Raw genomic sequence first — 56,432 nt, forward strand, 5'->3', positions numbered from 1 at the left:
CTTCCACGCCGAGTTGTTCGGCGATGATTTTTTTGACACGTGCTTCGATATCGCTCATGGTTCCCTCTGAGGGTTGTAAAAAGATCCGTGATTTTAGCCGCCTCAGGGAAACATTCCCGAAGCATTCGCCGTACGGACCAAACGACTTTAACTTGCAGGCTTCTTACATGTACATGCCGCCATTGACATGCAACTCCTGGCCAGTCACATACGCAGCCTGCGGCGAGGCCAGGTAAGCGACGGCATGAGCGATGTCAGCAGGGCGGCCCAGATGCCCTAAGGGGATCTGGGACAGCAGTGCTTTTTGCTGCTCTTCAGGCAGCGAAGCCGTCATGTCGGTGTCGATGAAACCAGGGGCCACGCAGTTGACCGTGATGCCACGGCTGCCCAGCTCACGGGCCAGTGCACGGGTCATGCCCGCCACACCCGCCTTGGCGGCCGCATAGTTGGCCTGACCCGGATTGCCGGAAGCGCCCACAACACTGGTGATGCTGATGATGCGGCCATAACGCTGCTTCATCATCTGACGCATGACACCACGGCTCATGCGAAAGACCGACTTCAGATTGGTGTCCAGCACCGCATCCCAGTCAGCATCTTTCAAGCGCATGGCCAACATGTCACGGGTGATGCCCGCGTTGTTGACCAGGATCTGCAGGCCGCCGTGCTCCTTGACGATGCGATCGATCAGGGCCTCGACGGCCTCGCCATCATTCACATCCAGCCGAGCACCTTGACCACCGTGGGCTGCCAGGGTTTCGCCAATGCGGGCTGCGCCGTCATCGGTGGTGGCCGTGCCAATCACCTTCAAGCCACGCTGGGCCAACTCCAGGGCAATGGCGGCACCAATACCGCGCGAAGCCCCCGTCACCAGGGCCACTTGGCCCACAAAATTCACTTCACTCATGCCAACAATCCTTTGGTTTCTGCCAAGGTGACTGGGTCCAGCACCACAGCCCCCACCAATTCAGCGTCAATGCGCTTGGTCATCCCGGCCAGCACCTTACCAGGACCACATTCCACCAGGGTGTTGACGCCACGGGCCTTGATGGCCTGCACGCATTCGACCCAACGAACCGGCTGGAAGGCCTGGCGGTAGAGCGCGTCCCGGATGCGATCGAGGTCGGTTTCGACCAGCACATCCACGTTGTTCAACACCGGAATTTGAGGCGCCGCCAAAGTCAACCCAGCCAACTTCTCGCGCAGCTTGTCCGCTGCTGGCTTCATCAGGCTGGAATGGAAAGGTGCCGACACCGGCAAAGGCAGCGCGCGCTTGGCGCCCTGGGCCTTGAGGTGTTCACATGCCTTCTCGACGCCCGCCTTGGTGCCTGCGATCACGGTTTGCATGGGGTCGTTGAAGTTGACAGCCTCAGCCACCTCCACCGAACCGGCGCCAAAAGACTGGGTGACCTCCAGGCAGCCAGCGCGCACCTTGGCTGCATCCATGCCCAGGATGGCGGCCATGGCCCCCACCCCCACGGGTACAGCTTCCTGCATGGCCGCAGCACGGAATCGCACCAGCGGCGCAGCCTGAGCCAGCGTCAACACACCCGAAGCCACCAGCGCAGAGTACTCACCCAGCGAATGACCTGCCACCACCGAAGGCTGCAGCCCGGTCTCAGCCATCCAGGCGCGGTAGGCCGCCACGGCTGCCACAAGCATCACGGGCTGGGTGTTGGTGGTCAGGGCCAAGGCTTCCTTGGGACCCGCATGGATCAGGGCACCAACATCTTCCCCCAAGGCGTCCGACGCTTCTTGCAGGGTTTGCTGCACCACAGGGTGATCACCCCAGGCGTCGAGCATGCCGACCGATTGGGAACCCTGCCCCGGAAAAACGAATGCAAATGAAGTCATGGTGTTGCAAGAATTCAATCTAGATACGAAGCCCAGCAGCGACGCATGCCGAGCCAAACCCACCCGAGGAGCCAAGCCAAAACAGGCCAGCCGCCCAGCACGTCAGTACTGCACCAGCACCGCACCCCAGGTGAAGCCACCGCCGACGCCCTCGAGCATCAAAGTCTGGCCACGATGCACGCGACCCGAACGAACAGCCGCATCCAAGGCCAAAGGAATTGAGGCGGCAGACGTGTTGCCATGCTGATCAACGGTGACGACCACCTTGTCCATGGACAACTTGAGCTTGCGCGCCGTGCTTTGCATGATGCGGATGTTGGCCTGGTGCGGAATCAACCAGTCAATGTCCGCCTCGGTCTTGCCCGCCTTGGCCAAGGTGGCGCGAGCCGCCTCCTCCAGGACACCGACCGCAAGCTTGAACACCGCCTGGCCATCCATCTTGAGCAAGGGATCGCCCAAGATGTGCCCACCCGACACATGACCGGGCACACACAGAATCCCCACGTGCTTGCCGTCGGCATGCAAATCAGTGGCCAAGATGCCCGGCTGATCCGACGCCTCCAACACCACCGCCCCCGCACCATCGCCAAACAGCACACAGGTGGTGCGGTCCTTGAAGTCGAGCAAGCGCGAGAAGACCTCCGAGCCCACGACAAGTGCGCGCGTCGCAGCACCGCTTTGGATCATGGCGTCAGCCACGGTCAGCGCGTACACAAAACCACTGCAAACCGCCTGCACATCAAAAGCAGCAGCTCCGGCGTTGCCGAGCTTGTGCTGCAAGATGCAAGCCGTCGAAGGAAACACCATGTCCGGCGTGGACGTGGCCACGATGATCAGGTCGATCTGCGAGGCCTCCAGGCCTGCGGCCTCCAGAGCGCGCTGCGCTGCTTGCAAGGCCAGATCGCTGCTGCCCACATCGGGGGCCGCAAAGTGCCGGGCTCGGATGCCCGTGCGCTCCACAATCCATTCGTCTGAGGTTTCAACGCCTTGGGTGGCCAGCTCGGCGGCCAAGTCAGCGTTGGTGAGTCTGCGCGGGGGCAGATAGCTGCCGGTGCCGGCAATGCGCGAATAACGTCTCATGGTGCTGGGGTGCCCGCCGCGCTCGCGCCCAGTTCACCCGTGGCCGCCACCAACAGCGGGGCAGCACGGGCAATGCGGACCTTCACACGGTCGAGCAGGTTGTTCCGAGCCGCATCATACGCCCGGTTCAAAGCCTGCTCGAAAGCGAACTCGTCGGCTGAACCGTGGCTCTTGAACACCAGTCCACGCAGGCCCAGCAAGGCCGCGCCGTTGTAGCGGCGGTAGTCCATTCTCTTTTTCAAAGAAGATAGGACTGGATAGGCGCAGATGGCAGCAATTTTGGTGAAGATGCTTCGCGAGAATTCTTCACGCAAAAAACCCACGATCATGAAGGCCAGTCCTTCGGTCGCCTTCAGGGCCACGTTGCCCACAAAGCCATCACAGACCACGATCTCGGTCGTACCCTTGAAAATGTCATTGCCTTCGACGTTGCCGTAGAAGTTCAGATCACCCGATTGACCCGCGGAGCGCAGCAACTCACCCGCGCGCTTGATCACATCATTGCCCTTGATGACTTCTTCACCAATGTTGAGCAACCCGACCGACGGCGTGTTGTCGTTCTTCAGCACCGACACCAGGGCCGACCCCATGACCGCAAACTGCAGCAGGTGTTCTGCCGTGCAATCCACATTGGCCCCGAGATCGAGCACCGTGGTGGCTTGCCCCTTGCCGTTGGGCATCAGCGCGGCAATGGCCGGGCGATCGATGCCATCCAGGGTCTTGAGCAGGTAGCGAGCGATGGCCATCAAGGCGCCGGTGTTGCCCGCAGACACGGCCGCATCGGCACGACCATCCTTGACCTGCTGGATGGCCACCCGCATCGAGGAGTCTTTTTTCTTGCGCAGCGCCACCTCAACGGTGTCGTCCATGCCCACCACTTCGGAGGCAGGCAGGATGTCTGCACGCTCATGGGACCAGTCCGCCATGGACTCGGGTTTTCCCACCAACAACAGGCGGGCGTCCGCATGCTGATCCAGAAAATGCCGGCAAGCAGCCAGCGTGACACGGGGACCGTGGTCGCCCCCCATGCAATCAACAGCCAGAGTGATCATTCAGAGCTCAATCAACCGCGTGCGCGGTCTCAAAATGGGGCGCCAACAAAAGAAAAGCCCGCGCTACTGAAAGGTAGCATCGGGCTTTGATGGCTCCGGAAGCAGATCAGGCTTCGGACTTGTTCTTCAGAACCTGACGACCACGGTAGAAGCCGTTCGGGCTGATGTGGTGACGCAGGTGAGTTTCACCGGTGGTGGCTTCCACTGCAATGCCCGGCACGTTCAGGGCATTGTGCGAGCGGTGCATACCGCGCTTGGAAGGGGACTTTTTGTTTTGCTGGACAGCCATGTCAGGCTCCTGAACTTAAGGGTTGTTACATGCGCTTGCGCCGGGGAACCCCCAATGCAAGCAACTCAGTGAGTGCGAAATCGATGAATATCAACTCAATCAGCGCGGCAACCAGATCAAAAAGACGCCTAGGAATTCGCGCGAAGCCTTTGATTATATCCCAAGACGAGGCTTTAGCCCAGCCCCCCTTTTTTGAGCTTGGCCAAGGCCGCAAAAGGATTGGGCTTTTCGGCCTCGGCCGCCTGGTAGTCCTCATCCTCCACGGCCATCGGAACCTCTTCCGGGCATTCCTCATGGCGCGGCACCACGGGCAACTCCATCAGCAGCTCGTCTTCGATCAACTCCAGCAGGTTGAACTCGCGGCTCAGGGCCAGCACATCCTCTTCCGACTCATCGTCCTCCGCCTCAGCGACGGACTCATCCTTGACGAAACGGAAGGAGCGATCCACCCACAAGCCGGTGTCCACCGGGCCCAAACAACGCTGACACACCTGGGTCAGCGTGGTCTCAGCCTGCAAATGCAGCCAAACCTGGTCATCGCCGCCCGTGACAGGTCGAGCCTCACCCAGCGCCGTCCAACGCACTTCGTGGCTCAGCGGACTGCCAGGCGCCGACTCTTCAACCAAGCGGGCAAATTGGCTGATCGGGGCCTGACCGGCCAACTCATCACCGGCCTGGGCCAAAGCCTTCAGGTCCAAGCGTTCCAGGGAATACTCTTTCTTCATGCGCGCAGTGTAAGAGAATCCCCCGCATGAACCCAAGCGCGCCCTCCCCCACCCCCCACGCCGTCACGCCACAGCGCCTGCTGGTGCTGGGCTCCACCTCCCGCTACCGCCGCGAGTTGCTGCAACGCCTGGGGCTGCCCTTCGAGGTGGCCGCCCCCGACGTCGATGAGACCCCACAAGCCGATGAGGCCCCAGCAGCACTGGCCCTGCGCCTGGCGCTGGCCAAAGCCCAGGCTGTGGCACAGCAGTTTCCGCAGGCGGTGGTGATCGGCTCGGATCAAGTGGCTGACTTGGATGGCGAACCCCTGGGCAAGCCCGGCAACCACGAACGCGCTGTGGCCCAGTTGCGCCGCATGCGTGGCCAAACCGTGGTATTCCAAACCGCCGTGGCGGTGGTCTGCCAGGCCACAGGCTTTGAACGCGCAGAATTGGCCCAGGTGAAAGTGCGCTTTCGCGACTTGAGCGACAGCGAAATCGAAAACTACCTGCGCGCCGAGCAGCCTTATGACTGCGCTGGCAGCGCCAAAAGCGAAGGCCTGGGCATTGCCCTGCTGAGCTCCATCGAAAACGACGACCCCACCGCCTTGGTGGGTCTGCCCTTGATCCGCACCTGCAACCTGATCCAGGCCGCAGGCATTCGACTGCTGTGATGAACACCTCTGCAAACACCCCGAAGGGCCGCCTGTTCCTGGTACCCGCACCGCTGGACTTTGGCTGTACTCAGCAAGCCCCGGTGACCGACGTCATCCCCACACACACCCTGAAAACCGCCGCCGGTCTGCAACATTGGGTTTGCGAGAACGCGAAAAGCGCACGCGCTTACCTCAAGCGGATTGGCGAGCACCACCCCCTGGTCGCGCCCTTGCAAGAGCAGTCGCTGCAAGAACTGCCGCGCCATGTGCACAAAAAAGGCGACCACGAAGCCGGTCAGTTTGACGCCCGCCCCTTGCTCGCCCCCGCGCTGGCCGGGCACGACATGGGACTGATCAGCGAAGCGGGCATGCCCGCCGTGGCAGACCCAGGCTCCTCGGTGGTGCGCGCGGCGCACGACTTGGGTCTGGAAGTGATCGCTTTGACCGGACCCGTGTCGCTGCTGCTGGCCTTGGCCGCCAGCGGTTTGAATGGACAGAATTTTGCTTTTGTGGGCTACTTGCCCCAAGACGCCGGTGAACGCAGCCAGCGCCTGAAAGAGCTGGAGTCTTTTGCCCTGCGCACCGGTCAGACCCAGATCTTCATCGAGACGCCCTACCGCAACCCGGCGCTGTGGCAAGCCCTGGTCCAGACGTTGCAACCCAACACACGGCTGGCGATCAGCATCGGCCTGACCCTGGAGTCAGGTCGCAACCGCAGCGATTTGGTCAAGAACTGGCGCCAGCAAGCCCACCAGGGCAAAACCACGGGCAAGGACAAAAATGCCTTCCCGCCCGCCGACACCCCGGCGGTGTTCAGCATCGGCCGCTGAGGCTTCAACCGCTGCGGTCGCCACCATGGCGGCCCCGCACCTGCGCCTCAACGCAAGGCCGGCACCGACTTGAGGGCGCGCACCGCGCCCTCGCCAAACGCAGCGCCGAAGCGCTTGGCCAAGCGCTCCGCCACGTTGTCCCGGCGGGTGTAGTCCACCAACTCTTCGGCCTTGACGACTTCACGCGCGACAAAGTCAAGGTTGCCCAATTGGTCGGCCAGCCCCATGGCCACGGCTTGCTCGCCCGTCCAGAACAGGCCGCTGAAAGTGTCAGGACTTTCTTTCAGACGCTCACCCCGACCCGCTTTCACCACCGCAATGAACTGCTTGTGGATCTGGTCCAGCATGGCCTGGGCGAAGGCGCGCTGCTTCTCAGTTTGGGGGCTGAAGGGGTCCAAAAAGCCCTTGTTCTCACCAGCCGTCAACAAGCGGCGTTCCACGCCCACCTTGTCCATCAAACCCGTGAAACCGAAGCCGTCCATCAAAACGCCAATGCTGCCAACGATGCTGGCCTTGTCGACAAAAATCTGGTCGGCTGCCGCCGCGATGTAATACGCCGCCGAGGCGCAGGACTCTTCCACCACCGCGTAGACGGGCTTTTTGTGCTTGTCTTTCAAGCGCCGGATCTCGTCGTTGATGATGCCGGCCTGCACCGGGCTGCCACCAGGGGAGTTGATCAACAACACCACGGCCTGGGCCCCTTCGTCCTCGAAGGCGCTGCGCATGGCGGCCACGACAAACTCAGCGCTGGCGTCCGCCCCCGCAGCGATTTCACCCTTGATCTCGACCACTGCCGTGTGGGGCGAACTTTTGTCAGTCACCGGCGCGGTGCGGCTGAAAGCCAGCCAGCCCCCCACGACCAAGGCCAACAACCAAGCCAGACGAATGAAATTGCGCCAACGACGCGCCGCCTGCTGCTCACGCAAGGCCGCGAAAGCCAGCTTTTCCAACGTGGCGCGCTCCCAACCAGGGGTCAGGCCGGCGGCCGCAGCAGTCGCCGCAGCAGTCGCCGCAGGAATCGGAGCAGCGGGCCTCACAGGAGGAACGGACGGCTCTGGCCCAGCGAGCGGCGCCTGGGCGGGAGCCGCAGACTGGTCGGGGGCATCGGAAGGGTCTGGCTTGAAGGAGTCCGTCATCTCAAAATTCAACTGGGTGCAGGTTGTAGGCAGTATGCCAGTGGACCACGCCATCCCACTCTGACAACTCGATGCGAATCAGACCACCCCGGCAGGGGCCACCCTGACAAGCCCCGGTATCGGGCGCATAGGCCGCACCATGGGTGGCGCACAAGAGCCAGCGACCGGTGTCATCAAAAAAGCGGTTCGGCTGGTAATCCATCTCCATGGCCACATGGGTGCAGCGGTTCAGGTAGGCATGGACGCGATCTTCATAGCGAATGGCAAAGGCACGGCAGGTCTGACCAGCGTAGACCACATCGAAGGGCACCGCCTGACCGCCGGCCACCAAATCGTTGCTGTTGCACAACGGAATCAAGTCATTCATCACCCACCCTCCTCCAACCAGGCCCATCACTCAGGCGTTCTGCAGCAACCACTGCTGCAAATCAGCCACCGAATGGGCGATGTGCAGGGGCTTGAGCACATGGAACGCGTCCGGCTCGTGCGCGCCATAGCTCACCCCCACGCTGGCGCAACCCGCGTTGAGCGCCATCTGCAGGTCATGGGTGGTGTCGCCGATCATCAAGGTGCGCTCGGGCGCCACATCGAACTCAGCCATCAACTCGTGCAGCATGCACGGATCGGGCTTGCCAGCGGTCTCATCGGCCGTGCGGGAGCCGTCAAACACCCCGCGCAAAGCCACCGTGTGCAAAGCCTCGTCCAAGCCACGCCGGCTCTTGCCTGTGGCCACCGTGATCAGGTGCCCCTGCTCACGCAGCTGCTTGAGCAAAGGCAGCACGCCCTCGAACAAGGCGATGTCGTCCTGGTGCTTCACATAGTGAAAACGGTAGCGCTGCCCCAGTTCCGGGTATTTTTCGGGTGGCACATCGGGGGCGGCATGGGCCAGGGCCTGCATCAAGGCCATGCCAATGACATAGGCAGCCGCTTCATCAGAGGGCTTTTGCCCACCCACATCGACCACGGCCGCCTGGATGCAGCGCACGATGATCTGGGTCGAATCAAACAAAGTGCCATCCCAATCAAAAGCGATCAGGTCAAATTGGCGGGCTCGGGTGGCGTTGGAGGTCATGGTGCGGGCGCCGCTGTGGGCTGAATCTGGTCAATGAACTGCTGCAACTCGGTCGGCAAAGCCTCTTCCAGGCTGATGCGTTCGCCGCTGGCGGGGTGATTGAACTGCAAGCGCCAAGCGTGCAAGAACATGCGCTTGAGCCCTTGCTTTTGCAAGCGGCGGTTGAGTTCAAAGTCCCCATATTTGTCGTCACCGGCGATCGAATGGCCGCTGGAGGCCAAGTGGACGCGGATCTGGTGCGTGCGACCGGTCTTGATCGTCACCTCCAGCAGCGAAAACACGGGCAAGCCCGCCAACTGCACGGGCGCCGAGCGCGACTGGACCTTGACCAAGGTCACGGCACGCATGGCGTCTGGGTGGTCTTTCTCCACCACGCGCACGCGCCGCTCGCCGTCCGGCAACAGGTATTTCTGCAGCGCTGAATCGATGACTTTCTTGTTGTTCGGCCAATTCCCTCCGGCCAATGCCAGGTAGGTCTTGCCGGTCTCTCGCTCGCGGAACTGGTCTTGCAAATGCACCAAAGCGGAGCGCTTTTTGGCCAACAACAAAATGCCGGAGGTCTCCCGGTCCAGTCGGTGGACCAGTTCCAGGAACTTGGCCTGGGGCCGCGCCTGACGCAGCTGCTCGATGACCCCAAAGCTCACCCCGCTGCCGCCATGCACGGCCACGCCAGCGGGCTTGGCAATGGCCAGCACATGGTCGTCTTCAAACAGAATCGGGAATTCACGCGCGGGGGCTGGGGCAGCCTCCTTCTCCGCGGCACGTTCGGACTGCCGGACGGGCGGCAAACGGACCAGATCGCCGGTTTGCACCCGGGTATCGGCCGAGGCCCGGCCCTTGTTCACCCGCACCTCACCGCTGCGGATGATGCGGTAAACATGGGTCTTGGGCACGCCTTTGAGCTGCCGGATCAGGAAGTTGTCCAAGCGCTGCCCGGCCGACTCTTCGTCCACCTCGACCACGCTGGCCGCGACCGCGGCAGGCTGGACTCGGGGGGGCACTTTGCCCTCTATAATGTGTTTCACTAGCGCTTTGCTGTAACTGGTTGATTCGTCTGGAGTTTAGTCCAGTCCCACCACCGCAGCGCTGGCAAGGTCGATGCCGACTGGCTTGTGGCAGGTAGATCACGTACCAGAGTGCGTGATGACGGTGCTCCAAACCCAGATGGGCCGGCACTTTGAAACACCGATACGGAATACCCATGCCCAAGGGCCTGCTGACCAATCTCAGCCGGGCCTTGAGCGGATCAAAGCGAGACATATTGTGCTGATGGCGCTGATTCATACCTGCTTGCAGTGGCTAGAGCCACGGTCGCATGGCATGGAATCACCCATGGTGCCCGCCTACCGGACACCTGACGCCGCACCCTTTGCGGCCACACGGCAACCCCTCTCCCTCGCCCCCATCCACGCGCCCCCGCCCGACACCTGAGCCCAAGGCTCACTGGTGTTGCGGCTACTTTGGCAATTCCCTTCGTTTCAAAGCGTCTGTTCCGGCATCGTTGGCTCATTTCGGGCCTGTTGAAGATTTGACGATTGCATGGACCTGAGGGTCCAGGAAGGACACGCATCATGAAACGGATGCTGATCAATGCCACCCAGGCAGAAGAACGCCGTTTGGCCATCGTGGACGGGCAAAAACTGCTCGACTACGAAATCGAAATCGAAGGGCGCGAACAGCGCAAGGGCAACATCTACAAGGCCGTCGTGACCCGCGTCGAGCCCAGCCTCGAAGCCTGTTTTGTGGACTACGGCGAAGACCGTCACGGCTTCCTGCCTTTCAAGGAAATCTCGCGCCAGTACTTTGCGCCCGGCGTGTCGCCGAGCCAGGCCCGCATCAACGATGTGATCCGTGAAGGCCAGGAACTGCTGGTCCAGGTCGAAAAAGAAGAACGTGGCAACAAGGGCGCGGCCCTGACCACCTTCGTCAGCTTGGCCGGCCGTTATGTGGTGCTGATGCCCAACAACCCCCGCGGTGGTGGCGTGTCGCGCCGCATCGAGGGCGAAGACCGGGCCGAACTCAAAGAAGCGATGGACCAGTTGGAATACCCCAACGGCATGTCCATCATCGCGCGCACCGCCGGCATCGGCCGCTCGGCGCCCGAACTGCAGTGGGACCTGAACTACCTGCTCAAGCTCTGGCACGCCATCGACGGCGCAGCCAAGGGCGGCAAGGGTGCCTACCTGATCTACCAAGAGTCGAGCCTGGTGATCCGCGCCATCCGCGACTACTTCAACCACGACATCGGCGACATCCTGATCGACACCGACGACATCTATGAACAAGCGCAGCAGTTCATGGCCCACGTCATGCCCGAACATGCCGCCCGCGTGAAGCGCTACCGCGACGATGCGCCGCTGTTCAGCCGCTTCCAGATCGAACACCAAATTGAATCGGCCTACGCCCGCACCGTGACCCTGCCCTCGGGCGGCGCCATCGTGATCGACCACACCGAAGCACTGGTCAGCGTGGACGTCAACTCGGCCCGCGCCATCAAGGGCGGCGACATCGAAGAAACCGCCACCCGCACCAACCTGGAAGCGGCTGACGAAGTGGCCCGCCAGATGCGCCTGCGCGACCTGGGCGGCCTGATCGTGATCGACTTCATCGACATGGAAGAGTCGAAGAACCGCCGCGAAGTGGAAAACCGCCTGCGCGATGCGCTGCGCCAAGACCGCGCTCGCGTGCAGTTCGGCACCATCAGCAAGTTCGGTCTGATGGAAATGAGCCGCCAGCGCCTGAAGCCAGCGCTGTCGGAAGGCTCGTCCATTCCCTGCCCGCGCTGCGGCGGTGCCGGCCACATCCGCGACACCGAAAGCTCGGCGCTGCAAATCCTGCGCATCATCCAAGAAGAGTCCATGAAGGACAACACCGCCGCCGTGCACGTGCAAGTGCCGGTTGAAGTGGCCTCCTTCCTGCTCAACGAAAAGCGCACCGAGATCGCCAAGATCGAAGTCAAGCAGCGCCTGAGCGTGCTGCTGGTGCCCAACAAGGCACTGGAAACCCCGCACTACAAGCTGGAACGCTTGAAGCACGACGACCCGCGCCTGGACCACATCGAAGCCAGCTACAAGATGGCCGAAGTGGTGGAAGACGCCACCACCGTGACGCGCCGCTCGCAAGAGCCCACCAACAAGCAAACCCCGGTGATCAAGGGTGTGCTGCCTGACGCCCCGGCACCGCAAGCCGTGCCCAAGCCTGAAGGCGCTGCCGCCCCCGCAGGCCGTGGCCGTGCGGCCGCTGGCGACAAGCCCGCCGCCGCTGCCGCGCCGGTGGCCGCTGCGGCCCCCGCAGCCCCGGCTGACACGGGCTTCTTTGGCTGGCTCAAGGGCCTGTTCGGCGTGAAGGCCGCTGAGCCCGCCCCGGTCGCCCCGGTGGTGAGCGAAGTCAAGAAGGAAGACAAGCGCGAAGGCCGCAACGGCGAACGCGGCGAGCGTGGCGAAGGCCGCAACGGCCGCCGTGGCGAAGGCCGCAATGGCAATGGCGAACGTGGCGAGCGCGGTGAAGGCCGTGGTGGCCGCCGCAACGAACGCGGTGGCGATCGCCCGGAACGCGGCGAACGCCCAGAGCGCGGCGAAGCCCGCGCGCCGCGCGAAGCCGGCGACACCCGCCCCCCGCGCAGCGATCGTCCGGAAGGCGAAGCCCGCCGTGACGGCCGTGGTGAACGCGGCGAACGTGGTGAACGCCCAGAAGGCGGTCGCCGTGAACGTGGCCCGCGCCAAGAGCGTCCGGACAACGGCGCGCCTGTCGACAACCGCAACCAAGCCTTTGATGCGGCCAATGCCAACGCCGAAGCCCCGCAAGCCCTGGTGAACCTGGACGAAGCCGGCAACCCCGTGGCCGAAACCCGCCCTGAACGCGGCCCGCGCCGTGAACGTGGCGAGCGTGGTGAAGGCGGTCGCCGTGAACGTGGCCCGCGCCAAGACCGTGGCCCCCGTCCGACCGAAGGTTCGGCCGACACCCACGAAGCCCCTGTGGCTGCGCTGGACGGTGGCCAAGCCCAGGCCCCCACCGACGCCGCTCAGGCACCGCTGTCGGATGCCCAAGACGGTCAAGCGCCGCAACAGCGCCCGCAAGGTGCTGAAGGCGATGAACAGCGCCGTGAGCGCCGTTCGCGTGACCGCTATGGCCGTGACCGCCGCGAACGCAACAACGGTGATCGCGCCCCGCGTGACGCTGGCGCCGCCGACCCCGTGGAGGCCCTGAACGCCGACGCCCCCGCCGCCGTGGCCGACGCCCCGGTGGAAATCGTGGTGCCGGCCCCTGCCGCCGCCCCGCTGAGCCCCGTGGCCGAAGCCCCTGTGGCCGCCGCTGCGCAAGCCCCTGTGCCAGCGCCTGTGCCTGCCCCTGCCGCCGCCCCCGTGGCAGCCAGCGGCCTGCCCAAGGTCACGGCGTTTGAGCTGCCCATCGCGGACCTGCAGCAGATCGCCGAATCTTCGGGCCTGCAATGGGTCAACTCGGATGCCGAGAAGATCGCTGCCGTGCAAGCCGCGATTGCGGCCGAACCCAAGCCAGTGCATGTGCCCCGCGAACGTCCGCCCGTGGTGATGATCGAAGAAGGCCCGCTGGTGCTGGTGGAAACCCGCCGCGACCTCAGCGAACTGAAGCTGCCCTTCGAGCAAAACGCCTGATCGGCCCGCGCCCGGCCCCGCCACGGTGGGGCCTGTACCGCACCTGAAAATCGCCTCTTCGGAGGCGATTTTTTTTCGCCCATCGTTTTGCCGCTGCGAGCCATGAGGTCTTGCGCTTGGGGGCACAATCAGTCGCTGTCCTGCGCCCCATCTTGAGATCGCCCATGCTGTTTCTGCTCTCCCCTGCCAAATCCCTGGACTACGAGTCGCCCTTGCCGACCGGCGTGACGGCCTCCAAGCCCCTGTTCACCGCCCAATCCCAGCAACTCATCGACGTGCTGCGCCAGCAGTCGCCCCAGGACATCGCCAGCCTCATGAGCCTGAGCGACAAGTTGGCCAGCTTGAACGTGGCGCGCTACGAGGCCTGGTCACCGCGCAGCACCGTGCACAATGCGCGCCCGGCCGTGCTGGCGTTCAACGGCGATGTCTACGAAGGCCTGCAGGCCGCCAGCCTGTCGCCTGAAGATCTGCAATGGGCCCAACAACACCTGGGCATCCTCAGCGGCCTGTATGGCGTGCTGCGCCCGCTGGACGCGCTGCAGCCCTACCGACTGGAAATGGGCACCCGACTGGCCACGCCGGCTGGCAAAGACCTTTACCAGTTCTGGGGCGCCCAGATCGCCGACCACCTGAACCAACGCCTGCAAGCCGATGCCACCCCGGTGGTGGTCAACCTGGCCTCGCAGGAGTACTTCAAATCGGTGCAGCGCCAAGTGCTCAAGGCGCGCGTGATCGAGTGTGTGTTTGAAGACTGGAAAGGGGGCGTGTACAAAATCATCAGCTTCCACGCCAAGCGGGCCCGGGGTCTGATGGCGCGCTACGCCATCACCGAGCGCGTGCGACTGCCGCAACAGCTCGAAGGCTTTGCGCTGGAAGGCTATGGCTTCGTGCCAGCCGCCAGCGAGCCGGACCGCCTGGTGTTCCGTCGCCGCCAGGAGTGAGCCCCACATGTCCCAGCCCTTGTTGCTCGGCCCAGGCCATGTCTGGGCTTAGGATGGAGCCCTCCGCCCCTTCAGCCCCGCTATGACGAACGCCGCCAACCCCTCGTCGAACTCGCAAGCCATCACCCCCGCGCTGACCCGCTGGATCCTGGAGCAAAGCGAAGCCGGCCATGACCCCGCCAGCGTGCTGCAAGCCATGCAAGCCGCCGGCTGGACCGAGGCCGTCGCACTGCAGGCGCTGGAGCAAACCCTGAAACAGCAACTCGACGTGGCGCAGGCGCGCGCGGCCACGCCCCGCCTCCCGCCCAGCCAACCCCTGCCCGCCCCCCTGTTGCAGGGATCACCGCTTTACGTGGACGCGGGCGACCGCCAGGTGGCCGTGCTGATGCACCTGCAAAACCCCTCGGTGGTGCTGTTTGGCGATTTCCTCAGCGCCGAAGAGTGCGAAGGCCTGATCGCCGCAGCCGAACCGCGCCTGGCACGCTCCCTCACAGTCATGACCCAGACCGGTGGCGAGGAAGTCAGCGTGGACCGCACCAGCGACGGCATGTTCTTCAGCCGGGGCGAGTCCGCCCTGATCCAGCGCATCGAGGAACGCATTGCCCGGCTGCTGAATTGGCCCCTGCTGCACGGCGAAGGCCTGCAGGTGCTGCACTACCGGCCCGGCGCCGAGTACAAGCCGCACTACGACTACTTTGACCCGCACGAGCCCGGCACGCCCACCATCCTCAAACGCGGCGGCCAGCGCGTGGCGACCTTGGTCATGTACCTCAACGAACCGGCCCAAGGCGGAGGCACCACCTTCCCCGACCTGCAGCTGGAAGTGACGCCCAAGCGCGGCAACGCCGTCTTCTTCAGCTACGCCCAGGCCCACCCCTCCAGCCGCACCCTGCATGGCGGCGCCCCTGTGCTCGCGGGTGAGAAGTGGGTGGCCACCAAATGGCTGCGCGAAGGCGAATTCCACTGAGGCCCCAAGCAGCCGCCGCGCGCCGGCGCCGGCCCCTTTTTTTGTGAAGTCCAGACCCCATGAACACCCCCGAACAATCCCAGTTGGGCAAAGCCTCGGCCTATGTCGACCAGTACGACGCCAGCCTGCTGTTCCCCATTCCGCGCCAGGGCAAGCGTGCCGAAATCGGCGTGACCGGCACCCCACCCTTTTTTGGCGCAGACCTGTGGACGGCGTTTGAGCTGTCCTGGCTCAACCCGCGCGGCAAGCCGCAGGTGGCTTTGGCCCACATCACCGTGCCCTGCGAGAGCCCCAACATCATCGAGAGCAAGTCCTTCAAGCTGTACCTCAACAGCTTCAACAACACCCGCTTTGCCGACGCCAGCGAGGTGCAGGCGCGCCTGCGCAAGGACCTCAGCGAAGCCGCCTGGCGCGGTGCGGCCCAGCCCGCCAGCGTGGGCGTGAAACTGCTGTCGCCCGAGCTGTTTGACCGCGAACCCGTGCACGAACTCGACGGCCTCAACCTCGACCGCCTGGACATTGAGTGCCACCACTACACGCCCGCGCCCGAACTGCTCAGCGCAGCCACAAGCGAGGCCCCAGTCACCGAAACCCTGACCAGCCACCTGCTCAAGAGCAATTGCCTGGTCACCGGCCAGCCCGACTGGGGCAGTGTGCAAATCCAGTACAGCGGGCCGCAAATCGACCAGGCAGGCCTGCTCGCCTACCTGGTGAGTTTTCGTAACCACAACGAATTCCACGAGCAGTGCGTGGAGCGCATCTTCATGGACGTCTGGACGCGCTGCCAACCCATCAAGCTGTCGGTCTATGCGCGCTACACGCGGCGCGGCGGTCTGGACATCAACCCCTTTCGCACCAGCCACCCACAGGCCCTGCCGGCCAATGTGCGCACGGCCCGGCAGTGAGCGCGCAGGCGCGGCGCCTCAGGACAAGACAAACACGCTGACCGAGCGCTCCAGAGACCGGGCGCTGCTGCTCAGCGACTGAGCCGCCGCGGCCGACTGCTCCACCAAGGCCGCGTTTTGCTGGGTGGCCGTGTCGAGCTGCACCACCGCCTCGTTGATTTGCGACAGGCCCGTGGACTGTTCGCGGGCGGCCGAGCTGATCTGCGTGACCAGGGCGCTGACCCGCGCCACCGAAGCCACCACTTCCTCGATGGTCTGGCCCACGCCCTGCACTTGGCGTGCCCCGTCGTGCACCTGCTGTGAAGAGCCCACGATCAGGGTTCGAATCTCCTTGGACGCATTGGCACTGCGCTGCGCCAGGGCCCGCACCTCCGAGGCCACCACCGCAAAACCTCGGCCCTGTTCACCCGCGCGGGCGGCCTCTACCGCGGCGTTGAGCGCCAGGATATTGGTCTGGAAGGCAATGCCTTCAATGACCCCGATGATCTCGCTCACCTTGTCCGAGGAGCTCTCCATGGCCCCGATGGCCTGCGCGGCCTGCCGCATGGCCTGGCCCCCTTGCTGGGCCACCGCCGTGCTGCGCTCGCTCTCGCCCGAGACCTGGGCCGAGGTGTCTGCGGTCTGACGCACGGTGCTGGAAATCTGCTCCATCGAGGCCGCGGTCTGCTCCAGCGCGCTGGCCTGGGCCTCGGTGCGGGCCGACAAGTCATTGGCGCCCTGGGCGATCTCGCTGGCCGATTGGGTGAAGCCTTCAATCTCGTTGCGCACATCGCCCACCACCGCCCGCAGGTTGACCTGGATCTGCACCAGACGCTTGATCAGGGAGGCCATGGGCTCGGGGTGGTCGGTCCGGACCGTGGTGCTGAGGTTGCAGCCCGACAGGTCACCGGCAAAACGCACCGCCTCGTCCAGGCTGCCGGTGATGCGCCAGCGGAACCAGGCGGCCACGCCCAGGCTGCCCAGCAGCAGCACCGCGCCGCGAGCCCAAGGCGCCCACGCACCGGACGCCCCCAACAAGTCAGGCAGCAAGGTGGCCAGGCCCAACACCAGCAACATCAAGCCGAGGCGACTGGGCAAATCCAGACGCCCCAAGCGCGCCAGCGCACCGCGCCAGCCGGTGGCACGCAATTCACCGCCATGCAGCACCACCGAAGCCCGGCCCTGCTCGGCCTCGGCCCGCATGCGGGCGTACAAGGCCTCGGCCTGTTGCACCGCCGCGCGGTCGGGCTTGATGCGCACCGACATGTAGCCCGTGGGTTTGCCGTGGCTCATGATGGGGGTGACATTGGCCTGCACCCAGTAATGGCTGCCGTCCTTGCGGCGGTTCTTGACCAGACCCGTCCAGGGCCGGCCGCGCCCGATCGTGGCCCACATGTCCTTGTAGGCGGCCGCGGGCATGTCGGGGTGGCGAATCAAGTTGTGCGGCTGGCCAATCAGCTCCTCGTAGGCATAGCCGCTGACATGCACAAAGGCCGGGTTGCAATGGGTGATCACGCCGCGCGTGTCGGTGGTCGACACCAGCAGTTCGTCCTCTGAAAAAAGGAACTCCTGCTGGGTCACCGGCAAATTGACTCTCATCTTGAACCTCGCCATCAGAATTGACAGGTGTGCCCGCAATGAATCGGTGCCCAGTGCTCATCCCCCATCCCATGGCTGGAGGCCCGAGTTCACCAATCCTCCCCTGAGTTCACGCTCCTCCTGCCAAGGGGTTTCCCTGACGATGAGCCCTGAACTCGCACCGTCTGTGCCCTTGCCGGTCGGGCACGACGGATTTGTTAACTGTCTAAAAATGTAACACCGGGCGCTCCGTTCATGCAGCGATTTGATACAGGGCTTGACCTGCGTCAAATCGACTTTTCAGCGGCGCTCGGTGACCCACCGATCAGGGCAAATCACGGAAGGACGTCAAGGGCGACAAGGGCGTGAACTCCCCGCTGCGCTTTTGCTTTTGCGACAGAACCGCCTCGCCCACATGGGCATTGCTCCAGATGGCGCCCTGCAGCCAACCCATCTGACGCAGCGAATCGTCCACCGAATGATCGCGGGCGTAATGGATGGCCTGCTTGCTGCCCCAGATGGCCACGGGCGGCTTGGCAGCGATCTCGCGGGCGCATTGCAGTGCTGCCTCCAGCGTGGCCTCTGCGCTGTCAAACACCTCGTTGACCAGGCCACAAGACAGGGCCCGTGCCGCGCCCAAACGGCGGCCGGTGTAGGCCAGTTCCTTGACCAGGCCCAGCGGGATCAGCTTGGGCAAACGTTGCAAGGTGCCCACGTCGGCCACCATGCCGATGTTGATCTCCTGGATGCAGAAGAAAGCCTCGGCGCTGGCGTAGCGGATGCAACAGGCCGTCACCAAATCCACCGCGCCCCCCACGCAGCCGCCCTGGATGGCCGCGATCACCGGGATGCGCAGCGACTCCAGGCGGCTGAAGGTGGCCTGCATGTCGGTCAGCAGGTCAAAGATGGCCGCACGGCCCTCGGGGCTTTGGTCGTCCATGGTGATGGCCCCGCCAAAGGTCTCCAGCGCCATGCCCGCACTGAAGTGCTTGCCCGAGCTGGAGATCACCAGCGCACGGGCGCGGCCCTCACGGTGCAAGGTGCTGAGCACCTCGTCCAACTCACGCCAAAACACCGGGTTCATGGTGTTCATGGCCTCGGGGCGGTTCAGCACCAAATGGGCGATGTGCTCGGACTGGCTGAGGGTGAAGCAGTTCATGGGGTCTCCTGATCGGGCCGGCGGGCGGCCTCTGGGTTGGGGTCGCTGTGCAATTTAGCGCCCCTGGCCCCACCCATCAGGCAAACAGGCGACAAGCGCCCACAGGGGCTCCACCCGTGCGGCCCCTGGGGCGGGGGTCTTAGCCCTCTGGTCAGCCCATCAGCGACGCCGGCGCGGCACCACGCTGAGCTGGTAGTCCAGCGTTTGCGGGCTCGCGCCCAGGGTCACCGTGCGCGGCGCGATGGTCTGCACCTCATCGGCCTGCCACAGGCGCACCGTGGCCACCCCGGTGGGCAAGCCCTGCAAGCTCACCGTGCCATCGGCCCCCGTCTTGGCCACCCAAGGCGACTCCGCCACATAGACATGGCCGCGCATGGAACTGTGCAAATGACAGCCCAGCAGGTACACCCCGGGCTGGTCAAAACTGCGCTCCTGGCTGCTGGCCGGCTGACCTTCGACCAGGCCACTGAGGCGGAACTCCATGCCACCCGCCTCGTTGAGCCGGCTCAGGCTGGCAGGCAGCACCCGCACATGGTGGTCCCAGCGGTCTTGGTTGGTGAAACGCAGCCGCATGCCGGCCACCACCACGCTGACGCGGGGGATGAACTGCATCTTCTCTTGGGTGACCAAGGCAGAGGCGGCCCAGCTGGGCCGCTGCTCCGTGCTGGGCGGCAGCAACACCTCCAGCACGGCATCCGCCACGGGCTGCCCCTCGCGGTCCAGCACCCGGGCCTGCAAGGTGCTGGCCTGGGCCGCCAGGCTGCCCAACAGGCTCAACGCCAAGGCCCCCAAGCCCCTGCGGGCCCAGCGTGTGTGAGGGCGGCTGCTCATCGGGCGATGATCTCGCGGTGCATGGGCGCCAGACGTGCCAGCAATTGGTTCTGCACCCGAAAGGCAATGCCTTGCGCGTCCATAGCCGCCTGCAGGTCTTCCACCAGGGCGTTGAAGTGGGACCGGCGGATGTTCATCTCCTCGTGCGCGGTCTTCATGTCCACGCCTTTGTAGACGCAGGGTCCGCCAGCGACCTCGCAAATTTGCTCGGTCAACTGCTCTTTCAGGTGGGGCAGGTTGGCCTCGCGGAAGGACTCGCTCAGGCGCGTGTCGGCAGCCAGGCGGTTCACAAAGTCATCCATCAAGCGGCCAATGCCCGCTTTCTTGCCCAGGCTCAGGTACAGCGGGGACTCTGCCGGGGCGGCCACGCTCACGCCCGCATCGGCCAGCGGGGGGCTGGGCTGGGCCCAGACACTGAGGCTGCTCAGACCGAGCAGGCTAAAGGGAACAATCCATGATTTCATGCTGAAGACTCCAATCAAGCACAGGCGACCCACGCCGGGGTCACACGGAAAAACGCAGGCCGGGCCCACTCAAAAAGACCAGGTGCTGGCCACAAACAGCCCACTTTGGCGCCGGTTCTGGGTCACCCCGGGCACCACCCGCCCCAGGTCCACATAAGCGGCCGTCAAGGTCCACTGCCGGGTCGGCGACCACACCACAAAGAGATCGCGCCATGCGTCCTGGCGCAGCGCGTTGCCCAGGCCGGCCGCCCGGCCCACAGCCTCCAGGTTGTTGGGGTTCCAGCGAATCTCGGCGCCGACCGCCAGGTCTTTGCGCAGCAGATAAGCCAGCGACAGCTCGGGCTGCAGCGAACGCGCCTGGCGCCCGGGCGCCGCCGCCCCAAAGCCCAGCAGGCCGCCCTGGTTGGCGTTGGTGTAACGCAGGGTGGCATTGAGCAGCAGGCCCCGCTCCAACAGCAGCTTGCTGGCAGCCACGTAGACATCGACACCCTGGGTCTTGGCCCCGACAAAATCAAGCACTGGGCGCAGGCTGCCGGCATCCGTGTGCTTGAACTGCGCCCCCACAGCCACTTGGGGCATCAGGCTGTCGCTGTCCAGCACCGCCTCGCCGGCCACGCGCCATTTCACGCCCAGCACGTCCATGCGGATGTGCTGGCCTGGGCTGACGGCAAAGCCCAGCCCGTTCAAGGCCACGGCGGGCGAGGCATCAAAGTCTTGCCGCGCCAGCGACAGCTCCAGCCGGTCATTCCAGGACCAGGCGGCCGCCACCGTGTCCAAGCCGTAGTCCTGGGTGCGCAAGCGGCTGGCACTCAGGCTCAGGCCCTGCTCCCCTTCGGTGGCCTGGGTGCCGATCAGGGCCCAGGGCGACACACCACCACCGCCCGCGCCATCCACGCTGCTGATGCCGCCGGTCAGGCGCAGCTTGCCCGTGTCAGACCAGGCGCTGAAGGAGGGGGCAGCCAGCACACAGGACAGTGCCAGCAGTCGGAAAGAAGTAAGCATCAACAAGCATCTCCAGGTAGGGGCAGGGACGGGCACCGAGCGGGCCTTGTGAGCTTGTACGCGGGCGCCACTCAACTGGATTCAAAAACCGTTTATCCCAGCGGGCTGTGGGGGCTTTGTCTGGGGCCCCGCCCCCCAGCCCGGAGCCGCGGGCTCAGAAGAGCTGGTCCATGGCAGGCGCGGTTGGCGCCGCTGCGCTGGGGGCGGCTGGAGGCTGGGGCAGACCATCCTCGCCCAGTCGTTGCAAGCCCCCGACGCGCACCCCCAGCAAGCGAAAGCGCCGCGTCAAATCCACCCGCTTCAGGCACAGGCCAGCGGTGCGGCGGATCAGCGCCGCGTCGGCCGTGGCCTCACCGAGGGTCTGATCCCGGGTGACGATGCGGAAGTCGTCGTAGCGCAGCTTCACGCCAATGGTGCGGCCCACATAGCCTTTGCGCTGCAGGTCGGCCGCCACCCGCTCGCACAGCTGGGTGAAGACCTGGCTCAGCTCGGCGCGGTCATGGCGCGCGTGCAGGTCGCGCTCAAAAGTGGTTTCGCGGCTCATGGAGACGGGCTCGCTCTCGGTCACCACCGGCCGCGCGTCGCGCCCCCAGGCCGCCTCGTGCAGCCAGGCGCCGTAGGCCTTGCCAAAGTGGGCCAGCAACCAGTCACGCGGCCGCTGGGCCAGATCGCCCAGGGTGTGGATGCCGTGGGCGACCAGCTTTTGCTCCGCCTTGGGGCCAATGCCGTTGACCTTGCGGCACGACAGAGGCCAGATGCGATCGCGCAGTTCGTGCTCGTGCAGCACCGAGATCCCATTGGGCTTGTTGAACTCGCTGGCCATCTTGGCCAGCAGCTTGTTGGGCGCCACGCCCACCGAGCAGGTCAGGCCGGTGGCCTCGAAGATGCTTTTCTGGATCAGGCGCGCCAGCACGCGCCCGCCCTCGCGCTGGCCCCCAGGCACGTCGGTGAAGTCGATGTAGACCTCGTCCACGCCCCGGTCTTCCATCAGCGGCGCGATGTCGGTGATGATGCTTTTGAACCAGCGTGAGAACTTGCGGTACTCGTCAAAGTCCACCGGCAACAAAATGGCCTGCGGGCACAGGCGCGCCGCCTTCATCAAACCCATGGCCGAGCCCACGCCAAACTGGCGCGCGGCGTAGGTGGCGGTGGTGATGACGCCGCGCCCGGTGTAGCCCGCCAGGCGCGGAAACGCTTCCAGCGGCAGCTCGGGGCCAGCGGCCAGCACCGAGTCCACGCCCCGGCGCCCACCGCCGATGACCACCGGCAAGCCCTTGAGTTGGGGGTAGCGCAGCAACTCGACCGAGGCATAAAAAGCATCCATGTCGAGGTGGGCGATGCGCCGCGGCCGGGTCGGCGCGGCCTCGGGGGCCGCCGCAGCCGGCGGGGCGCCTGGGGCTGGCGAAAGCGTCGCCAAAGCCGTCGAAGTTGCAAGAGGATCGTCGCTCACGCGGCCAAGCATACCGCGCGCGCCGGGGCGCCAGGCGGCGCCCACCGGCCCGGCCTGTCAGCCCCCAGGCTCAGTAGGTGCCGGGCAGCAGGATGCCCTTGTCCACCGTGTTGATGTTGGTGTGACCACAAAACGCCATGGTGATGTCCAGCTCTTTGTGGATGATCTGCAGCGCGCGGGTGACCCCCTCTTCGCCGAAGGCGCCCAGGGCGTACAAAAAGCTGCGCCCGATCAGCGTGCCGCGCGCGCCCAGGGCCCGCGCCTTGAGCACGTCCTGGCCGCTGCGGATGCCGCCGTCCATCCAGACCTCGATGTCCTTGCCCACCGCCTCGGCAATCGCTGGCAGCGCCTTGATGCTGGAGGGCGCACCGTCGAGCTGGCGACCGCCGTGGTTGGACACGATCAGCGCGTCGGCGCCGCTGTTGGCGGCCAGGCGGGCGTCTTCCTCGTCCATGATGCCCTTGAGGATCAGCTTGCCGCCCCAGCGCTTCTTGATCCACTCCACATCGCCCCAGTTGAGGCCCGGGTCGAATTGCTCGGCCGTCCACGAAGACAGCGAGGACAAGTCCCCCACGCCCTTGGCGTGGCCCACGATGTTGCCGAAGGTGCGGCGCGGTGTGCCCAGCATGCCCAGGCACCAGCGCGGCTTGGTCGCCAGGTTGATGAGGTTTTTCAGCGTGGGCTTGGGCGGGGCCGACAAACCGTTCTTGATGTCCTTGTGGCGCTGACCCAGGATCTGCAGGTCCAGCGTGAGCTGCAAGGCGGAGCAATTGGCGGCCTTGGCGCGATCGATCAAGCGTTCGATGAAGTCGCGGTCTTTCATCACGTAGAGCTGGAACCAGAACGGGTGGCGCTGGGTGTGCTCGGCGATGTCCTCGAGCGAGCAGATGCTCATGGTCGACAGCGTGAACGGAATGCCAAAGGCCTTGGCCGCCTTGGCGCCGAGGATCTCACCGTCGGCGTGCTGCATGCCGGTCAGACCCGTGGGCGCAATCGCCACCGGCATGGCCACGTCCTGGCCGACCATCGTGGTGCGAGTGCTGCGCCCTTCCATGTTGACGGCCACGCGCTGGCGCAGCTTGATGCCCTGGAAGTCCGTCTCGTTGGAGCGGTAAGTGCCCTCCGTCCACGCGCCCGAATCGGCGTAGTCGTAGAACATGCGGGGCACGCGGCGCTCGGCAATGCGGCGCAGGTCTTCAATGCAGGTGATCTTGGATAAATCGGCCACGGGGCAACTCCTTAGGAGCGCAAATGGTAGCCACGGCGGCGCCCGCGTCACGTGAAGATTTTTGACGGGCCCGACAAATTCTCTCAATACACCGCCCCCGGGCAGCGGGCCCCTCGACCAAGCGCGGACCCTCGGTGAAGGCCGGGGGCCGATCAAGCCTCCGCAGCCACCGCTCAGCCGCGCTTGGCCACCAAGGTCAGGATGTCGTAGCTGGCGACCAGTTCGCCGTGCTGGTTGCTGACCTCCACGTCCCAGGCCACCACGCCCTGGCCCACGCCCTTGGCGTCCTTCTTTTGCCGGTCGATCTTGCGCTTGGCCGTCAGGCGGGCCTGGATGGTGTCGCCAATGGCCACCGGCTTGACGAAGCGCAGCGTGTCCAGCCCATAGTTGGCCAGCACCGGGCCGGGCGCGGGCGAGACAAACAAGCCGGCGGCCGCCGACAGCACGAAGTAGCCGTGCGCGATGCGCTGGCCAAACGGGCTTTCCTTGGCCGCGATGTCGTCGAAGTGCATGTAGAAGTAGTCGCCCGACAGGCCGCCAAAGGCGCCGATGTCGGCCTCGGTCACGGTGCGGCGGTGGGTCAACAGGGACTCGCCGATGCGCAGGTCTTCAAAGTGACGGCGGAAGGGGTGGACCTCGGTCTCGATCACCTTGGCGCCCCGCACATGCTCGCCCGTGATGGCGGCCAGCATGGTGGGCGAGCCTTGCAGCGCAGCGCGTTGCAGGTAGTGCTTGACGGCGCGGATGCCGCCCAGCTCCTCGCCGCCGCCCGCGCGGCCCGGGCCGCCGTGCTTGAGCATGGGCAGGGGCGAGCCGTGGCCGGTGCTTTCGGTGGCGGCCTCGCGGTCCAGCACCAACAGGCGGCCATGGTGGGCCGCGACCACGGGGATCACCCGCGCGGCGGTGGCCGGGTCCTTGGTGACCAGGGAACCCACCAGGCTGCCCTTGCCGCGGGCGGCCAGCTGCAGCGCTTCGTCCAGGCCGTCGTAAGGCATCAGGGTGCTGACCGGACCAAAGGCCTCGATGTCATGCACCGCGTCGTGGCTCAGGGGTTGGCGGCTCAGCAACAGCGTGGGCTGGAAGAAGGCACCTTGCTCGCTGCCCTCGCCCAGCGGCGCAAAGTCAGCCGTGCCGCCGCCATGGACCAGCTCGGCCCCCTGGCGCAGCAAGGCCACGCGCTCGGCCACGTCGGCCTGCTGGGCCTGGGACGCCAGGGCGCCCATGCGCACCGCCTCCAGCGCCGGGTCACCGACCACGGTCTTGGCCAGACGGGCCGACAGGCGCTCGGCCACGGCGTCCAGGTGCTGGCGCGGCACGATGGCACGGCGGATGGCGGTGCACTTCTGACCCGCCTTGACGGTCATCTCGCGCGCCACCTCCTTGATGAAGAGCTCGAACTCCTCGTCGTCCGGCGTCACGTCGGGCGCCAGGATGGAACAGTTCAGCGAGTCGGCCTCGGCATTGAAGGGGATGCTGTGACGCACCAGGTTGGCGTTGACACGCAGGCGCGCGGCGGTGTCGGCCGAGCCGGTGAAGGTCACCACATCGGGGCCTTCCAGGCGGTCCAGCAGGTCACCGGTGCCGCCAATGACGAGCTGCAGCGCGCCGGCCGGCAGGATGCCCGACTGGTCGATCAGGCGCACCAGGGCTTCGGTCAGGTAGCTGGTGGCGGTGGCGGGCTTGCCAATGCAGGGCATGCCCGCGAGGAAGGTGGGGGCGAACTTCTCCAGCAGGCCCCAGACCGGGAAGTTGAAGGCATTGATGTGCACCGCCAGACCGCCGCGCGGCACCAGGATGTGGGTGCCCGCAAATGCGCCCTTCTTGCCCAGCGACTGGGCCGGACCTTCGTGGATCAGGTTGCCGCTGGGCAGCTCGCCACTGCCCATGGCGGCGTAGGCGAACAAGGTGCCGCTGCCGCCTTCGATGTCGACCCAGCTGTCGGCGCGGGTGGCGCCGGTGTGGGCGGAGATCGCGTAGAGCGACTCCTTGTGCTCATTGAGGTACTTGGCCAGGGCCTTCAGGCGCGCGGCGCGCTCCTGGAAGTCCAGCGCCATCAGGCCGGGCACGCCGGTGCGGCGCGCGAAATGCACGGCCTCGCCGAAGTCGATCGCCTCGGCATGGGTGTGGGCCACGGTGGCGCCGTTGACCGCGCTGTGCAGCGCGCTGGCGGCTTGCTGACCGATCCAGCGCCCGCCGATGAAACTTTGAAGCGTCATGAAAAACTCCCAAAAATGAACGGGGGGACGCGGGCCTCCAACAGGCCGCGCGCCCGGGGCCTCAGTGCTTGGCGCCCAGGCCCAGGTAGGTGTCGATGATTCGGCGGTCGTGCAGCAGGTCGGCGGCGGCGCCGCTCAAGGCCACGGCGCCCATCTCCAGCACATAGGCGCGGTCGGCCACCTGCAGCGCCGCGCGCGCGTTCTGCTCGACCAGCAGCACCGACACGCCCAGGTCACGCAGCGAGGACACCACCTGCAGCACCTCGCGCACGATCAGCGGCGCCAGGCCCAGCGAGGGCTCGTCCAACATCAGCAGGCGCGGGCGCGCCATGAGGGCGCGGCCAATGGCCAGCATCTGGCGCTCGCCGCCGGACAGCGTGGCGGCCAGCTGGGCGCGGCGCTCCTGGAGGCGCGGGAAGATGTCGAACACCTCGTCCATGCGCTGCTTCTGGTCCTTGAGGCCCTTGCGCCAGCGCGAGAAGCCGCCCAGCAAGAGGTTGTCTTCGACCGACATCTCCCCGAACAGCTCGCGCTTCTCGGGCACCAGGGCGACGCCGCGCGCCACCATGGCCTCGACCGTGGGCCGCTCGATGCGCTCGCCCGCCAGGGTCAGCACGCCTTGCGAGGGCAGCAAGCCCATGGCCGCGCTCAGCAGCGTGGTCTTGCCCGCGCCGTTGGGGCCGATGACGGTGACGATCTCGCCCTCGCCCACCGTCAGGTGGACCTGGTGCACGGCTTCGACCTCGCCATAGAAGACGCTGAACTGCTGCAAGTCGAGCAGCGTGGGTTTGACTTCGGCGTGGCTCATGCAGCGGCTCCTGCCAGGTCGTCGCTGCCGCCCAGGTAGGCGTCCAGCACGCGCGGATTGGCCTGCACTTGGGCTGGCGTGCCCTCGGCGATGACGGCGCCGAACTCCAGCACCGTGATGCGATCGGCCAGGTTCATCACAAACTCCATATCGTGTTCCACCACCAAAATGCCCAGGCCTTCGGAGCGCAGTTGGTCCAGCAAGACGGCCAGGGCCTGTTTCTCCAGGTGCCGCAGACCGGCTGCGGGCTCGTCCAGCAGCAAGGCGGCGGGTTGGCCGGCCAGGGCGCGGGCGATCTCCACCACCCGCTGCTGGCCCAGGGCCAGCGACGCGGCGGGCCGGTCGGCCAGGTCGCCCAGGCCGCAGCGCTCGATCTGGCGCCGCGCTTCGGCGAGGATGGCGGCCTCCTCGGCGCGGTCCAGCCGCAACATGCTGGCGATCCAGCCTTGGCGGCCACGGCGGTGCGCGCCCAGGGCGACGTTCTCGAGCACGCTGCGCTGGCCCAGCAAGCGCACATGCTGGAAGGTGCGGCCCAGGCCCAGGGCGGCAAACTCACGCGAGGGCTTGCCCTGCATGACCGCGCCCATCAGGCGCACCTCGCCCGAGCTGGGGGTGTCCACGCCCGAGATCATGTTGAAGAACGTGCTCTTGCCGGCGCCGTTGGGGCCGATCAGCGCGTGCACCTCCCCGGCCTTGAGCGTCATGTTGACCGCGTCGTTGGCCAGCAAGCCCCCAAAGCGGCGGCTCACGTCGCGCGACTGCAGGATCACCTCACCGGCGGGCGGCAGCGTGCGCTGGGCCAGCGTGACCGGTCGCACCGACGGCGCGGCTTGGCGCGTGTCGGGGCGCAGCCAGCGTGCGCTCCAGTGGTTCAGGCGCGGCCACAGGCCGTCGGCAAAACGCTGCAGCACGACCAGCATCAGCAGGCCGAAGACGATGATTTCAAAGTTGCCACTGCTGCCCAGCAGGCGCGGCAGCCAGTCTTGCAACTGCTCCTTGAGCAAGGTGATGAGCAAGGCGCCCAGCACCGCGCCCCAGAGGTAGCCTGCACCGCCCACCACGGCCATGAACAGGTACTCGATGCCGATGTTGATGTTGAAGGGCGTGGGGTTCACAAAGCGCTGCAGGTGCGCGTACAGCCAGCCCGACAGCGCGGCCAGCAGGGCCGCCAGCACGAACAGCTTGATGCGGTAGTGCGCGGTGTCCACGCCCATGGACTCGGCCATCACGCGGCCGCCTTTGAGCGCACGGATGGCGCGGCCCTCGCGCGAATCCAGCAGGTTGTGCAGCGCCCACAGCGCCAGCAGCAACACGCCCCAGATCACCGGCCCCAGGTACAGCGGCGTGGCGAAGGACAACGATCCCAAGGTCAGCGGCGGCAGGCCGGTGATGCCCGTGAAGCCGCCCAGCACGTCCAGGTTGCCGAAGATGTAGTAGATGCTCAGGCCCCAGGCGATGGTGCCCAGCGGCAAGTAGTGGCCAGACAGGCGCAGCGTGACCGAGCCCAGAAAACGGGCCACCCCGTAAGTGACCAACAGGCCCAGCAGCAGGCCGACCCAGGGCAGCAGGGCGCGCGGGAACCCCGCGGGCAGCCAAGCCGCCACCCAGGGCGAGGTGCAGACCCAGGCCGTGGCGTAAGCGCCCAGGCCGACAAAAGCCGCCTGGCCAAATGAGGTCATGCCGCCGACCCCGGTCAGCATGACCAGGCCGGCTGCGACCAGCGCGTACAGGCCGATGTAGCTCATCACGGTGAGCGTGAACTCGGGCAGCAAGCCCCAGACCAGCGCCAGGGCGGCGATGCCGGCCAGGGTGAGTTGGCGTGAGGTGATCATCATTCTTCGTCCTCCACGTGACGGCTGTTGAGCGAGCGCCACCACAGCACCGGGATGATCAGCGTGAACACCAACACCTCCTTGAACGCACTGGCCCAGAAAGAAGAAAACGCCTCCAGCTGCCCCACCAGCACGGCACCGGCCAAGGCCAGCGGGTAGCTGCCCAGGCCGCCCACGATGGCCGCGACAAAGCCCTTGAGGCCAATCAGAAAACCGGTGTCGTAATACACCGTGGTCAAGGGCGCGATCAGCAGGCCCGAGACCGCACCGATCAGCGCTGCCAAGGCAAAGCTCAGGTCGCCCGACAGCTCGGTCGGGATGCCCATCAGGCGGGCACCGACGCGGTTCATGGCCGTGGCGCGCAAGGCCTTGCCGACGATGGAGCGCTCGAAGAACACGAACATGGCCACCACCAGCACCGCCGCCATGGCGATCACCACCAGGGACTGGCCACTGACCGGGATGCCGGCCACCTCAAAGCGCGCCTCCGAAAACGCCGGGGTGCGAAAGCCCTCGGCGCCAAAGAACAGCAGGCCCAGGCCCACCAGCACGCCGTGCAGTGCGACCGAGACGATCAACAGGATCAGCACCGTGGCATGGGCCAACGGGCGGTACACCAGTCGGTACAGCAGCGGCCCCAGGGGCACGATCAGGGCCAGCACGGCGGCCGCTTGCAGCAGCAAGGCCTCCGGCTTGGCCAGCCAGACCAGGGCAGCGGCCAGGGCCGGCATGGCCAGGGCCCAGACGGCGGTGGAAGCCCAGTCCACGCTCTGGCCGCGCTGGTGACGCCAGGCCTCCACCACCAGGGTGATGACGGCCAGGGTGATCAGCAACCACAGGGTGGCGGGCACCTTGCCGGCCTGCATCATGGCCATCGACAAGGCACCAAAGGCGACGAACTCGCCCTGCGGGATGAAGATCACCCGCGTGACCGAGAACACCAGCACCAGGGCCAGGGCAATCAGTCCATACACAGCGCCATTGACGACGCCGTCCTGCCCCAGGATGAGGGCAATCTGCAAATCCATGATGATGAAGTCCGGTTCAGGGTCGGCGCATGGCCGGCCCGTGGTTTGACCGTCCCGCGCCCCAGGGCGCGGGTCTGTTCACTGCGAACGACGCAAGAGAAAGCGAGAAGGAAAGACACGTTGGCGGCGCCCGGCCTCGGCCCGGGGCGCCGCCCAGCCCGATCAGGGCTGGTACTTCCAGGTGCCGCCTTCGACCTTGACCATCACGCGGCCGCGTTGGTCCAGGCCCAGGTGGTCGGTCGGCGACAGGTTGAAGATGCCGTGCGCGCCTGGCAGCTCCTTGACGGTTTCCAGCGCGTCACGCAGCGCATTGCGGAAGGCCGGCGTGCCCGGCTGAGCCTTCTTGAGCGCCACCGGCACGGCGGCCGTCATCAAGAGGCCGGCGTCCCAGGCATGGGCGCCGAAGGTGGACACATTGCCCTTGCCAAAGGCGGCTTCATAAGCCGTCACATAGGCCATGGCCGACTTCTTGACCGGGTGATCGGCCGGCAGTTGCGCGGCCACCAGCACCGGGCCGGCGGGCAGGAAGGTGCCTTCCACGTCCTTTCCACCGACGCGCAGGAAGTCCGCGTTGGCCACGCCGTGGGTCTGGTACATCTTGCCGCCGAAGCCGCGCTCCTTGAGCGTCTTTTGCGGCAGCGCAGCCGGGGTGCCGGAGCCCGCCACCAGCACCGCGTCAGGCTTGGCCGACATGATCTTCAGCACCTGGCCGGTGACCGAGGTGTCGGTGCGCGAGTAGCGCTCATTGCTGACGATCTGGATCTTCTTGAGCTCGGCGGCCTTGGCGAATTCCTTGTACCAGCCTTCACCGTAGGCGTCCGAGAAGCCAATGAAGGCCACGGTCTTGACGCCCGAATTGGCCATGTGCTCGGCGATGGCGAGCGACATCATGATGTCGTTCTGCGGGGTCTTGAAGACCCAGCGCTTCTTGCCGCCGTCTTGCGGCTCGATGATCAGCGCCGAGGCGGCGATCGAGATCATCGGCGTCTGGGCTTCGGCCACGGCGTCGATCATGGCCAGCGAGTTGGGCGTGGTGGTCGAGCCCAGGATCACGTCGACCTTGTTCTCGGAGATCAGCTTGCGCGTGTTGCTGACGGCGGCGGTGGTGTCCGAGGCGTCGTCGAGCACGATGTAGTTCACCTTCTGGCCCGCGATGGTCTGCGGCATCAGGCTGATGGTGTTCTTCTCGGGAATGCCCAGCGAAGCCGCCGGCCCGGTGGCCGACAGGGTGACGCCGACGTTGATGTCGGCGTGGGCCAGCGCGCTGACCAGCAAGGCGGCCGCGAGGGCGATGGGTTTGAGCAGTTTCATGGTCTTGTCTCCTTCTGTGATGGATGGGTTGAAAGGCTGAAGCAGGGTCTTGCTGCCCGGTGTGCGTCAGCCCGCGGTGGTGGTGGTGTTGGGGGGAGGTTGAACAGCGCCCAAGCCCCCCAGGAACAGGTCGGCCACGATGGGGGCCATGGCATCGTAGTCCAGTTCCCCCTCGGGCTTCATCCAGGTAAACATCCAGTTGATCATGCCGAACAAGAGCATGGTCAGCGGCTTGCTCAGCTCGGCCTGGTGCAGCTCGCGGCGCAGGCCGCCCACGGCCCGTGCGAAGCCGTTGACCACGTCGCGTTCCTGGTTGAGCACGCGCTCGCGGTCGGCCTCTTCGAGGAACTTCACGTCCTCGGTCAGCACCCGGTGCGCGTCCTGCGCGTCGGCGTATTCCTCGACGATGCGTCGGATCAGTTCGCGCAGTTGGCGCTCGGGGGCCAGGCCCTCGGCCTCGACCTCGGTGACCAGGGCCTGCAGGCGCGAGACATGGCCTTCGGCAATGCTCACCAGCAGGCTGTATTTGTCGCGGTAGTAGTGGTAGAGCGTGGCCTTGGACAGGCCACAGGCCTCGGCCACCTGGTTCATGGAGGTCGATGGGTAGCCGCGGCGCGCAAACAGGTGCGCGGCGTGCGCCAGAATCAGTTCACGCTGGTCGTTGTAGCCAGCGGCGCGTCCTCGTCCCATCAGAGCATCCTCGACTTCGTCATCTCAGCGTTCATCGAACGATAGTACGACACGCGCGCTGAGCGGATGCGACTGGCAGGCCAGCACAAAGCCGGCTTCGACGTCGGCCTTGTCGAGGGCGAAATTGCGCTCCATGCGGACCTCGCCTTCGAGCACTTTGCAGCGGCAGGTGGCGCACACGCCAGAGGTGCAGGAGAAAGGCACCTCCAGCCCGGCGGCCGAGGCCGCATCCAGGATGCTGGGCTGCTCGCGGCGGAACTCGATCTCGCGGTGCAGGCCATCGCGGATGATGGTCACCCGGGCCTGCTCGGCATCGCCGGGGCGGGCCTCATGCTGCACCGCGCCGGCCGCCTTGGCGCCGGCGCCGGCCTGGGCCACGCCAAAGCGCTCGATGTGCACGCGCTCGGCCGGCACGCCCGCGGCGCTCAGGGCGGCTTCGGCCTCGTCGTTCATCTGGAAGGGGCCGCACACATAGACGTGGTCGATGTGGGCGGGCGCGAGCACCTGGCCCAAGAAGGTGCCCAGCTTGGTGCTGTCCAGCCGGCCCGCGTACAGCGGCGCGTCGACGTGCTCCTGGGTGAACACATGGTGCAGGGCCAGGCGGGCCATGTAGCGGTTCTTAAGGTCCTCGATCTCTTCCTTGAACATGGTCGAGGCCGGGGTGCGGTTGCTGTAGATCAGCGTGAAGCGGCTGTGCGGCTCACGCGCCAGCACGGTCTTCATGATGGACAGGATGGGCGTGATGCCGCTGCCGCCCGCGATGCCCACATGGTGGCGCCGCGCAGCCGGCTCGATGGGCACAAAAAAGCGGCCTTGCGGCGCCATCACCTGCAGGCTGTCGCCCACCTTGAGCTGCTGGTGCAGCCAGGTGGAAAAGGCCCCGCCGTCCACGCGGCGCACCGCCACACGCAGCTCGGCGTCGTCCACCCCGGCGCAGATCGAGTAGGAGCGGCGCAGGTCCTGGCCGTCCACCGTGGCGCGCAGCGTCAGGTACTGGCCCTGGGTGAAGCCGAACACCGCGCGCAGCGCTTCAGGCACGGCAAAAGAGACGATCAGGGAGTCGGCCGTGTCGGCCTCCAGGGCCTGCACCGTCAGGGAGTGGAAAAGTACGCTCATGAAAGGCTCGCTTGAATCTTGTCGTTGTGAAGGGGCGGCGTCACCGGGCGGGTCAAATCGGCTTGAAGTGTTCAAAGGGTTCGCGGCAGCTCAGGCAGCGGTACAAGGCCTTGCACGCGGTGGAGCCAAAGGCGCTCAGGCGCTCGGTCTGGGCACTGCCGCAACGCGGGCACGCCAGGCGCCGACCCGAAGGCGTGCGCCCCACGAAGTGCATGGGCACGCCCTCGTTCAAGTCCACCGGGCCCGGGGGTGCGATGCCGTAGTCCAGCAGCTTTTGCCGGCCTTCGGCGCTGATCCAGTCGGTGCTCCAGGCCGGGGCGCGGCGCAGCGTCACGCGCGCCGGGCCGAAGCCTGCCGCGGCCACCGCCTCGAGCACGTTGCGCTCGATCAGCTCGGTGGCGGGGCAGCCCGAGTAGGTGGGGGTGAGCACGATCTCCAGCCCGTCCTCGTGGGCCAGCACCTCGCGCACCAGGCCGAGGTCGACCACCGACAGCGCCGGCACCTCGGGGTCGAGCACGGTGCCCAGCACCTGCCACACCGGGGCCAGCGCGCCGCTGGTGGGGACCACCGCCGCCTGGTTCATCACCACACGCCCCCGGGGTAAGCCCGTTGCAGGTGCTGCATCTCGGCCAGGATGAAACCCATGTGCTCGGAGTGCACCCCCCGGCGACCGGTGCTGCGGTAGGCCGAATCGGCCGGGGCTGACAGCTGCGCAGCGGCCAACAAGGCGTCCATGTCGGCACGCCAGTCGGCTTGCAGCTCGGACCAGCGCGGACCCAGCCCGCTGGCGGCGGCGGCCTGGTCCACGGCGTCGTCTTCAAACCATTCGGGGGTGTAGCGCCACAGCTGGGCCAGCGCGTCGCGCAGGCGGCGCGCCGATTCCTCGGTACCGTCGCCCAGGCGCACCACCCAGTCGGCCGCGTGCTGCTGGTGGTAGCGCGCTTCCTTGACGGCCTTGCCTGCGATGGCGGCCAGTTCGGCGTCGCTGGAGGCCGACAGGCGCTGCCACATCAGCTTCAAAAAGGTGGCGACCATGGCGTTGCGCAGCACGGTGAAGGCGAAGTCGCCGCGCGGCAGCTCGACCAGGGTCGGGTTCAGGTAGTCGCGCTCTTCGCGCAGAAAGGCCAGCTGGTCTTCGTCATGGCCCAGGCCGCTGATCTGGCCGGCATGGGTCAGCAAGGCGCGCGACTGGCCTATCAGGTCCAGCGACATGTTGGTCAGCGCGATGTCCTCTTCGAGGATGGGCGCGTGGCCGCACCACTCGGCCACGCGCTGGCCCAGGATCAGGCAGGTGTCGGCCAGGCGCAGCACGTACTGGGTGGCCGCGTCGCGGCCCGGTTGGATGGAGGCTTGCATGGGGGACGACCTCACATGTGGTCCACGGACTCGGGCAACTGATAGAAGGTGGGGTGGCGGTACACCTTGTCTTCCATCGGGTCGAAGTACATGCCCTTGTCACCGGGGTCGCTGGCCACGATCTGGTTGGACGGCACGACCCACAGGCTGGTGCCTTCCTGGCGGCGGGTGTAGACATCGCGCGCCAGTTGGATGGCCATCTTGGCATCGGCTGCGTGCAGGCTGCCGCAATGCTTGTGGTCCAGGCCGGCCTTGGTGCGGACAAACACTTCCCACAGAGGCCATTCGTTTTGCGTCGTCATGAGGTTCTTCTTTCTTGCGTTCGGTTGCAGGGGCGGGCCTCAGGCGGCCTGCTGCTGGGGGGCTTGCTTGGCGGCGTGGGCCAGGGCGGCTTCGCGCACCCAGGCGCCGTCTTCCCAGGCCTTGACGCGGGCGCCCAGGCGCTCTTGGTTGCAGGGGCCGTCGCCGCCGACCACGCGCCAGAACTCGCTCCAGTCGATGGCGCCAAAGTCGTGGTGTTGGCGCTCTTCGTTCCACTTCAGGTCGGGGTCGGGCAGGGTCACGCCCAGCACCTTGGCCTGCTCGACCGTGGCGTCGACGAACTTCTGGCGCAGCTCGTCGTTGCTGACGCGCTTGATGCCCCAGCGCATGGACTGGGCACTGTTGGGCGACTGGTCGTCGGGCGGGCCGAACATCATCAGGCAAGGCCACCACCAGCGGTTGACCGAGTCCTGCACCATGGCGCGCTGCGCCTCGGTGCCTTGCTGCATCATGGTCAGCAAGGCCTCATAGCCCTGGCGCTGGTGAAAGCTTTCTTCGCGGCAGATGCGGATCATGGCGCGGGCATACGGAGCGTAAGAGCAGCGGCAGATCGGCACCTGGTTCATGATGGCCGCGCCATCGACCAGCCAGCCGATGGTGCCCATGTCGGCCCAGTTCAGCGTGGGGTAGTTGAAGATCGAGCTGTACTTGGCCCGCCCGGTGTGCAGCGCGTCCAGCAGCTGGTCGCGCGAGGTGCCCAGGGTCTCGGCGGCCGCGTACAGGTACAGGCCGTGGCCGCCCTCGTCCTGCACCTTGGCCAGCAAAATGGCCTTGCGCTTGAGCGTGGGCGCGCGCGTGATCCAGTTGCCTTCGGGCAGCATGCCGACGATCTCGGAGTGGGCGTGCTGGCTGATCTGGCGCACCAGGGTCTTGCGGTAATGCTCGGGCATCCAGTCCTTGGCTTCGATGAAGTCACCTTCGTCGATGCGGGCCTCGAAGCGCTCTTCGAGCAAGGCCTCTTCGGCCGAGCGGATGACCTTCTTGCCGTCGCCCGGCTCGCGGGCCATGGTGTCCATTGCTTGGGTGTACATGGGGTGTCCTAAAGGGTGGGTTCTGGCCTCAGCGGGGGCGGGAGTCGATCACGCGGCGGGCCTTGCCGGTGAGCGTGCGTTCAATCGAATCAGGGCGCAGCACCTGCACCCGGGTGCTGATGCCGACCAGGGTCTTGATGCGGTGCTGCAACCAGCCCGCGATCTCCTGCACCTGGGCGTCGCTCAGGGCGGCGGCGGCGGGTTGCAACTCGACCCGCACTTCGACCTGGTCGAGCTTGTCGTCGCGCTGCACCAGGATTTGGTACTGGCCCGACAGGCTGGCGTGCTGCAGCACGATCTCTTCGATCTGGGTCGGGAACACGTTGACGCCCCGGATGATCAGCATGTCGTCGCTGCGGCCCACGATCTTGCCCATGCGGCGGAAGGCGCGCGAGGTGGGCGGCAGCAAGCGGGTCAGGTCGCGGGTGCGGTAGCGGATGATGGGCAGGGCTTCCTTGCTCAGCGAGGTGAAGACCAGTTCGCCCTCCGAGCCGTCGGGCAGCACCTCGCCGGTCAAGGGGTCGATGATTTCGGGGTAAAAATGGTCTTCCCAGATCACCGGGCCGTCCTTGCTTTCCACGCACTCGCTGGCCACGCCCGGGCCCATCACCTCGGACAGGCCATAGATGTCCACCGCATCCATGCCGGCCTTGGCTTCGATGTCGCGGCGCATGGCCTCGGTCCAGGGCTCGGCGCCGAAGATGCCCACCTCCAGCGAACTGGCCGCCGGGTCCAGGCCCTGGCGCACGAACTCTTCAATGATCACCTGCATGTAGCTGGGCGTGACCATGATGATCTTGGGCTTGAAGTCGGTGATCAGCTGCACCTGCTTCTCGGTCTGGCCGCCCGACATGGGGATCACGGTGCAGCCCAGGCGCTCGGCGCCGTAGTGCGCGCCCAGGCCGCCGGTGAACAGGCCGTAGCCGTAGGACACGTGGATCATGTCGCCGCGGCGCCCCCCGGCCGCGCGGATGGAGCGCGCCACCAGGTCGGCCCAGGTGCTGATGTCCTTGGCGGTGTAACCCACCACCGTGGGCTTGCCCGTGGTGCCCGACGAGGCATGGATGCGCACCACCTGATCGCGCGGCACGGCAAACAGGCCGAAGGGGTAGTTGTCGCGCAGGTCTTTCTTGACCGTGAACGGGAATTTGGCCAGGTCGCTGAGCTGCTTCAGGTCGCTCGGGTGCACGCCCTGGGCATCGAAGGCCTGGCGGTAGTGCGGCACGTGGTCGTAGGCGTTTTGCAGGGTGGCGCGCAGGCGCGTGAGTTGCAGGGCAGCGATCTCGTCGCGGCTGGCGGTCTCGATCGGATCGAGTTCGCCGGGGGCGGGGGTCTTGACGGTCATGGGTGGGGTCTCCTGATGCTTCAGCCGGCCACAGCCGGCTTGCCTTTGAGGGTGTAGGAACGCCCACGGAACACCGCGATGCGCTCGCCCTTCTGGTTACTGACTTCGACGTCGTAGACGCCGGTGCGCCCGGCCTTGGACACCTCGCTGGCGCGCGCGGTCAGCACGTCGCCCGCGCGCGCCGGGGCCATGAAGTCCACGCTGAAGCCCGAGGCCACGGTCAGCTCGTTGTACGAGTTGCAGGCGAAGGCGAAGGCCGAATCGGCCAGCGTGGAAATCAAGCCGCCGTGGCAGGTCTTGTGGCCATTGAGCATGTCCTCGCGCACGGCCATGCTGAGCACGGCACCGCCCGGGGTCACGGCCTGGATCTGCATGCCCAAGCCCAGGGTCACGTTGTCGTTGGCCAGCATGCCCACGCGCACCAGGTCGGCGGTTGCTTGGGGGCTCAGCGAAGAGGGGGTATCGGTCATGGCGACAGGCTCCAGACTCAGCGGTCGGTGAACACCGGGGCACGGCGCGCGCCAAAGGCGGCCACCCCTTCTTGGTAGTCGTGTGCGGCGCCCAACTGGCTTTGCAGCTGCGCCTCCAGCGTCAGGGCCTGGTCCAGCGACAGGGCTTGGGCCTGGTCCATGGCCCGGCGTGTGGCGACCAGGGCGCGCGCCGGCTGGGCGGCCAGGCGGGAGGCCAGGGCCAGCGCTTCGGCGGCCAGGGCCTCGTCGTCCACGCAACGCCAGATCAAGCCCATGGACTCGGCCTCGGCCGCGCCCAGCTTGTCGCCCAGCAGGGCCAGGCCCAGGGCCTTACCCCGGCCGACCAGGCGCGGCAGCAACCAGGTGCCGCCGGTGTCGGGCACCAGGCCGATCTTGCTGAAGGCCTGGATGAAGCTGGCCGATCGGGCCGCCAGCACCAGGTCGCAGTTCAGCGCCAGGTTGGCGCCGGCCCCGGCGGCCACGCCATTGACGGCGGCCACCACGGGCACCGGCAAGCTGCGCAGGCGCTGCACCAGCGGGCGGTAGAAGCGGTCGATGACCTGGCCCAGGTCCTTGGGCGCGGCGCCCGGGGTGGCGTCGGGCGCCACGCTGGGGTCGGCCAGGTCTTGCCCGGCGCAAAAGCCCCGCCCGGCCCCGGTCAGCACCACGCAGCGCACGCTGGCGTCGGCCGCCACGGCGTCGAGTGCCGCCAGCAGCTGGGCGTGCATCTCGGTGGTGAAGCTGTTCAGGGCCTGTGGCCGGTTCAGCGTCAGGGTCCGGACCGCGCCGTCTTGGCGGGTCAGGATCAGGGCGTCGCTCATCGTGTCTCCTTGGGGGACCCTGCCCGCCGAAGCAGGCTCGGCAGGGATGGGTCGGGTTTCGGTCTATATTTGACCGTCCAGTCGGTCGATAATACTATCGAGACTTCTGCTGACGCAAGTCAAAGCCCCCAGTGAAAACCCTTGAGTGCGTGCGCGCTCAACCCCCAAAACCCAGGAGACCTGTTCATGCCCTGTTACGCCATCGACGGTGTGGTGCCCGTGATCCACCCCAGCGCCCATGTTCACCCCACGGCCGTGCTGATCGGCGACGTGGTGGTGGGACCGGGCTGCTATGTCGGGCCCTGCGCCTGCCTGCGCGGCGACTTTGGCCGCATCGTGCTGCACGCCGGCGCCAATGTGCAGGACACCTGCGTGATCCACGGCTTTCCGAACCAGGACACGGTGGTCGAGGAAAACGGCCACATCGGCCACGGCGCGGTGCTGCACAGCTGCGTGGTGCGGCGCGACGCCCTGGTGGGCATGAATGCGGTGGTGATGGACGAGGCCGAGGTGGGCGAGCAGGCCATCGTCGCGGCCAGTGCCTTTGTGCCGGCGGGCACGCGCGTGCCCCCGCGCACGCTGATGGCGGGGGTGCCGGCCAAGGTGATCCGGCCGCTGCGCGAGGAAGAAATCGCCTGGAAGCTCGAAGGCACGCGCACCTACCAGGCGCTGACGCGGCGCTGCCAGGCCTCGCTGGTGGAGGTGCAGCCGCTCAGTGCGGAAGAGGCCGACCGCCCTCGCCTGCCCACGGCCGAGGTGCAGTCGCTGATCGCCACCAAGCGGGCTGAGTCCAAGCTCGCCTGAGGCGGCTCAAGCGGATCAGCTCGCGGCGGGCTGGAAGTGGGCCAGGGCCCAATCCACGAAAGCGGTCAGCGCCGGGGTTTCCGCCAGGTCGCCCGCCAAGGCCAGGCTCAGCGACTCGCTCACGGCCGGCGCCTCAGGCAGCACGGTGACCAGGCGACCGGCGGCCAGGTCCTCGGCCACCAGGGCCGTGGGCAGCACGGTGATGCCGGCGCCGCCCAGGGCCAGGGCGTGCAGGGCCAGGGCATTGTTGCTTTGCAGGCGGATGGCCGGGGCCAGGGCGCTGTCCGCGCCCTCTTGGGCCTCGGCCTCGGCCGCTTCGGCGGCGCCTTCGGGCCAGGCCGGGGCGCTGTGGTCGGGGGCGTCCCAGTCGGGCTCATCTTCCAGCACCGGGTCCAGCTCGTCCGGGTCGGCGCGGTCTTCGGCATCCCAATCGGGGGCCCAGCGCGCGTCCGGCTCGGGGGCCGGCTCGGCCTCGGGCAGGGGGGCGATGAAACCCAGGCAACGGTGGCGCACCAGCTCCTCGGCGCGCTCCGGCGTGCCGTGGCGCTCCAGGTAGGCGGGCGCGGCGACCAGGCTCAAGGCCTGCTCACCCAAAGGCAGGCCCTGGGCGTGGTCCGACAGCAGCGGGCCGAGGTGGAACACCGCGTCAAAACCATCGGCGCGGGGGTCCACGGCGCGGTCGTCCAGCACCAGTTCAACCTGCACCTGGGGGTAATCGGCCAAAAACGCTGCCAGGGCTGGGGCCAGTTGGCGCTGGCCAAAGAACACCGGCGCGTGCACGCGCACGGCGCCCGCCGCCTGCTGCCCGGTCTCCTGGGCCTGGGTTTCAGCGCCGCGCATCAACTCCAAGATGCTGCGGCACTGCTGGTGGTATTGCAGCCCAGCGCCGGTCAGGCGTTGCCAGGGGCCCACGCGCTCGAACAGGCGAGCGCCCAGTTGGTCTTCCAACTGCTGGATCTGTTTGCCGATCAAGGCGGTCGGGAGCTCGAGCGCCCGTGCGGCCGCCGCCATGCTGCCGGTTTCCACCGTGGCAACAAAGACGGCCATGCTCTGAAATCGGTCCATCATCAAAATTTACATCGTGTTCGCAAAGGCAGCGATGGTAGGCGATTTGCAGGGCCTCACCGGCGCAGCGGGGTCGCCCACGGGAAAACCCGCCTCAACGCAAAGCGGCGGCCGGGGCTTGGGTCGGGCCCCCAGGTGGGTCCACACCCGCCCGCACGCCCGCGCCGCGCACCTCCAAAGTGATCTCGTGCAGCAGCTGGCCGCGCGCGTCGCTGAGCTGCACCCGATGCCGCCCGGGCCAGGGCAACCAGCGCCATTCACCGCCCCGCGCCACCGCCCGCCCATCGAGCCGCCACTGCAGGCCCGCCGAGGCCCGCGCCGCCGCCGACCCCCGCGCCGATCCCGCTGGCCAGCTGCTGGCGCGGAACAGCACCCGCTGGTGCTGGGGCGGGATGTCCGGGTCCAGCGCCAGCACCGTGCCCTCGGCGGGCTCGGCAATGCGGGCGCTGAGCCGGCCCTCGACCTGGGCGGCGGGCTCGGTGACGGCAAACCTGGTTTGCTCGGTGCCCTGCAGAAACCACTCCCGGCGCGGCGCCTCGGGCCACTGGCCGGCGGCCTGGGCGCGCTCGGGCAGGGCAAAACGCACCTCCGTGCTGACCAGGCCGGGCGGCGGGGCCGGAGCACGGCTGGGCTCGTGGGCATGCAAAAAACCCATCACCTCGGCCCAGACCGGGGCGGCACCCGAGGTGCCGCTGACCTCGCGCATGGCCTGGCCGCGCGCATTGCCCACCCACACGCCCACGGTGTAGCGGGCCGACCAGCCCAGCGCCCAGTTGTCGCGCATGTCCTTGCTGGTGCCGGTCTTGACCGCGCTCCAAAAGCGCGTGGCCAGCACGCTGTCGCTGCCAAAGGTGCGGCCGCGCGCCTGCGCGTCGCTGAGCATGTCGCCCACCAGCCAGGCCGCGCGCGGGTCCAGCACCACCGGGCCGGGCGCGCGCGCGGGCGTCCCCGGGCCGGGAAGCTGCCACACCGGTTCGCTGAAGCGCCCGCCATTGGCCAGCACCCGGTAGGCATTGGTCAGGCGCAGCAGGGGCACTTCGGCACTGCCCAGGGCCAAGCTGTAGCCAAAGTAGTCGCCGCTTTCACGCAGCGGCAGGCCCAGGCGCAGCAGTTGGCGGTGAAAGGCGTCCGGCGTGACCTGGGTCAGGGTGCGCACCGCCGGCACATTCAGCGAGGCCGCCAGCGCGGTGCGCACCGAGACCCAGCCCTTGAAGCGGTGGTCGTAGTTCTGCGGGATGTACAGGCCGCTGGCGGTGGGCAGTTGGGCGGCCGAGTCATCGATCAGCGACGCCGCCGTCAGGCGCTTTTCCGCCAGGGCCTGGGCGTACAGAAAGGGTTTGAGGGTGGAGCCGGGTTGGCGCGGCGCCAGCACGGCGTCGACCTCGCTGGCCCGGCTCAAATCCCCCGACGAGCCCACCCAGGCCAGCACCTCGCCGCTGGCGTTGTCCAGCACCAGCACCGCGCCGTCCTCGACCTGGCGACCGGCCAGCTCACGCAGTTGGCGCTGCAGGCTTTGCACGGCAAAGCGCTGCACCGGCGCGGACAGCGGGGTTTTGAGCGCCACCAGAGCGCGCCCGCCCTGGGACTGCTGGCGCAGGGCCAGGCGGGCAAAGTGTGGCGCCAGGCCCCGGCTGGGCTCCAGCGCGGGGCGCTGCAAGGCGGCGCCGACCCACAGGTCCAAGGCCTGGCAGTCGGGCGCGGCCCGGCCCGGGTCCCCCAGGCGTTGCAGCTCGGTCAGCACACCGCAGGCACGGCGCACCAGCACGGGCAAGCGGGCGTTGGGCGCGCGCAGCAAGGCCACGGCGACCGCGGCTTCGCGCTCGTCCAGGCCGTGGGCGGCCTTGCCAAACAGGCTGCGCGAGAGCGCGTCCAGCCCCACCAGCTCGCCCCGGAAGGGCACCAGGTTGAGGTAGGCCTCCAGGATCTGGTCTTTGCGCCAGTGCCGCTCCAGCACCTGGGCGGCCACCGTCTGGCCCAGCTTCTGGACCACGCTGCGCCCACCGGGCCCGGCGCGCCAGTCGCCGTCGAGCAGGCCGGCCAACTGCATGGTCAGGGTGGAGGCGCCACGCGTGCGGCTGTTCCACAGGTTGCCCCAGGCGGCCGCTGACACCGCCTGCCAGTCCACCCCGCTGTGTTCGTAAAACCGCCGGTCCTCGCTGAGCAGCAAGGCCAGGCGCAGGGCGGGCGAGACCTGGTCCAGCGTCAGCCAGTCGCCACGCCGGGCGCTGGGGTCGGTGCGCACGGTGTGCAGCAGCTCGCCGTGGCGGTCCAGCACCTGGGTGTCGCTGGGGCGGTGGGCGCGCCGCACCTCGTCGTAAGACGGCAAGGCTTGCGCCGCCACGGCAGCGCCCAGCAGGCCCAGCGCCAGCAGCAGGGCCCGCAGGCGGCGCGCGGCCGGCCAGCGACGCGTCAAGCGCTTCATGGCGCGGGCAGGACCTGCAGGCGCGCGTTGGGCAGCGCGCCAAAGACCTCGGGCGCGTACATGGCCTCGGCGCGGGTGGGCGGCAGGCCAAAGTCGCCGACGTTGTTCAGGCGCACGGTGTACTCCACCCGGGTCAGGCCCTTGGGCAGGAACTCGTAGTAGCTGCGGAAGGCCTCGAAGCTGCGCTCCTCGAAGGCCGGCCAGGCCACACCGCTGCGCTTTTCGCCCTGGGTGGCCAGGGCCGAGTCCCGGCCCAGCCCGCTGCCCAGCACGGTCGCGCCCGCTGGCACCGGGTCGCTGAGCACGACCCAGCTCATGTCGGCGCTGGCCTGCAGCTCCAGGCTGATGCGCAGCACATCGCCGCGCGTGTAGCGGCCTTTGACCGCCTGCTCCAGCGGCTGGATGGTCTTGCGCAATTGGTAGCCCGCGTTGACCGCCTCCTTGAGGGGCACGGCGGCCAGCGACTGCAGCGTCAGCCAGGGCTTGCCCGTGCCCTGGTGGTTGACCTGCAGCTCGCGCGGACCGGCCTCGGCCGGCCAAGGCAGCAGCACCGTGTTGTGGCGCCAGGCCTCGGGCGCGGCCGGGGCGCCCAGGGTGCTGGCGCGCTGGGGCGCACCGCCCGCATCGCCGGGCTGGACCCGGCTCACCCGGGCCCAGTCCACGGCCCCGCTGGTCGCGCCCAGGCTGGCGCGGGTGCTGCCGGTGACCGGCGTGCGCTCGAAGCGGGCCGAGAACTTGTCCAGGGCCAGCACGCCCCAGAAGTTGGCCGTGGTGGTGCTCCAGGCGCCACGCTGCTGGCGGCCCAGAAAACCCTTGGCCAGGCGCGGCAGATCGTCCTGCCAGGCGGGCTCGTCGAGCACCGCCAGCAGCCAACGGGCGGTGTTGACGTCGGCGTTTTGCATCAGCCACCACCAGCCGTCTTCGGCCTCGGTGTTGAAGCCGACCCGGCTGCCCTGGTAGACCAGGCGCGCCTGCAGGATTTGCGTGGCCTCGGCCAGGCGCTGGGTGCGCTGCGGCCAGTCGGTCTGGCGCTTGAGCAGCCAGTACCAGTCGATCACGCTGTGCGTGGGCCACTGCTGCGGCGTCAGGCTCAGGCTGGTGATCAGGCGCGCGGGCACGGGGCCGTAGCGCGACATCGCCTCCAGCGCCGCGAGCTTGCGCGCGTCCAGGTCGGGGCGTGGGCTCCACCCCTGGCGGCTGATGCGGCCTTCGACAAATGCGCTCAGGCCGCGCAGCAAGGCGGTGCGCAGGGGCTCGCTCAGGGCCAGCGCCGGGTCCAGGCTGGCGGCTTCGTGGCTGGCGGCCAGCAAGTAGGCGCTGAGCACATCGCTGCCACGGCTGGCTTCGCCCTCGCGCGGCGGGAAGTAGCTGGCCAGGCCGTCGGCGTCCAGGTAGCCCGGCATCTGGTTCAGCAAGGCCTGCCAGCGGCGCACATCGTGCAGGCCCAGGGCACGGCTGCTTTGCTGCTCCAGGCAGGCATAGGGGTAGGCAGCCCACCAGTCCCGCACGCCGGGCAGGCCTTCGGCCAGGCGCGGTTGCAGCGCCAGCTTGACGCCGCCGCGCCCGGCGAGGCTCTGGGCAGGCGCCTGCACAGCGAGCTGGAAGGGCCCATCCAGCTGCACCAGGCTGGCCTGCTGCACGGTGACCGGCACGGCAGGCAGCACGCGTTGCTGCACCTTGAGCGCGTCGCGCGCGCCGCTCAGGGTGTCGCGCGCCTCCAGCTCCCACAGCAGGGACTCGAAGCGGCTCAGGGCCAGCGCGGCCGGGGTGGTGACGGTCCAGGCCAGTTCGCGCGCTTCGCCGGGCGGGATGTCCACCGTCTGCGGCGCCAGGGTCAGCAACGTGGCACGCGGGCTGAGTTGCACCTTCATGGCCTGGGCCGTGGTGTTGCGCAGGGTGAATTGGGCACGGAACTGGTCGTCCTCGCGCACCAGGGGCGGCAGGCCGCTGATGAGCTGCAGGTCCTGCGTGGTGCGCAGGCTGGCCGTGCCGGTGCCAAACAGGCCGGCGCCCGAATCGGCCACAGCCGCCACGGTGAAGGTGCTCAGCGCGTCGTTCAGTGGCACCGTCACACTGGCCTGGCCCTGGGCGTTCAGGGTGACCCGGGGATTCCACAGCAGCAAGGTGTCGAGCAACTCGCGCGTGGCGCCCCGCCCGCCCCCGCCGCCGGCGGGCACGGCCTTGCGACCGTAGTGGCGCCGGCCAATGATTTCCATCTGCGCGGTGGCGGTTTCCACGCCCCAGGCGCGGCGCTGCAGCATGGCGTCCAGCAGGTTCCAGCTGCGGTTGGGGCTGAGCTCCAGCAGGGCCTGATCCACCACGGCCAGGGCCACCTCGGCCCCGGCGGCGGGGCGACCGTCGGGCAAGGTGGCGCTGATCTGCACGCGGGCCTGGCCGCGCACCGGGTAGCTGGCGCGGTCAGGGCTGACCTTGACCTCCAGCCGGTGCGCCTGGGTGCCGACGCGGATCTCGGCCAGGCCCAGGCGGTAAGCGGGCTTGCTCAGGTCCACCAGGGCGGTGGGGGCCTGGTACTCGCGCCCTTCGTGCCAGAAGGCGGTCCACCACTCGCGCGGCGCCTTGTAGCCCCAGGTGAAGAGGCTGTACCAGGGCACTTCGCGCAGGCGCCCGCGCAGGGCCAGCACGCTGACGTAGACATTGGGTCCCCAGTCGGGCCGCACCTTGAGGCTGACGGTCGGGTCGCGGCCCTGCAGCGTCACCACCTCGGTGTGGAGGATGCCTTCGCGCTCCACCGCCACCAGGGCGGTGGCGTAGCGGAAGGGCATGCGCACCTGAAAGCGGGCCGTGTCGCCCGCTTGGTAGCTGCGCTTTTCGGGCAGCACGTCGATGCGGTCGTGGTTGTCCCCACCAAACCACAGCTCGCCCTGCTGGGTGATCCAAACCGAGCCCGCCGCCTGGGCCACCTGGCCCTGGGCGTCCTTGGCGCGCACGATCAGCTCCACCTCGCCGGACTCTTTGACCGTGGTCTCGCAGACCAGCAGGCCCTGGGCGCCGCTGCGACCGCTGCACACCGTGCCCAGGTCGCGCGTGTCGGACTGGTTGTCGTAGGTGTAGAAACCGCCCACCATGCGCTTGCGGCTGCTGCTGGTGCGGCGCGCCACGGCGCGCACCTCCAGCGCCACACCGGCCTGCGGCTGGCCACGCAGGTCCAGGGCCAGGGCCTGAAAGCGCAGGCTTTGCTGGCTGGCCGCCCAGCCCTCGGTCTTGAGCCCGGCGATCACCGCCGCCGGCCACAGCGGGGTCACGCTGCGCAGGGTTTGCAGCTCGCCGTTGGGGTCGGCGTAGCTGGCCTCGATCAGCAGGTCCTGCGCCTGCTCGCTGCGCGGCAGCTCGGGCAGGGCCACGCGGCCCGAGCCCTGCCGGTCCAGGGTGAGGGCGATCTTGTCGGCCACCAGGCGCTGGTCCTGCACGGCCTGGGCGTCTTCTTCGTCGCCGCCGTTGGCCGAGCCCGCACCGCGCTGGCGCGGCGGGTTGAAGCTGTAGTCCTCGTAGTCGGCAAAACTGAGGGCGCGCGGGCGCAGCGCGGCGGACACCCGCACCGGCCACTGCGCCGCCGGCCCGCCGGACACGTAGTTGAGCTGCATCTGCGCCGTGACCTGGCGGCTGCTGAGCAAGGCCTCGGGCTTGAGCGGGCCAATGCGGCCCTCGAACACGGGCAGGCGGAAGGCCTCGACACGGAATTCACCGGTCTCGCGCCCGTCCAGCATCAGGCTGTAGCGCCCCAGCTTGGCGGCGCCGGGCACGCTGAACTGGCTTTCGGCGCTGAAGCCGCCGCTGGCCGTCTTGCGCCAACTCAGCGGCAGGGTGAACTGCTGGCCGCTGCCGTCGTGGGTGATGGTCAGTTGGGCCGGGCCTTGGGCGGGCTGGGCCAGGCCTTGGCGGGTTTCCAGGCGCAGGTAGTGCTTCATGGACACGGTCTCGCCGGCGCGCAGCAGGGGGCGGTCGAGCACGGTGTGGGCACGCTGGTCGGCCTGGGCCTCGCGGCTGGTGGGCACGTTGAAGCGCCAGGACTCGATGCCCCGGGTCCAGTCGCTCCAGGTGAAGGCCAGGTCCTCGACCCCGTCAGCGCCACGCGCGCGGGCGCTGACGAAATAGGCCTGGCGGTAGTCCTCTTCGCCGCCGGGCCCGCCCAGGCTGGCGCAAGCCGGCGGCTGCACCGGCACCTGCGCCAACACCACCAGGCCCTGGGCATTGGTCTGGCCCGAGGCCACCTCGCGCCCCTGGCAGTCGGACACCCGCACCTGGGCGCCGGCCACCACCGCGCCCTTGTCCAGGGTGGTGACCCAGGCCAGCGCGTTGTCTCGGCCCAGCTTGAAATGCACGCCCAGGTTGGTGACCAAGGCGGTGGTCCGCACGAACATCGCGCGCTGTGCACCATAGGCCGGGTCCAGCAACGCGGCGCCCAGGGTGGGCGAGGCGATCTCCAGCACATGGAAACCCGGTGTCAGCGGAATGCCCACCACCTCGAAGGGGCGCGGGTCGGTCGAGGCGGGCTGGGGCAGGTCCAGCGCGCGGGCCCCGCCCAGCCCTTGCAGCAGGGAGACGCTGCGCGACTCCACCTGGTCGGCCAGGTCCGCCTGCGGGGGCTTGGGCAGGGGGCCGCTGAGCAGGCGCTGGGCCGTCTTGCGCGGCACCAAGAAGGCGTCCAGGGCCTGCACCTTGCGCTGCCAAGCGATGATGTCCGCGTCGCTGCGGGGCTGCAGGTCCTTGACGCGGCCTGGGCTCAGGGCCTGCACGCGCAAGGCGGGCTCGACCTGGCGCAGGGTGACGGGCAGCAGCGGCGGCTGACCGGGCTCGGCCAGGCGCTCGACGATGCCAAAAGGCGAGGCGGCAAACTTGGCCAGCGGCGGCAGGGGCCCGGTGGCCACCGCCAGCGGAAAGGTGGCGGCATTGGACAGCGGCCGCCCGGACACATCGGACAAGCTGGCCGGCAGGCTCAGCCGGTAGCGACTGCGCTCAGGGAATGGCGGGTCAAAACGCAGCTCGGTGACCTGGCCGTCGCGGTCTTCGCCGTGGCGCTCCAGCCGCGGCTTGAGGGCGCCCGAGTCCCCTTCCAGGCGCACCGCCTCGGCCACGCGGCGCGCCACCGGGGCGTTGAAGCGCAGGCTCAGCGGGCGCAGCGGCAGGCAGGCGGCCTGGGCGTTTTCGCGCTCGCAACTGAAGCTGGCGCTGAAAGCTTCGCGCACTTGGTAGCGGTAGCGCTTTTCGGTTTTGCTGCGCACACCACCCGGGCTGCTCAGGCCCGCTTGGACCACCAACTCGACCTGGGCCGACGAGGCCAGGCGCCGCTGGCAGGCCAGGGTGAGGTAGCGCTGGGGCTCTGCGGCGGCGGCCCGCACCAGGCCCCGGCTTTTCAGCAGCGCCTGGCGCTGGGCCTCGTCCAGCAGGCGCACGGGCACGCGCTCACCCAGGCCTTCCACCGCGCAGCCCACCTGGGCCAGCACGCTGGCCGGCGTGGCCGGGCTGTCCAGGTGCAGCAGGAAGACCTGCTCCTCGTCGATGCGCTCCTCGGTCGGTGGGAACACATCCAGCACAAAAGGACCGCCGGTGTTGAAGCGGTAGGTGACCGAGGCGCCCAGCGCGTCGCCCTGCAGGCCTTTGAAGCCGGCCTTGGTTTGCACCATGCAGGTCTGGCCTGGCGGCACGCGCTGTTCGAAGTCATGAACCCATTCCCGGGCATTGAGCCAGCGCCCGCTGCCCTGCGCGGCCGCCGCATCCTGGCAGCTGACGCTGGCCGGCGCCGGGGCCTGGGGCTGGCCTTCGGCCACGGCGGGGCGATCGAACTGAAGGCGCACCTGCCGCACCTCGCCCACCTCGCCTTGCGGGCTGGCCTTGCTGATCTGCAGGGCCTGGGCGGGGCTGGCACCCAGCAAACAGGCGCCCAGCGCCCATGGCACCCACCTGGCCAGACCTTTGAGCTGTTTGGACTTCGTCACCTTGGGCTCCTCCTGAGCCGCCAAGCGTAGCCGAATGTCCGCCGCCCGGGGCCCTCAAGAGGGGGCGACCCGCCTGCATCAGCCCAAGCGCAGGGGCATAAAAATGCGGTCTTCCCCGCGCTGGATCAGCAAGGCCACCGACTTGTCCGACGGCGCCACCGCCGCGCGCACCTGCTCCACCGAGCGCACCGGCGTGCCATTGACGGCCAGCAGCACATCACCGGACTGCACCCCGGCGCGGGCCGCCGCGCCGCGGGCGGTCTGCACCAGCAGACCATCGGCCAGGCCCAGTTGCTGGTGCTCCTGCGGCTGCAGGGGCCGCAAGGCCAGGCCCAGCTTGCCGGCCGGGCTGGCGCCCGAGGCCGCGTCGGTGTCGCTGTCAGCGGCTGCGGTCTTTTCACCGGCCTTGCCCAGGCGCGCGCTCAGGCTCTGGGCCTTGCCCTGGCGCCAGACCTCCAGCGACACGGTGTCGCCCGGCGAGGCCAGCGCGATGATGGCGGGCAGGTCACCCGAGGACACCACTTTCTGGCCGTTGACCTGGCGGATCACATCGCCCGATTGCAGGCCGGCGCGCTCGGCCGGGCCGTTCTTCTCGACGCGCGAGACCAGGGCGCCTTCGGGTCGGTCGAGCTTGAAGGAGTCCGCCAGGGTCTGGTTGACCTCCTGCACCACCACACCCAGGCGGGCATGCTCGACATGGCCTGTGGCCACGATTTGCTCGCGGATGCGGTTGGCCAGATCGATCGGGATGGCAAAGGACACGCCCTGGTAACCCCCGGTGCGGCTGTAGATCTGCGAGTTGATGCCCACCACCTCGCCACGCGCATTGAACAGCGGCCCGCCCGAGTTGCCCGGGTTGATGGCGACGTCGGTCTGGATGAAGGGCACGGCGCTGTCGTCCGGCAGCGAACGGCCCTTGGCGCTGACCACGCCCGCGGTCACGGTGTTCTCAAAGCCGAAGGGCGAGCCAATGGCCAGCACCCACTCGCCTACCTTCAGGTCGGCCATGCGCCCCATGCGCACCACAGGCAGGTGCTGGGCCTCGACCTTGATCACCGCCACGTCGGTGCGCGGGTCGGCGCCCAGCACCTTGGCGCGGAACTCGCGCCGGTCGGTCAGCTTGACGGTCACTTCCTTGGCGCCCTTGACCACATGGGCATTGGTCAGGATCAAACCGTCTTCGCTGACGATGAAGCCCGAGCCCTGGCCTCGGGTGGGCGTCTCTTGGGGCTGGGCGCGCGGGCTGCGGCCAGCGCCTGCCTGGGGGCCCAACTGGCCAAAGCGGCGCAAGAACTCGGCCATGCCCGGCGGCATGCCCGGCGCAGCGGCGGCAGCGTCTTCGCTGTCGTCGTCATCGCTGACCTGGGTGGTGCCGAGCACACTGATGTTGACCACCGCCGGGCCATAGCGCTCGGTGATCTGTGAAAAGTCGGGGGAACTGACCGCCCCCAGGGGCGCCTGGGCCGGCGCACTCAGCGCCGCCGGGCCCGCCTGGGCATGGGCCTGAAGGCCCTGCACGGCGGACACCCCGGCGCCACCGAGGGCGCCCGCGGCCAGCAAGGCCAGCAGCAAACGGGACGGGCTCAACTTGAAGCTGGGGGAAGAGGACATGGTTCACTCCTGTGAGGGGCTGTTGCAATGGTCCGACTGTGCAAGGCCAGGCTTAGGTCGTTCTTAAGCCCAGGTTTGGCCGCCCAAGACCAGCCCAATCCGCCAACGCCAGACACAGGTGAACGACCGGCTGTAACGGCGGTCAGAAATGGTTTCCAAACGGTCTTGAGCCCCCCCAACAGCCGGGTGGAGCCGTTAAATTGGCGCCGTCAAACGGCACCAGCTGACCGCCTGTGCCCACCGTCCCATCTGCAAAGCCCCAAGCACCCATGAAAATCAAAACCAAGCACATCAGTCTTGAAATCCGAGATGAAGGCCCGCACGACGGCCCCGTGGTGCTGTTGATCATGGGCCTGGGCATGCAGCTGGTGGCCTGGCCGGCCAGCCTGGTCGATGGCCTGGTGAACGCAGGCCACCGGGTCATCCGCTTTGACAACCGCGACATCGGCCTGTCGCAGCACTTCGACGAACTCGGCGTGCCCCACCTGCCCTGGCACCTGTTGCGCCATGCCCTGTGCATGCCGGCGCGCCCACCCTACCGACTGCAGGACATGGCGCAAGACGGGTTGGACCTGCTCGACGCCTTGCAGATCGAGCGCGCCCATGTGCTGGGGGTGAGCATGGGCGGCATGATCGCCCAGCGCATGGCGATTTCCGCCCCCCTTCGCCTGCGCAGCCTGACCAGCGTGATGAGCAGCAGCGGCGCGCGGGGCCTGCCGGGCCCCAGCGCGGCCGCCCGGGCCGCGCTGCTGCGCCGGCCCAGTGGTGACACCGACAGCGTGCTGCACCACTACCTGCAGCTGTACCGACTGATTGGCAGCCCCGCCTTCCAGGACGACCCTGAAGCGCTGCGCCGGCGCATCCTGGCCGGCATCCACCGCAGCTACCACCCCGAGGGCACGGTGCGGCAGATGGCCGCCATCGTGGCCGACAGCGGGCGCGCCAAAGCCTTGGCCCGCATCAGCACCCCGACCCTGGTGGTGCACGGTCGGCAAGACCCCCTGGTGCCCTTGGCCTGCGGCCAGGACACGGCCGCGCGCATCCCCGGGGCCCGCATGGCGGTCATCGACGGCATGGGCCACGACCTGCCCGAGGGCGTGGTGCAGCGCCTGCTGCCCCTGGTGCTGCCCCACCTGGCCGCGCACTGAGGTGCCGCAGCCCACGCAGGCGCGTCGGCCGGCGGCGGTCGTCCCAGGTTCAAGCGCCTGGGCCGGCGCTTGCCGGGCCAAAGCACACGCTGACGCTGAGCCCGCCCAGGCGGGCCGACTCGCCCAACACCAGTTGCGCGCCATGCTGGCGGGCGATCGCCTCGACGATGGCCAGGCCCAGGCCGCTGCCCGGGATGTCGGCCACCGCCTCGCCGCGCATGAAGCGGTCACGCACCCGGCTGCGCTGCGCCGGCGCAATGCCGGGGCCGCTGTCTTCCACGCGCCAGACCACCTGCGCCGAGGCCGGATCGCGGAACAGCGACACATCGACCTGCCCCGGCCCTGGCGTGTACTTGATGGCGTTGTCCAGCAGGTTGCGCAAGAGCACCCGCAAGGCCTCGGCCTGGCCGGGCACGCACAGAGGCAGGTCGGAGCGACCCGTCCCAGGCGCCTCGGCCAGCCCCAGGTCCAGGCCGCGCGCGCCGGCCTGCGGCAGCCACTCGGCCACGCCCTCGCGGGTCAGGGTCAGCAAATCCACCGGGCCCCAGGCGCCCTGCCCGCCAGCCTCCTGGCTTTCGGCCCGGGCCAGCAGCAGCAACTGCGCCACCAGGTCGATGGCGCGCTCGATGCCCTCGTGCAGGCGCTGCTGCGCCTGGTCGCGGGCCGCCGCATCAGGGGCGCGCTGCCAGGCCTGCAGCTGCAGGCGCAAGGCCGTCAGCGGGGTGCGCAGCTCATGTGCGGCATCGGCCACAAAGTGGCGCTGGGTTTGCAACGTGGCCTGCACGCGGGCGAACAAGGCATTCAACTCCCCCACCAAGGGGCGCACCTCGTCGGGCAGGTCTTGCTCGGGCAGGGGCGAGAGGTCGTCTGCGCTGCGCTGGGCCACCTGGCGCTGCATGCGCTGCACCGGGCGCAAAGTGCGGCCAATGATCCAGCCGACCACCAGCATCAGCAGGGGCGTGATGCCCAAAAGCGGCAGCACCGCGCGCAGGGCGAGGCCGCGCGCGCGCGCATCGCGCTCGCCCATGTCCTGGGCGATCTGCACGGTCTGCAAGGGCGACTGCAGCGAATAGACCCGGTAGCGCGCGCCGTCCACCTCCAGGTCAGAAAAGCCCAGCACCGCGCGCCCTGGCAGCACCGAGCGGGGCGAGCGAAACAGCTGCAAGCCGTCCGGCCCCCAGACCTGCACCTCAATGCCTCCGCCGTCCGCCTGCCCCGGATGCAGGATGCCCAGGGGCACGCCTTGCTGCACCTGGCGCGCCAGCTGTTGCAGGTGTTCATCGAACAAGGCGTCGGCCTCGCGCAAGGCGTTGCGGTAGGCCGCCGTGGCCAGCACTGCGCAGGCCAGCAAGATCGCGCCCAGCACCAAGGCCTGCAGGCGGGCGCGCAACGAGTGACGCGGCCCCAGGCGCAGCCCAGAGGGTGGCGATGAGGCGCGATCGCTCATTCGCGCGGCACCAGGTAGCCCAGGCCGCGCACGGTCTGGATCAGGCCAGCGCCCAGTTTTTTGCGCACGCCGTGGATGTAGACCTCCACCGCGTTGCTGCTGACTTCGTCTTTCCAGCTGAAGAGTTTTTCTTCCAGTTGGGGACGCGAAAAAATCACCCCAGGCCGGGCCAACAGCGGCTCCAACACCGCCCATTCACGCGCCGACAGGCTGACCGGTTGGCCGTGCAGGCTGGCTTCGTGGGTGGCGGGGTTGAGGCGCACGCCGTGCTGCTCGAACACCGGGCCCGCCTGGCCGGATTGGCGGCGCAGCAAAGCGCGCACCCGGGCCAGCAGCTCGTTGGTGTCAAAGGGTTTGACCAGATAGTCGTCGGCGCCAGCGTCCAGGCCGGCCACGCGGTCGCCCACGGCATCGCGGGCGGTCAGCACCAGCACCGGCAGGGGGCTGCGTTGCTGGCGCAGTTCACGCAGCACCTGCAGGCCGTCGCGCCGGGGCAGGCCCAGGTCCAACAGCATCAGGTCATAGGCGCTGCTGGCCAGGGCGGTTTGGGCCATCTCGCCATCGCGCACCCAGTCCACGGCGTAGTGCTCGGCGCGCAGCACATCCAGCACGGCCTGGCCGATCATGGGGTCGTCTTCTACCAGCAGCAGTCTCATCGCGGGGTCTCGCAGGGCTTGGTCAATCGAAACCAGGAGTTTGCGGCCACCGCCTTAGGCCAGGCTGAAGCCCCGGTCAGCGCCGGGGCCCAGGCCTCAAGCCGCCAGGCGTTGGCGGTGGCGGGCGATCTGGGCGCGCACCTGCTCGGGCGCGGTGCCCCCCAAGGTGTTGCGCGCGTTGAGCGAGCCGCGCAGGCTCAGCACTTCGTAGACGTCTTGCTCGATGCTGGGGTTGAACTCTTGGAGCACGGCCAGCGGCAGTTCAGACAGGTCCACTTGCTGGGCGATGGCGGCCTTGACGGCGTGGGCCACGGTTTCGTGGGCGTCACGGAAGGGCAGGCCCTTCTTCACCAGGTAGTCAGCCAGGTCGGTGGCGGTGGCGTAGCCGCGCTTGGCCGCGTCTTCCATGGCCTGCGGGCGCACGGTGATGCCGTCCACCATCTCGGCGAAGATGCGCAGCGTGTCCTTGAGCGTGTCGACGGTGTCGAACAGCGGCTCTTTGTCTTCCTGGTTGTCCTTGTTGTAGGCCAGGGGCTGGCCCTTCATCAGGGTGATCAGGCCCATCAGGTGGCCCACCACGCGGCCGGTCTTGCCACGGGCGAGCTCGGGCACGTCGGGGTTTTTCTTCTGCGGCATGATCGAGCTGCCGGTGGTGAAACGGTCCGCGATCTGGATGAAGCCGAAGTTCTGGCTCATCCACAGGATCAGCTCTTCGGACAGGCGGCTGATGTGCACCATGGCCAGCGAGGCGGCGGCGGTGAATTCGATCGCGAAGTCACGGTCGCTCACGGCGTCCAGGCTGTTCTGGCACACGCCATCCATGCCCAGGGTTTGCGCCACGCGGGCGCGGTCCAGCGGGTAGCTGGTGCCGGCCAGCGCGGCCGAGCCCAGCGGCAGGCGGTTGACGCGGCGGCGCACGTCAACCATGCGCTCGGCGTCGCGGCTGAACATCTCCACATAGGCCAGCATGTGGTGGCCAAAGCTCACGGGCTGGGCCACTTGCAGGTGGGTGAAGCCGGGCAGGATGACCTCGACGTTGCGCGAGGCGATGTCCAGCAAGGCTTTTTGCAGGTCCACCAGCAGGCCGCTGATGAGGTCAATCTCAGAGCGCAGCCACAGGCGCACGTCGGTGGCCACCTGGTCGTTGCGGCTGCGGCCGGTGTGCAGGCGCTTGCCGGCGTCGCCCACCAATTGGGTCAGGCGGGCTTCGATGTTGAGGTGAACGTCTTCCAGGTCCAGCTTCCACTCAAAGCTGCCGGCTTCGATTTCAGCGCGGATCTGCGCCATGCCGCGCTGGATGGCGGCCAGGTCGTCGGCGCTGATGATGCCTTGCGCGGCCAGCATGTCGGCGTGGGCCAGCGAGCCGGTCAGGTCCGCCAGCCAAAGGCGTTTGTCAAAAAAGACGCTGGAGGTGTAACGCTTGACCAGATCGCTCATGGGCTCGGAAAACAAGGCCGACCAGGCCTCCGATTTCTTGTCGAGCTGGTTGACGGAGGCCGATGCGGGTTGGGAGCTGGAAGACATGGGGTCAATAATCCGGTTCGGACGGCGGTCTGGCGGCCGACGTCCATGAGGCGCATGAAAGGCGCGTGGCAATGAAAGATTCTCAAATTTTATCGACCTTCGGCGGCGCCTCCGTGGAGTCCACGTCCAGCCCCACAGCGCCAGCCATGCCCATGGTGTTCGATGCCTGCCACATCGGGGTGATGTTGCGGGCCCTTTTGTTCGTCGAAACCGTGCTCGGCGTGGCCGTGCTGTACCGCGCCGATGACTTCCTGAGCTGGGTCGCTGGGCTGGGCTTGCTGACCGTGGCGGGCCTGCCCGGCACCCTGGCCTGGCTGGCCATGGCCTGCTGCCTGAAGCGGCCGCTGGCGCGACTGTCCACCCCCGGCCAGTACGTGGCTGGCGCGGTGCTGGGGGCGCTGGCGGGCAGCTACGGCTGCTTCATGCTGTCCCTGAGCCCGTTTGCCCCCTCGCCGCCTTGGCTGGCCGCCGCCATGACCGGGGCCTTGCTGGCCGGCTTGCTGGTGGGCGCCCTGGTGCTGCGCGCACGAGGACGCACCCCAGCGGCCACGACGGCGCGGCTGGCCGAGCTGCAGTCGCGCATCCGGCCCCATTTTTTGTTCAACACCCTCAACAGCGCGATTGCCCTGGTGCGCGCCGAACCGGCCCGCGCAGAGACCCTGCTGGAAGACCTGAGCGACCTGTTCCGGGCCGCCTTGCTGGACCGGGGCGAAACCACCACCTTGGCCCAGGAAGTGCAACTGGCCCGGCACTACCTGGCGATCGAACAGGTGCGCTTTGGCGATCGCCTGCGCGTGCAGTGGCAAATCGACCCGGCCGCCGACGCCGCGCGACTGCCGCCCCTGCTGCTGCAACCCCTGGTGGAGAACGCCATCAAGCACGGTGTGGAGCCCAGCACCGAAGGTGGAGAAGTGCAGGTTCGCACCCGCTTGAAGGGGGATCGCGTTCGCATAGATATCCTCAATACGCTACCAAACGCAACATTGCCATTTGAGACCCGCTCGGCAGGCCATGGGATTGCGCTGGCAAATGTAAGAGATCGCTTGCGTTTGTTGCACGACGTTGAAATTGAGTTCAGTGCCGGGGTCCGGGACGACCACTACCATGTCCGAATCACGTTTCCAGCGTGAGCCGGGCGCGGTGACATGACCGCCATATTGATCCATCCTTCGTCCCGAAAGCACCATGGAGCTTCACTTTCTGATCGTTGACGACGAGTCCTTGGCCCGCACCCGCCTGCGCGCCTTGCTCAGCGAATACAAGCCCGACCAACCCCACACCGTGCAAGAGGCGTCCAACGCCGTCACCGCCATGGGGGTTCTGGACCGAGAACCCATTGACGTGGTGCTGCTGGACATCCACATGCCCGGCACCGACGGCCTGGGCCTGGCCAACCACCTGCGCATCCTGCGCCGCCCGCCCGTGGTGATCTTTGTCACCGCCCACGCCGAGCACGCGGTGCAGGCCTTTGACCTCGATGCGGTCGACTACCTGACCAAGCCGGTGCGCGCTGAGCGCCTGCGTGACGCCCTGGGCAAGGCCGAGCGCCGCCTGCAAACCACGCGCAGCCAGCCCCCCGCGGTCGTGCCCACCGAGCACCTGATCATCCAAGACCGGGGTCGCACCGAGCGGGTGCCGCTGGCCGAGGTGC

At 67.7% G+C, this 56,432-nt stretch carries 49 protein-coding genes (2 of these 49 only partly in view); 10 read left to right on the plus strand and 39 right to left on the minus strand.

The features are described from left to right. The 7 genes from acpP to PSQ39_RS13140 all read right to left on the minus strand — a co-directional run. Positions 1–58, minus strand: the start of a protein-coding gene (acpP, locus tag PSQ39_RS13110; protein ID WP_019575021.1) for an acyl carrier protein. The gene continues 182 nt to the left of window position 1, outside the view; 58 of the gene's 240 nt are visible here — the first part of the coding sequence; its start codon is at positions 56–58; its stop codon lies beyond the left edge, outside the window. A 105-nt stretch (positions 59–163) separates the two neighbouring features. Next, complete coding sequence (fabG, locus tag PSQ39_RS13115; RefSeq protein ID WP_273927256.1) at positions 164–907, minus strand: 3-oxoacyl-ACP reductase FabG; 744 nt, start codon at positions 905–907, stop codon at positions 164–166. Then, the gene (gene fabD / locus PSQ39_RS13120; RefSeq protein WP_273927257.1) at positions 904–1,854 is read right to left on the minus strand and encodes an ACP S-malonyltransferase; all 951 of its coding nucleotides are present in this window, start codon (positions 1,852–1,854) and stop codon (positions 904–906) included. Before fabD ends, fabG begins: the two co-directional genes overlap by 4 nt. A gap of 102 nt (positions 1,855–1,956) precedes the next feature. Further along, positions 1,957–2,934, minus strand: coding sequence for a beta-ketoacyl-ACP synthase III (locus PSQ39_RS13125; RefSeq protein WP_273927258.1), 978 nt, complete (start codon positions 2,932–2,934; stop codon positions 1,957–1,959). Next, positions 2,931–3,986: a phosphate acyltransferase PlsX gene (gene plsX / locus PSQ39_RS13130; RefSeq protein WP_273927259.1), complete on the minus strand. Its 1,056-nt coding sequence runs from the start codon at positions 3,984–3,986 to the stop codon at positions 2,931–2,933. Before plsX ends, PSQ39_RS13125 begins: the two co-directional genes overlap by 4 nt. Positions 3,987–4,092: 106 nt before the next feature. Next, entirely contained in the window at positions 4,093–4,275 is a 183-nt protein-coding gene (gene rpmF, locus PSQ39_RS13135) for a 50S ribosomal protein L32 (RefSeq protein WP_273927260.1), read from the minus strand. A 173-nt stretch (positions 4,276–4,448) separates the two neighbouring features. Beyond that, on the minus strand, positions 4,449–5,000 hold the full coding sequence (locus PSQ39_RS13140; protein WP_273927261.1) for a YceD family protein: 552 nt from the start codon (positions 4,998–5,000) through the stop codon (positions 4,449–4,451). A 26-nt stretch (positions 5,001–5,026) separates the two neighbouring features. Here PSQ39_RS13140 and PSQ39_RS13145 point away from each other — a divergent pair, with 26 nt between their 5' ends. Together PSQ39_RS13145 and PSQ39_RS13150 are read left to right on the plus strand one after the other, a co-directional pair. Next, entirely contained in the window at positions 5,027–5,650 is a 624-nt protein-coding gene (locus tag PSQ39_RS13145; RefSeq protein ID WP_273927262.1) for a Maf family nucleotide pyrophosphatase, read from the plus strand. Continuing rightward, positions 5,650–6,462, plus strand: a complete 813-nt coding sequence (locus PSQ39_RS13150; protein WP_273927263.1) for an SAM-dependent methyltransferase — start codon at positions 5,650–5,652, stop codon at positions 6,460–6,462. The genes PSQ39_RS13145 and PSQ39_RS13150 overlap by 1 nt, the downstream gene beginning before the upstream one ends. Before the next feature lie 47 nt (positions 6,463–6,509). Here PSQ39_RS13150 and PSQ39_RS13155 read toward each other — a convergent pair whose 3' ends face one another. The 4 genes from PSQ39_RS13155 to PSQ39_RS13170 are packed head-to-tail and all read right to left on the minus strand — an operon-like array spanning position 6,510 to position 9,695. Then, the gene (locus PSQ39_RS13155; protein ID WP_273927264.1) at positions 6,510–7,598 is read right to left on the minus strand and encodes a S49 family peptidase; all 1,089 of its coding nucleotides are present in this window, start codon (positions 7,596–7,598) and stop codon (positions 6,510–6,512) included. A 1-nt stretch (position 7,599) separates the two neighbouring features. Further along, complete coding sequence (locus tag PSQ39_RS13160; RefSeq protein WP_273927265.1) at positions 7,600–7,965, minus strand: Rieske (2Fe-2S) protein; 366 nt, start codon at positions 7,963–7,965, stop codon at positions 7,600–7,602. Positions 7,966–7,995: 30 nt separating this feature from the next. Next, a complete protein-coding gene (locus tag PSQ39_RS13165) occupies positions 7,996–8,670 on the minus strand; it encodes an HAD family hydrolase (protein ID WP_273927266.1) in 675 nt (224 codons plus the stop codon). Beyond that, a complete protein-coding gene (locus PSQ39_RS13170) occupies positions 8,667–9,695 on the minus strand; it encodes an RluA family pseudouridine synthase (RefSeq protein WP_409242031.1) in 1,029 nt (342 codons plus the stop codon). Before PSQ39_RS13170 ends, PSQ39_RS13165 begins: the two co-directional genes overlap by 4 nt. 546 nt (positions 9,696–10,241) lie before the next feature. On the opposite strand from PSQ39_RS13170, the gene PSQ39_RS13175 reads away from it, so the two are divergent. The 4 genes from PSQ39_RS13175 (at position 10,242) to queF (ending at position 16,114) form a co-directional block, all read left to right on the plus strand. After that, a complete protein-coding gene (locus PSQ39_RS13175) occupies positions 10,242–13,301 on the plus strand; it encodes an Rne/Rng family ribonuclease (protein WP_273927268.1) in 3,060 nt (1,019 codons plus the stop codon). A gap of 164 nt (positions 13,302–13,465) precedes the next feature. Continuing rightward, on the plus strand, positions 13,466–14,242 hold the full coding sequence (gene yaaA, locus PSQ39_RS13180) for a peroxide stress protein YaaA (protein WP_273927269.1): 777 nt from the start codon (positions 13,466–13,468) through the stop codon (positions 14,240–14,242). An 82-nt stretch (positions 14,243–14,324) separates the two neighbouring features. Beyond that, complete coding sequence (locus PSQ39_RS13185) at positions 14,325–15,209, plus strand: prolyl hydroxylase family protein (protein ID WP_273927270.1); 885 nt, start codon at positions 14,325–14,327, stop codon at positions 15,207–15,209. Between the two features lie 59 nt (positions 15,210–15,268). Beyond that, the gene (gene queF / locus PSQ39_RS13190) at positions 15,269–16,114 is read left to right on the plus strand and encodes an NADPH-dependent 7-cyano-7-deazaguanine reductase QueF (protein WP_273927271.1); all 846 of its coding nucleotides are present in this window, start codon (positions 15,269–15,271) and stop codon (positions 16,112–16,114) included. Between the two features lie 18 nt (positions 16,115–16,132). Here the strand turns inward: queF and PSQ39_RS13195 are convergent, their stop codons facing one another. The 21 genes from PSQ39_RS13195 to paaG all read right to left on the minus strand — a co-directional run bounded on the left by PSQ39_RS13195 (position 16,133) and on the right by paaG (position 38,150). Beyond that, complete coding sequence (locus PSQ39_RS13195; protein WP_273927272.1) at positions 16,133–17,692, minus strand: methyl-accepting chemotaxis protein; 1,560 nt, start codon at positions 17,690–17,692, stop codon at positions 16,133–16,135. A gap of 304 nt (positions 17,693–17,996) precedes the next feature. Then, positions 17,997–18,830, minus strand: coding sequence for an enoyl-CoA hydratase-related protein (locus tag PSQ39_RS13200; RefSeq protein ID WP_273927273.1), 834 nt, complete (start codon positions 18,828–18,830; stop codon positions 17,997–17,999). A 159-nt stretch (positions 18,831–18,989) separates the two neighbouring features. Continuing rightward, on the minus strand, positions 18,990–19,661 hold the full coding sequence (locus PSQ39_RS13205) for a cupredoxin domain-containing protein (protein ID WP_273927274.1): 672 nt from the start codon (positions 19,659–19,661) through the stop codon (positions 18,990–18,992). Continuing rightward, the gene (locus tag PSQ39_RS13210; protein WP_273927275.1) at positions 19,658–20,125 is read right to left on the minus strand and encodes a group I truncated hemoglobin; all 468 of its coding nucleotides are present in this window, start codon (positions 20,123–20,125) and stop codon (positions 19,658–19,660) included. The genes PSQ39_RS13205 and PSQ39_RS13210 overlap by 4 nt, the downstream gene beginning before the upstream one ends. 69 nt (positions 20,126–20,194) lie before the next feature. After that, complete coding sequence (locus PSQ39_RS13215) at positions 20,195–21,127, minus strand: DUF3034 family protein (protein WP_273927276.1); 933 nt, start codon at positions 21,125–21,127, stop codon at positions 20,195–20,197. 154 nt (positions 21,128–21,281) lie between these two features. Next, entirely contained in the window at positions 21,282–22,451 is a 1,170-nt protein-coding gene (dinB, locus tag PSQ39_RS13220; RefSeq protein ID WP_273927277.1) for a DNA polymerase IV, read from the minus strand. Positions 22,452–22,647: 196 nt separating this feature from the next. Then, positions 22,648–23,805 carry an alpha-hydroxy acid oxidase gene (locus tag PSQ39_RS13225; protein WP_273927278.1) on the minus strand — a complete coding sequence of 386 codons (1,158 nt, stop codon included), beginning with the start codon at positions 23,803–23,805 and terminating at the stop codon, positions 22,648–22,650. Between the two features lie 173 nt (positions 23,806–23,978). Further along, entirely contained in the window at positions 23,979–26,021 is a 2,043-nt protein-coding gene (gene paaZ, locus PSQ39_RS13230; RefSeq protein WP_273927279.1) for a phenylacetic acid degradation bifunctional protein PaaZ, read from the minus strand. A 61-nt stretch (positions 26,022–26,082) separates the two neighbouring features. Continuing rightward, on the minus strand, positions 26,083–26,829 hold the full coding sequence (locus tag PSQ39_RS13235) for an ABC transporter ATP-binding protein (RefSeq protein ID WP_273927280.1): 747 nt from the start codon (positions 26,827–26,829) through the stop codon (positions 26,083–26,085). Further along, positions 26,826–28,664: a branched-chain amino acid ABC transporter ATP-binding protein/permease gene (locus PSQ39_RS13240; protein ID WP_273927281.1), complete on the minus strand. Its 1,839-nt coding sequence runs from the start codon at positions 28,662–28,664 to the stop codon at positions 26,826–26,828. Before PSQ39_RS13240 ends, PSQ39_RS13235 begins: the two co-directional genes overlap by 4 nt. Then, on the minus strand, positions 28,661–29,689 hold the full coding sequence (locus PSQ39_RS13245) for a branched-chain amino acid ABC transporter permease (RefSeq protein ID WP_273927282.1): 1,029 nt from the start codon (positions 29,687–29,689) through the stop codon (positions 28,661–28,663). Before PSQ39_RS13245 ends, PSQ39_RS13240 begins: the two co-directional genes overlap by 4 nt. 162 nt (positions 29,690–29,851) lie before the next feature. After that, positions 29,852–31,000, minus strand: a complete 1,149-nt coding sequence (locus PSQ39_RS13250; RefSeq protein WP_273927283.1) for an ABC transporter substrate-binding protein — start codon at positions 30,998–31,000, stop codon at positions 29,852–29,854. 66 nt (positions 31,001–31,066) lie between these two features. After that, positions 31,067–31,690 (minus strand): TetR/AcrR family transcriptional regulator, encoded by a 624-nt coding sequence (locus PSQ39_RS13255; protein WP_273927284.1) that lies wholly within the window; start codon positions 31,688–31,690, stop codon positions 31,067–31,069. Between the two features lie 24 nt (positions 31,691–31,714). Further along, positions 31,715–32,806 carry a 1,2-phenylacetyl-CoA epoxidase subunit PaaE gene (paaE, locus tag PSQ39_RS13260; RefSeq protein WP_273927285.1) on the minus strand — a complete coding sequence of 364 codons (1,092 nt, stop codon included), beginning with the start codon at positions 32,804–32,806 and terminating at the stop codon, positions 31,715–31,717. 52 nt (positions 32,807–32,858) lie between these two features. Beyond that, positions 32,859–33,389 (minus strand): 1,2-phenylacetyl-CoA epoxidase subunit PaaD, encoded by a 531-nt coding sequence (paaD, locus tag PSQ39_RS13265; RefSeq protein WP_273927286.1) that lies wholly within the window; start codon positions 33,387–33,389, stop codon positions 32,859–32,861. Further along, positions 33,389–34,162: a 1,2-phenylacetyl-CoA epoxidase subunit PaaC gene (paaC, locus tag PSQ39_RS13270; RefSeq protein WP_273927287.1), complete on the minus strand. Its 774-nt coding sequence runs from the start codon at positions 34,160–34,162 to the stop codon at positions 33,389–33,391. The genes paaD and paaC overlap by 1 nt, the downstream gene beginning before the upstream one ends. Before the next feature lie 11 nt (positions 34,163–34,173). Beyond that, positions 34,174–34,464 carry a 1,2-phenylacetyl-CoA epoxidase subunit PaaB gene (paaB, locus tag PSQ39_RS13275; protein ID WP_273927288.1) on the minus strand — a complete coding sequence of 97 codons (291 nt, stop codon included), beginning with the start codon at positions 34,462–34,464 and terminating at the stop codon, positions 34,174–34,176. A gap of 39 nt (positions 34,465–34,503) precedes the next feature. Beyond that, on the minus strand, positions 34,504–35,514 hold the full coding sequence (gene paaA / locus PSQ39_RS13280) for a 1,2-phenylacetyl-CoA epoxidase subunit PaaA (protein ID WP_273927289.1): 1,011 nt from the start codon (positions 35,512–35,514) through the stop codon (positions 34,504–34,506). Positions 35,515–35,542: 28 nt separating this feature from the next. Then, positions 35,543–36,859: a phenylacetate--CoA ligase PaaK gene (paaK, locus tag PSQ39_RS13285; protein ID WP_273927290.1), complete on the minus strand. Its 1,317-nt coding sequence runs from the start codon at positions 36,857–36,859 to the stop codon at positions 35,543–35,545. 20 nt (positions 36,860–36,879) lie between these two features. After that, positions 36,880–37,329, minus strand: coding sequence for a hydroxyphenylacetyl-CoA thioesterase PaaI (gene paaI, locus PSQ39_RS13290; RefSeq protein WP_273927291.1), 450 nt, complete (start codon positions 37,327–37,329; stop codon positions 36,880–36,882). A gap of 17 nt (positions 37,330–37,346) precedes the next feature. Beyond that, on the minus strand, positions 37,347–38,150 hold the full coding sequence (paaG, locus tag PSQ39_RS13295; protein ID WP_273927292.1) for a 2-(1,2-epoxy-1,2-dihydrophenyl)acetyl-CoA isomerase PaaG: 804 nt from the start codon (positions 38,148–38,150) through the stop codon (positions 37,347–37,349). 186 nt (positions 38,151–38,336) lie between these two features. Here paaG and PSQ39_RS13300 point away from each other — a divergent pair, with 186 nt between their 5' ends. Continuing rightward, complete coding sequence (locus PSQ39_RS13300) at positions 38,337–38,954, plus strand: phenylacetic acid degradation protein PaaY (protein ID WP_273927293.1); 618 nt, start codon at positions 38,337–38,339, stop codon at positions 38,952–38,954. Positions 38,955–38,969: 15 nt separating this feature from the next. Here the strand turns inward: PSQ39_RS13300 and PSQ39_RS13305 are convergent, their stop codons facing one another. The 4 genes from PSQ39_RS13305 to PSQ39_RS13320 form a co-directional block, all read right to left on the minus strand. After that, complete coding sequence (locus tag PSQ39_RS13305; protein ID WP_273927294.1) at positions 38,970–40,001, minus strand: LysR family transcriptional regulator; 1,032 nt, start codon at positions 39,999–40,001, stop codon at positions 38,970–38,972. A 112-nt stretch (positions 40,002–40,113) separates the two neighbouring features. Further along, positions 40,114–42,441, minus strand: coding sequence for a penicillin-binding protein 1C (gene pbpC / locus PSQ39_RS13310; protein ID WP_273927295.1), 2,328 nt, complete (start codon positions 42,439–42,441; stop codon positions 40,114–40,116). Continuing rightward, positions 42,438–48,395 carry an alpha-2-macroglobulin family protein gene (locus PSQ39_RS13315; protein ID WP_409242032.1) on the minus strand — a complete coding sequence of 1,986 codons (5,958 nt, stop codon included), beginning with the start codon at positions 48,393–48,395 and terminating at the stop codon, positions 42,438–42,440. The genes pbpC and PSQ39_RS13315 overlap by 4 nt, the downstream gene beginning before the upstream one ends. 78 nt (positions 48,396–48,473) lie before the next feature. Beyond that, positions 48,474–50,006 carry a Do family serine endopeptidase gene (locus tag PSQ39_RS13320; protein WP_273927296.1) on the minus strand — a complete coding sequence of 511 codons (1,533 nt, stop codon included), beginning with the start codon at positions 50,004–50,006 and terminating at the stop codon, positions 48,474–48,476. 269 nt (positions 50,007–50,275) lie between these two features. Between PSQ39_RS13320 and PSQ39_RS13325 the strand changes: the two genes are divergently transcribed. Next, on the plus strand, positions 50,276–51,154 hold the full coding sequence (locus tag PSQ39_RS13325; RefSeq protein ID WP_273927297.1) for an alpha/beta fold hydrolase: 879 nt from the start codon (positions 50,276–50,278) through the stop codon (positions 51,152–51,154). A 49-nt stretch (positions 51,155–51,203) separates the two neighbouring features. Here the strand turns inward: PSQ39_RS13325 and PSQ39_RS13330 are convergent, their stop codons facing one another. The 3 genes from PSQ39_RS13330 to argH all read right to left on the minus strand — a co-directional run bounded on the left by PSQ39_RS13330 (position 51,204) and on the right by argH (position 54,781). After that, positions 51,204–52,601, minus strand: a complete 1,398-nt coding sequence (locus PSQ39_RS13330; protein WP_273927298.1) for an ATP-binding protein — start codon at positions 52,599–52,601, stop codon at positions 51,204–51,206. Further along, on the minus strand, positions 52,598–53,257 hold the full coding sequence (locus PSQ39_RS13335; protein WP_273927299.1) for a response regulator: 660 nt from the start codon (positions 53,255–53,257) through the stop codon (positions 52,598–52,600). Before PSQ39_RS13335 ends, PSQ39_RS13330 begins: the two co-directional genes overlap by 4 nt. Positions 53,258–53,353: 96 nt before the next feature. After that, a complete protein-coding gene (argH, locus tag PSQ39_RS13340) occupies positions 53,354–54,781 on the minus strand; it encodes an argininosuccinate lyase (RefSeq protein WP_273927300.1) in 1,428 nt (475 codons plus the stop codon). 71 nt (positions 54,782–54,852) lie between these two features. Between argH and PSQ39_RS13345 the strand changes: the two genes are divergently transcribed. Beyond that, the gene (locus PSQ39_RS13345; RefSeq protein WP_273927301.1) at positions 54,853–55,911 is read left to right on the plus strand and encodes a sensor histidine kinase; all 1,059 of its coding nucleotides are present in this window, start codon (positions 54,853–54,855) and stop codon (positions 55,909–55,911) included. A gap of 55 nt (positions 55,912–55,966) precedes the next feature. After that, positions 55,967–56,432, plus strand: partial view of a LytR/AlgR family response regulator transcription factor gene (locus PSQ39_RS13350; RefSeq protein WP_273927302.1) — the 5' portion only. 281 nt of this gene lie beyond the right edge of the window; the window shows 466 of its 747 coding nt (coding positions 1–466); its start codon is at positions 55,967–55,969; its stop codon lies beyond the right edge, outside the window.

The sequence above is a fragment of the Curvibacter microcysteis genome, assembly GCF_028649455.1.
GTDB lineage: Bacteria > Pseudomonadota > Gammaproteobacteria > Burkholderiales > Burkholderiaceae_C > Curvibacter > Curvibacter microcysteis.

What these genes read in the sequence shown, in the direction of transcription:
- fabG (WP_273927256.1), bottom strand. Translation starts at nt 907, where the DNA reads ATGAGTGAAGTGAATTTTGTGGGCCAAGTGGCCCTGGTGACGGGGGCT.
- fabD (WP_273927257.1), bottom strand. Translation starts at nt 1,854, where the DNA reads ATGACTTCATTTGCATTCGTTTTTCCGGGGCAGGGTTCCCAATCGGTC.
- PSQ39_RS13125 (WP_273927258.1), bottom strand. Translation starts at nt 2,934, where the DNA reads ATGAGACGTTATTCGCGCATTGCCGGCACCGGCAGCTATCTGCCCCCG.
- plsX (WP_273927259.1), bottom strand. Translation starts at nt 3,986, where the DNA reads ATGATCACTCTGGCTGTTGATTGCATGGGGGGCGACCACGGTCCCCGT.
- rpmF (WP_273927260.1), bottom strand. Translation starts at nt 4,275, where the DNA reads ATGGCTGTCCAGCAAAACAAAAAGTCCCCTTCCAAGCGCGGTATGCAC.
- PSQ39_RS13140 (WP_273927261.1), bottom strand. Translation starts at nt 5,000, where the DNA reads ATGAAGAAAGAGTATTCCCTGGAACGCTTGGACCTGAAGGCTTTGGCC.
- PSQ39_RS13145 (WP_273927262.1), top strand. Translation starts at nt 5,027, where the DNA reads ATGAACCCAAGCGCGCCCTCCCCCACCCCCCACGCCGTCACGCCACAG.
- PSQ39_RS13150 (WP_273927263.1), top strand. Translation starts at nt 5,650, where the DNA reads ATGAACACCTCTGCAAACACCCCGAAGGGCCGCCTGTTCCTGGTACCC.
- PSQ39_RS13155 (WP_273927264.1), bottom strand. Translation starts at nt 7,598, where the DNA reads ATGACGGACTCCTTCAAGCCAGACCCTTCCGATGCCCCCGACCAGTCT.
- PSQ39_RS13160 (WP_273927265.1), bottom strand. Translation starts at nt 7,965, where the DNA reads ATGAATGACTTGATTCCGTTGTGCAACAGCAACGATTTGGTGGCCGGC.
- PSQ39_RS13165 (WP_273927266.1), bottom strand. Translation starts at nt 8,670, where the DNA reads ATGACCTCCAACGCCACCCGAGCCCGCCAATTTGACCTGATCGCTTTT.
- PSQ39_RS13175 (WP_273927268.1), top strand. Translation starts at nt 10,242, where the DNA reads ATGAAACGGATGCTGATCAATGCCACCCAGGCAGAAGAACGCCGTTTG.
- yaaA (WP_273927269.1), top strand. Translation starts at nt 13,466, where the DNA reads ATGCTGTTTCTGCTCTCCCCTGCCAAATCCCTGGACTACGAGTCGCCC.
- PSQ39_RS13185 (WP_273927270.1), top strand. Translation starts at nt 14,325, where the DNA reads ATGACGAACGCCGCCAACCCCTCGTCGAACTCGCAAGCCATCACCCCC.
- queF (WP_273927271.1), top strand. Translation starts at nt 15,269, where the DNA reads ATGAACACCCCCGAACAATCCCAGTTGGGCAAAGCCTCGGCCTATGTC.
- PSQ39_RS13195 (WP_273927272.1), bottom strand. Translation starts at nt 17,692, where the DNA reads ATGAGAGTCAATTTGCCGGTGACCCAGCAGGAGTTCCTTTTTTCAGAG.
- PSQ39_RS13200 (WP_273927273.1), bottom strand. Translation starts at nt 18,830, where the DNA reads ATGAACTGCTTCACCCTCAGCCAGTCCGAGCACATCGCCCATTTGGTG.
- PSQ39_RS13205 (WP_273927274.1), bottom strand. Translation starts at nt 19,661, where the DNA reads ATGAGCAGCCGCCCTCACACACGCTGGGCCCGCAGGGGCTTGGGGGCC.
- PSQ39_RS13210 (WP_273927275.1), bottom strand. Translation starts at nt 20,125, where the DNA reads ATGAAATCATGGATTGTTCCCTTTAGCCTGCTCGGTCTGAGCAGCCTC.
- PSQ39_RS13215 (WP_273927276.1), bottom strand. Translation starts at nt 21,127, where the DNA reads ATGCTTACTTCTTTCCGACTGCTGGCACTGTCCTGTGTGCTGGCTGCC.
- dinB (WP_273927277.1), bottom strand. Translation starts at nt 22,451, where the DNA reads ATGGATGCTTTTTATGCCTCGGTCGAGTTGCTGCGCTACCCCCAACTC.
- paaZ (WP_273927279.1), bottom strand. Translation starts at nt 26,021, where the DNA reads ATGACGCTTCAAAGTTTCATCGGCGGGCGCTGGATCGGTCAGCAAGCC.
- PSQ39_RS13235 (WP_273927280.1), bottom strand. Translation starts at nt 26,829, where the DNA reads ATGAGCCACGCCGAAGTCAAACCCACGCTGCTCGACTTGCAGCAGTTC.
- PSQ39_RS13240 (WP_273927281.1), bottom strand. Translation starts at nt 28,664, where the DNA reads ATGATGATCACCTCACGCCAACTCACCCTGGCCGGCATCGCCGCCCTG.
- PSQ39_RS13245 (WP_273927282.1), bottom strand. Translation starts at nt 29,689, where the DNA reads ATGGATTTGCAGATTGCCCTCATCCTGGGGCAGGACGGCGTCGTCAAT.
- PSQ39_RS13250 (WP_273927283.1), bottom strand. Translation starts at nt 31,000, where the DNA reads ATGAAACTGCTCAAACCCATCGCCCTCGCGGCCGCCTTGCTGGTCAGC.
- PSQ39_RS13255 (WP_273927284.1), bottom strand. Translation starts at nt 31,690, where the DNA reads ATGGGACGAGGACGCGCCGCTGGCTACAACGACCAGCGTGAACTGATT.
- paaE (WP_273927285.1), bottom strand. Translation starts at nt 32,806, where the DNA reads ATGAGCGTACTTTTCCACTCCCTGACGGTGCAGGCCCTGGAGGCCGAC.
- paaD (WP_273927286.1), bottom strand. Translation starts at nt 33,389, where the DNA reads ATGAACCAGGCGGCGGTGGTCCCCACCAGCGGCGCGCTGGCCCCGGTG.
- paaC (WP_273927287.1), bottom strand. Translation starts at nt 34,162, where the DNA reads ATGCAAGCCTCCATCCAACCGGGCCGCGACGCGGCCACCCAGTACGTG.
- paaB (WP_273927288.1), bottom strand. Translation starts at nt 34,464, where the DNA reads ATGACGACGCAAAACGAATGGCCTCTGTGGGAAGTGTTTGTCCGCACC.
- paaA (WP_273927289.1), bottom strand. Translation starts at nt 35,514, where the DNA reads ATGTACACCCAAGCAATGGACACCATGGCCCGCGAGCCGGGCGACGGC.
- paaK (WP_273927290.1), bottom strand. Translation starts at nt 36,859, where the DNA reads ATGACCGTCAAGACCCCCGCCCCCGGCGAACTCGATCCGATCGAGACC.
- paaI (WP_273927291.1), bottom strand. Translation starts at nt 37,329, where the DNA reads ATGACCGATACCCCCTCTTCGCTGAGCCCCCAAGCAACCGCCGACCTG.
- paaG (WP_273927292.1), bottom strand. Translation starts at nt 38,150, where the DNA reads ATGAGCGACGCCCTGATCCTGACCCGCCAAGACGGCGCGGTCCGGACC.
- PSQ39_RS13300 (WP_273927293.1), top strand. Translation starts at nt 38,337, where the DNA reads ATGCCCTGTTACGCCATCGACGGTGTGGTGCCCGTGATCCACCCCAGC.
- PSQ39_RS13305 (WP_273927294.1), bottom strand. Translation starts at nt 40,001, where the DNA reads ATGGCCGTCTTTGTTGCCACGGTGGAAACCGGCAGCATGGCGGCGGCC.
- pbpC (WP_273927295.1), bottom strand. Translation starts at nt 42,441, where the DNA reads ATGAAGCGCTTGACGCGTCGCTGGCCGGCCGCGCGCCGCCTGCGGGCC.
- PSQ39_RS13320 (WP_273927296.1), bottom strand. Translation starts at nt 50,006, where the DNA reads ATGTCCTCTTCCCCCAGCTTCAAGTTGAGCCCGTCCCGTTTGCTGCTG.
- PSQ39_RS13325 (WP_273927297.1), top strand. Translation starts at nt 50,276, where the DNA reads ATGAAAATCAAAACCAAGCACATCAGTCTTGAAATCCGAGATGAAGGC.
- PSQ39_RS13330 (WP_273927298.1), bottom strand. Translation starts at nt 52,601, where the DNA reads ATGAGCGATCGCGCCTCATCGCCACCCTCTGGGCTGCGCCTGGGGCCG.
- PSQ39_RS13335 (WP_273927299.1), bottom strand. Translation starts at nt 53,257, where the DNA reads ATGAGACTGCTGCTGGTAGAAGACGACCCCATGATCGGCCAGGCCGTG.
- argH (WP_273927300.1), bottom strand. Translation starts at nt 54,781, where the DNA reads ATGTCTTCCAGCTCCCAACCCGCATCGGCCTCCGTCAACCAGCTCGAC.
- PSQ39_RS13345 (WP_273927301.1), top strand. Translation starts at nt 54,853, where the DNA reads ATGAAAGATTCTCAAATTTTATCGACCTTCGGCGGCGCCTCCGTGGAG.